Below are 54,740 nucleotides of genomic sequence, written 5' to 3' on the forward strand. Positions count from 1 at the left end.
CCGCGGCCGCGAGCCGACAGGCGGCCGCGAGGTACATCGCCACCCCGCCTTTCATGTCGAGCGTCCCGCGCCCCCAGATGTAGCCGTCCGCTCGGGTCCCGCTGAACGGATCGTGGGTCCACTCCTGGTTGGTCGTCGGAACCACGTCGACGTGACCGTACAGCATCAGCGGCGCGGCGTCGCCGCCCGGAATCCGGGCCAGCAGGTTCGGCCGGTCCGGGTCGCGGGCGTAGGTCTCCGTCTCGATTCCGTACGCCGACAGGAGGTCGTCGATCCACTCGATACACTCGCGTTCGTCGCCCGGCGGATTGACCGTCTCGAAGCGGACGAGATCGGCCAACAGTTCGGCGGGCTCTTCGTGGCGGTCCGTCGTGACCGCCGGTTCGGGTGTCATGCCCGACCCGTGGGCCGGCGGGCACATAGATGTCCGGGTCTCGGACGCGGGGGTCCCGGCCGACGGCGTCGCTGGCCGACGACACTCGGTTGTCGAGGCCCGGCCCTCTCCGGCTACCGAAACCGATCCAGCCCGCTCTGTCGGCGCTGTCGCCCCTCCGGCTCCGGCTCCCACGGCGACCGCGTCGAGCGGATCTCGTCGAGATCGATCTCGGGTGGCTCGGCCGGCTCGAACCCCTCGCAGTCCTCGCCGCAGGTCCGTGCCGCGTCGACGACGCCACCCTTCCACGGGCAGATTGGCAGACCGTCCTCGTCCGGTTCGATCCGGCTGCACGGCGGCAGATCGTAGCTCCGCCAGCCCTTGCCGTAGGCCCGCTCGGCGACGCGGCGGCGCTGGCGCTCGATCTCTTCCGGGGTGACGACCGCGATATCCGTCCGCGCGCTCCGCCGGTCGAGCAGTTCCACCCCCGGCTCCCCGACCGGTAGCTGCTCGGGTTCGCGGATCACCTCGCGCTCGCCGCTGTCGGGATCGAACCGCCAGATCCCGACCGGGTCCGGAATTCGGTTCTCGTGTGCCCCCGTGACGTAGGATTCGGTCGCGAGGACGACCTGGTCGAGCAGGGCGAGTTTCACGTCCGTGAGCAACTGCCGTTCGAGCGCGCCGGGCGACCCAAGGTCGGGCTTGTTCTCGATGCCGAGCAGACGGCCGTACCAGTCGGGATAGCGGGTCGTCTGCCGGACGTACGTCTGTCCGCCGCGTCGTTCGCGCTCGAAAAACCCGCAGTCGACGGCCGCCGCACAGACCTCCTCGGCGCGTTCGGGGTGGCCGTCGTAGACCTCCGGCCAGGGGCGGGCGGTCCCCGGACCGACCGCGCTCTCGATGGCCGCCGGCGGGATCGTCTCCTCCGTGATCGCGGCTCGCTCGTCGAACTCGGGGCCGGGTTCGACCGCGACGATGTCCATCACCCGCGCCCCGTGACAGGAGGTGCCGAGCTGGCGGCTCAGTACCTCCGCACGCTGGCGTTCGAGGTGGGCACACAGCGATAGCTCGAAGCCGAACTCCTGCACGCGGCCACGTAGCGGCCGCGCCCGCAAAACCGCTTCGCGACTCAGCCGGTCGTCACGTTCACGACGATGTCCTGCCCCTCGCCGTTGGCCGCTGCGGACTCGTCAGCGACGCCGGCGACCTCGTGTGTCCCCGGTTCGACGGCCTCACCGTCGACTTCGATGTCGATGCTCGTGTTGGGGTTGTCCTCGCTGTAGGTCGTCCCGTCGTAGGTCAGTTCCGTCCCGTCGTCGTTGACTTCGACCCCGAGCGTGCCGAGCGCGTACTGGAGGGTCACGCCCCGGGCGTGTTTGTGCCAGACGGCGGCGCCGTACTCCTGTTGCTCGTTGCCGTGGAAGTGAAAGGCTCCGTCGGCCCCGGCGAACTCGGCGCTGGTCAGGTCGAGCCGTTGCCCGTCGATGGTGATCTCCATCGTCCCGTGTTCGTGGACCGCGCCCTGATCGGTCGGCCCCTCGCCCGAGCCGCCGACGATGAGATAGCCGGTCAGCCCGACCGCCAGGAGCATGACGACGCTCAGCCCCGCCAGGCCGATCGTGGCGTTGCTCGGCCCGGAGTCCGACCCGCCCCGCATCGAAGCGACCCGCCGCTGGTCGATCCGGGTCAGCTCCCCCTCGTGTTCCTCGGCCAGGTGGCGGAGATAGGCGTCCTCGTCGCTGAAACTGTCCGCACAGTAGTCGCACTCGGGCATCGTACAGTCGTTCCCGCTCTGGTCAATAATAGCTGTCGCCTGGCCCGGATACCGCGGCCGACACCAGTATTATCTTCCGCCCGCGACAGATACGGCCATGGACGAACGAGCCTACCGGTTCGAGTACGACCCCGGAACCATCAGACAGGGCCGCGGCTGTGTCGAGGCGCTGAGCGACGAACTCGCCGGCCTCGGCTGTGAGCGCGCGATGGTCGTCTGCGGACAGACCGTCGGATCGACCGAGGCGGTCATGGGTCCGATCACCGACGGTCTCGGAGACCGACTCGCGGGGATTTTCGACGAGACGACACCGAAGAAGCGACTCTCGACGGTCTTCGACGGCGCACGGCGAGCGGCGGACCTCGACGCCGACGCCCTCGTCGCCGTGGGCGGCGGCAGTAGCCTCGACGTGGCCAAGGGGATCAGCGCCGTCGCCGCCTCGGAATCCGGCACCGAGGCCATTGCCGACCAGTTCGAGGCGGGCGGTCTCCTCCCGGTGCCCGACGCCGACCTGCTACCGATGGCCGTCGTCCCGACGACGCTCGCCGGAGCGGACCTGTCGATCATGGGCGGGATCACCGCCCACCCCGCCGAGGGACTGGTCGACGAGCCGGTCGGCGGCGGCATCATGGATCCGCGGCTGATGCCCGCCGTGGCCTGTTACGATCCCGACCTGCTGGAGACGACTCCCCGGGACATTCTCGCGGCGTCGGCCATGAACGGCTTCGACAAGGGGATCGAATCGCTGTACGCCGCCAACGCGACGCCGGTGACCGACGCCGCCGCGGTCCGCGGGCTCTCGCTTCTGTCCGAGGCGCTGCCGACGCTGTCGGACGAGCCGGAATCGTGGGCGAGTTCCGACATCTTGGAGGGAATCGTCCTCGTCCAGTACGGCATCTCACGGCCGGGCGGTACGACGCTGTCGCTGATTCACGCCTTCGGTCACGGACTGACCGCCCACAGCAGCGTCCAGCAGGGCGCGGCCCACGCGATGGTCGCACCGCACGCCCTGGCGTATCTCTTCGAGCACAGCGACGGCCGCCGCGACCTGCTCGCCCGTGCCTTCGATGTCGACGCCGACGGCCGCGACGACCTGGCCGCCGGCATCGTCGAGGAGGTGGTGACCGTCCGCGACGCGCTGGCGCTCCCGGCCCAACTGCGCGAAATCGACGATCTGGACCGCGACGACCTCGAGGCCGTCGCCCAGACGACGATAGACGACTCGCTGATGGGCAACTGTCCGCCCGACCTCGACGCGACCACCGAAGACTTACTCGCGGTGCTCGAATCCGCGTGGTGAGCATGAGCGCCGAGACCACCTACGTCTGCCCGTCCTGCGGGTCCCGCTTCGAACCGGCCGCCGATCGGTGGCGGTGTGACTGCGGCCACCCGCTCAGGTTCGCCGACCCGCCGGCTCCCGAGGCCGACTCTCCGCCCGCACCCGACCGCGACCGGGGGCTGTGGGCCTTCGAGGAGTTGCTCGCGGTCGACCGGCGGGTCACCCTCGGCGAGGGGTGGACGCCGCTGGTCGACGCCCCCGAGCGCGCCGTCGAGTACAAACTCGACTGGCTCTTTCCGACCGGGAGCTTCAAGGACCGCGGCGCGGCGACGACCATCTCGCACGCGCTGGAACTCGGCGTCGACCGCGTCGTCGAGGACTCCTCGGGCAACGCCGGCGCGGCCATCGCCACCTACGCCGCCCGCGCCGGCATCGACGCCGAGATATTCGTGCCCGCGGACGCCAAACCCGGCAAACTCCGGGCCATCGAACGGACGGGCGCGACCGTCAGACGGATCGAGGGCGACCGGGCCGCCGTCACCGAGGCGTGCATCGACGCCGTCGAGGGGGGCGATCCGGCGTGGTACGCCAGCCACGCGTGGAACCCGGCCTTCTTCGAGGGGACGGCGACGGTCGCGTACGAACTCGCCGCACAGCGAGGCTGGACCGCCCCGGATGCAGTCGTGACGCCGCTGGGTCACGGCACGCTGTTTCTCGGCGCGTATCGCGGGTTCGCCCGACTGCACGAGGCGGGCTGGATCGACGGCCTCCCGCGGCTCTACGGCGTCCAGGCCGCCGGCGTCGCGCCGATCGTCGAGAGCCGCCACGGCGAGGCGGCCGCGGCCGGCGAGAACAGCCTCGCAGACGGGATCCAGATCACCGACCCGGTCCAGCGGTCGGCGATCACCGAGGCGGTCGACCGCAGCGGCGGCGACGTGCTCGCGGTCGACGCCGAGACGACCGAAGCGGAGTACGACCGCCTGCACAGACAGGGGTTGTACACCGAACCGACCTGTGCGGTCGCGCCGGCGGCGATGGACTCCCTCCGCGAGCGCGGCGCAGTCGCCCCGGACGAGGATGTCGTCGTGGCGCTGACCGGGAGCGGTCTGAAAACGTAACTACTCGGTGAGCCGTGCGAGCGCGTCGGCGGCCGTCTCGGTGGCGGTGTAGCCGCGCTCGCCGGCGACCGTGGTCTCCTCGATCAGCCCCGCGGCCTGCAACTCCGCCAGCAGTCCGTGGAGGTCGCTCTCGCAGAACTCGTATGCCGAGAGCAACTGCCGGACGCCCATCGGGCCCTCGGTGTCGAGTTCGAGCAACACTGCGAGGGCGCGGTCGTCGTGGACGGCCGACAGCAGCGTCCGAACCTCCTCGGGAACCGGCGCGAGGATCGCATCGAGCGCCGACGCGTCTTCGAGGCCGGTGAGTCGGTCGTTCGGGACGTGTTCGCGCTCGCCGGTCTCGACGTTGCGGACCAGACTCGACTCGCTGGAGCGTTTCAACAGCAGATACCGCGTCCCGGAGTCGTCTTCGACGGGACGGCGGCTCACGACTCACCACCTCGGCCGCGTTCGGCCGGGCCGTCACCGCCCGTCGGGGCGGGGCCGACCGACTCGCTCGCCCGGTCCGGATGCTCCGTCGCCGGGGTCGACTCGTCCGGGTCGTCTGTCTGTCCGGTCGGCTCGAACTCCTCGGACTCGATGCGGGCCTTGCTGGTCCGGTACCGGTAGGCCCCGTACGCGACGAGCACGCCGCCGAACGCGAGCAGTTCCGTCCCGAGCGTCGGCCTGTCTCCGAGCGTGAGAAACAGCGCGCCGAGCGTGAGGCTGATCAGCGAGAACTTGACGACCAGTACCAGCCGCCAGAACAGTCGACGGAGTTCCGGGTCGACGTCGTCGTAGCTGACGTCGCTGAGATCCTCCGGCTCGGGCGGTTCGGGGACCGACGGCGACGTATCGAACGTCCCTTCCTGGTACGGCGCGGACGGATCGTCCGGATCGAGTTGCTCCTCGCCGTACTCCGTCTCGGACTCCTCGGGCTCGAAGAACTCGTCCGGATCGCCGTCGAAAGGGTCGCTCACGGCCACCAGTAGTGTGCCGAACAAAAAATCCGTTCTGATTTACCGCATCTCCCCGATTTCGAACGCGCGGTCGGACTGGAGCCACGCGAGCGGTCGCTCGGTGTCGTACAACACCACCCCCTCCGCCGTCTCGTAAGTCCCGGTCGCGTCGAGCGTCCCGTCCGAAGACGACTGTCTCTCGGTCGCCGATGCCCCCGCCACTGGGTCGGTGCGCTCGCTCATGCTACGTACTGTGGCATGGCATACCGTGACATATACTTTCGGGCCGTGGCAGATTTGACATCTCGGTCTGCCGTACCGCTACTCACGCACCGCCGAGCAGTCGCCAGAGCGCGTCGGCGACGAGCAGGTACAGCGGTCTGAGGAAGTAGTTGACCATCCCGACCAGCCCGACGAATCCGCCGAGGGCCTGTAGCTCCGCCGGCGGTCCGCCGAGGCCGACCAGCACGACCGGGACACACACCGCGGCACCGAGCCAGCTATCCCGGGCGTACCAGCCGAGGTCGTAGCCGGCGACGGTCGGAAGCGCTCGGAACTGATCGCGCACGGCCCAGAGTCCGGCCGCGAGCGCTGCTAGCCCGACCGCGACCGGGAGGGTCGCGCCGACGCCGGCCAGTCCGGGTCCGATGAGCAGGAAGCTCCCAACGAGCAGGATGTATGTCGCCCGCCGTGAGCGGAGACGCCAGTCGTCCATATCGACACAGTCGTGAGCAGGCCCCTAATCGCTGTCGAACCGTCCGTAGTGACAGAGTATATACTACTCTCGTCCCACACCGATACTGTGAACCACAAACGTGTCACCGCGGATCTGCGCGCGCTCGTTGGTGTTGTACAGACCCGCCAACTCCCGTTTCTGGCCGCCGCGATAGCCTACTACGCGTTTCTCTCGATCGTGCCGCTGTTGATCGTCGGCGTGACAGTGGCGGCGGCGGTCGCCGGTGACGCGATTGCGACCGAGGTGCTGGACTCGCTCAACGAGTTTCTGACGCCGTCGACGGCGGATCTCATCGAGGAGACGCTGGTCGGTGGCTCCGGGCGCGGCGGCGTCACCGCCGTCGGTCTCGCCGTGTTACTCTGGGGTGGATTGCGCGTCTTCCGGGGGCTCGACATCGCCTTCTCGCGGATCTACGGCGAGAAGAGCCCGAAGTCTCTCCCCTACCAGGTCCGTGATGCGCTGCTCGTGTTGCTCGGCATCGGGCTGGCAATCGCCGGGACCGCCGCGTTGGGCGCCGTCGTCTCGCTGGTCGACCTTCCCTTCGCAGAGATCACGAGCACCCTCGGGCTGGTCGTCGTGCTGACTGCGGTGTTTTTTCCGATGTACTACGTCTTCCCGGGACAGGAGATCAGCGCCGGGGACGCACTGCCCGGCGCGGTCGTCGCGGGGCTGGGCTGGACGGTTCTCGGTGCCGGATTCGGGCTGTACGCGGCTAACGCGGGCTCGCTGCAACTGTACGGCGTGCTCGGCGGCGTGTTGCTGTTGCTCATCTGGTTTTACTTCGGCGGGCTGATTATCCTGCTCGGCGCCGCGGTCAACGTCGTCCGCTCCGAGCGCGACGAAGACCGGCAACTACAACAGGGGCCGCTACGAGAGGGCATGCAACGGAGTATGACTGAGGCTGACGGGCCGACTGACGAGGATAGTCCTCGCGGTGACAGTGAGACCGACGACGTGGATCGGACAGCAGCGCCCTCCGCCGGCGCGCCGGGAGACGTCCCCTCCGGCGACGACCCCGGTGACGGCTCGGGTGATCCCGACGGACCGACCGGTCGGCGCGACCCCGACGTGAGCGCTCGTGTCACCCAGGAGGATATCGACGAACTCCGGCGCGAACTTGACCGGATGGAGCGTCGACTCGAAGAGCGCACTGTCGGCCGCGACGAACTCGAAGCCAACCTGAAACGATACGTCCGCAAGCGCTCGCGACGCGGGCACGCGGCCGGGTGGGGGCCGTACCTCGTCCTGCTGTACGGCACCGCCATGACCCTCGGCGCGTTCTACTTCCTCAGCAGCGGCTTCGCGGTGCTCGCGATGCTCATCATCTGGCTGTCGACGCTGGGGCTGTACGCGCTGATGGTCGTCGTCGGGATGACCGTCAAGGGCGCACAGCTACCCGGCCGCCTGCTCGATACGATCAGAAACTTCCGTTAGTGCTGTCGTTCGCTGATCTCCTCGGCGACGCGCTCGCCGGGACGGCGGAGTTCGCCCGATTCGACCTCGTAGACGTAGCCCGTGATCGTCACGGAGTCGGGGATGAGTTCGGACTGGCGGAGATACTCGACCTGTGCGGCGCAGGCTTCGTCGATATCGTCGGTCATCTTGACCCACTCCATCACGTCCGCGTCACCGATGTTCAACTCCGGCAGGGAGGGATCCAGATCCACCTCGTCCAGATCGCCGGCCTCGGCTTCGAGGCCGTCGCGGATCGCCTCGTCGGGCGCGCTCATCATCCCGCAGTCGGTGTGGTTGATGACGATGATCTCCTCCGTGTCGAAGAAGTTCACCGTCAGCGCCGCCGACCGGATCACGTCGTCGGTGACCTTCCCCCCGGCGTTGCGGTAGATCTGTGCGTCCCCGAGTTCGATCCCCAAGGCCTCCTCGACGGGGATGCGCTCGTCCATACAGGCGACGACCAGCAGATTCTCGTTCGTCGGGATCCCCTCGCACCGGCGGCGCGCCCACATGTTGCGTTCGTCGACCGATTCGTCGACCTGCTCGTGTACGTGCTCTGAGTCGGACATCACCCAACTGTTGGGCCGGACGACGGTTATGCCTGTCCTCCGTATCCCCCCGTTACCGGGAGCTACGACGCTGTCTCGGCGATTCGTCAGCGTGTTGTCCGGCCGGAGCGACACCGTGGGAACTCCTCTCGAAGACGCGGAGTCTCGGAAGATATTTGTACGTGCCACAAAGAGAGACAGCTACATGACGCGGACCCACACACAGGATCGCTTCCTGGCTCGCAGTCGCGGGTCCGTACAGCCTCTCATTCTGCGGCGACGACGGCCGGGCCGTTAGGCCCGCATCAACACACTTCATCTCCGGTCTGAAACGTTTTCCAACAACCGCCCACAGTCGGGTTCCGGGGCGGACATCTCTCACCCGACACAGCTACCATGTCAGAACAAGGATCAGAACGCGTCGCGCTCGCCTTCTCCGGTGGGCTCGACACCACAGTCTGTGTACCGCTGCTCGAAGAAGAATACGGCTACGACGAAGTTGTCGGCGTTACGGTCGACGTCGGCCAGCCCGAAAAGGAGTTCGACGAGGCCGAGGAGACCGCCGCTGCGCTGGATCTCGAACACTACGTCGTCGACGCCAAAGCGGAGTTCGCGGACCTCTGTATGCGCTCGGTCAAGGCAAACGCCACCTACCAGGGCTACCCGCTCGGGACCGCCCTGGCCCGGCCGGTCATCGCCGAGGCCATCCTGGAGGTCGCTCGCGAGAACGACTGCACGGCGCTGGCGCACGGCTGTACCGGCAAGGGCAACGACCAACTCCGGTTCGAGGCGGTCTGGCGTGACTCCGAGATGGAGGTCATCGCGCCGGTCCGCGAACTCGGGCTGACCCGCGAGTGGGAAAACGAGTACGCACAGGAGCGCGGGCTGCCCGTCGAAGGCGGCTCCGAGGGCCGCTACAGCATCGACACGAACCTCTGGAGCCGGTCGGTGGAGGGCTCGGAACTGGAGGATCCGGCGACGATTCCCGAAGACGACATCTACGACTGGACGGACAACCCCAGCGGCAAGGACGCCGAACTCGTGGAACTGGAGTTCGAGGACGGCACGCCCGTCGCGCTGGACGGCGCCGCCATCGAGCCGGTCGACCTCATCGAGACGCTCAACGAACGGGCCGGTGCTCACGGCGTCGGCCGGACCGACATGATGGAAGACCGGATGCTCGGGCTCAAAGTTCGTGAGAACTACGAGCACCCGGCCGCGACGGTGCTGCTGACGGCCCACGAGGCGCTCGAACAGCTCGTTCTCACCCAGGAGGAACGGCAGTTCAAACAGCAGATCGACCAGCAGTGGGCCCAGAAGGGCTACCAGGGTCTCGTCGACGCGCCGCTCGTCGGGGCGCTGGAAGGGTTCATCGACACCACCCAGGAGCGTGTCACCGGGACGGTGACGGTCAAACTGGAGGGCGGGCACTGCCGGCCGGTCGCCCGCGAGAGCGAGTACGCGGTCTACAGCGAGAGCGCGGCCTCGTTCAACGAGGAGGACGTCACCGGCGGCATCACCCAGGAGGACGCCACCGGCGTCGCGAAGTACCACGGCTTCCAGTCCCGCCTGGCGAACCGCGCGATGAAACGCGCCCGCGAGAACGACGAGTAACATGACAGACCCCGAGGAGCACGGCGACGCGGACGACGGCGGCGACAGCGTCGTCCGCCGCGAACGGTTCAGCGGCGGCCCGGCCCGGGAGTTTCTCTCCTCGCTGTCGGCCGACGAGCGGATCTTCGCGGCCGATCTGGCCGTCGACCGCGCCCACGTCGTGATGCTCGCCGAGCAGGAGATCATCGGCCCGGACACCGCCGGCGAGATTCTGCGAGCACTCGCGGCGGTCGAGCAGGCGGGCCACGAGGACCTGCCCGAGGGCGAGGACGTCCACGAGGCCATCGAGACGGCGGTCATCGACCGCGTCGGCCCGGAGGGCGGACGGATGCACACCGCCCGCTCCCGGAACGACGAGGTGGCGACTTGCATCCGATACCGCCTGCGCGAGGACGTGCTCGAACTGATCGAGACGGTCGTCGAGGCCCGCGAGCAGTTGCTGGACGTTGCCGCCGAGCACACCGAGACGGTGATGCCCGGCTACACCCACCTCCAGCCAGCACAACCGACGACCGTCGCCCACTGGCTGTGCTCCTACGAGAGCGCGCTGGCTCGTGATACGGCTCGGCTGATCGATGCCTACGAACGAACCAACCAGTCCCCGCTGGGCGGCGCCGCCTTCGCGGGGACGCCGTTCGACATCGACCGCGAGCGCACCGCCGAACTGCTGGGCTTCGACGGCCTGGTCGAGAACGCGATGGACGGCGCGTCGGCGCGGGATTTCCTCGTCGAGACGACCGCGGCGGTGACGGGGCTCGCGACGACGCTGTCCGGCCTCGCCGAGGACGTGGTGACGTTCGCCAACCGCGGGCACGTCGAAGTCGCCGACGAGTACGCCTCGACGTCGAGTATCATGCCACAGAAGAAGAACCCGGACACGCTCGAACTCGTCCGGGGGCGGACCGGCGACGCGACGGCGGGGTTGAACGGCCTGTTGACGACGCTGAAAGGCCTCCCGCGGGCGTACAACCGCGACCTCCAGCGCGCCGGCCGCCACGCCTACGACGCCATCGACTCCGTGACCGCCTCGACGGAAGTCGCGGTCGGGGCCGTCGTCACCGCGGAGTGGCCCGCCGACGACCTGGCAGACGCCGCGGGCGAGGGCTTCTCGACCGCCACGGGCGTCGCAGACCGACTCGCACAGGCGGGGATTCCGTTCCGCACCGCCCACGAGATCGTGGCACGGGCCGGCGAGGCGGCCGACCCCGACATCGAGGCAATCGGGGCCGCCGTCGAGGCCGAACTCGGCGAGTCGCTGGAGGAGGTGGCCGACCGCGAGGCAATCGAGGCCGCACTCGACCCCGAGGAGAGCGTTCGGATGCGTGACTCCCGGGGCGGTCCGGCACCGGCGGCGCTGCGCGCTCACCTCGACCGCGTTCGTGAGGACCTCCGCGCGGACCAGGAGGTGCTCGCGGACCGCCGAGAATCGATAGCGGCGGCGGCGACGACGCTCGACTCGGAGGTGAACCGGTATGTCTGAACCGCCCCGGCCCCTCCGGGCCGAATTACCTAAAATTTGATATAGTCTCGCGGGATCTGCCAAAATACCTCTCTTGAAGCGTTTAGTGCCGTTTCTGTACCTAAACACAATGTGATATATTCGACGGGTTTAAGTAATATCGTTCGTTATACGCGAGTACAATGGCAGACACAGTGACCGCAGAAGATCCGATCACAGGCGAGGAAATCGAGGTGCCGGCAGACGTCGAAGTCGGCGAGATCATCGACAGCCCGGTGACGGGCGCGGAACTGGAAGTAATCAGCGTCGATCCGGTCGAACTGGAGGAAGCGCCGGAGCTGGAAGAAGACTGGGGTGAGTGACGTGACCAGCGCTGGCGGTTACAGCCGCCGTCGGGCACGGAGACAGCTATGAACGTTGGAATCTGTTACTCACGGATCCGTCGCGACGAGAAACTGTTACTCTCGGAACTGCGGGACCGTGGCCACGAGATCGAGAAGATCGATGTTCGCAAACAGACGTTCAGTCTCTCGGAGCCGCCCGAAGCCTTCGCGGACGTGGACGTGCTCGTCGACCGCTGTCTGGCGACGAGCCGGAGTCTCTACACCACGCGGTTCGCCGAGGCCTACGGGATTCCGATCGTCAACAGCGCCGAGACCGCCGCGATCTGTGCGAACAAGGTCAGAAACAGCCTCGCGCTCGAACGGGCGGGCGTCCCCACGCCCGCGACGGACGTGGCGTTCACCAAGGAGTCGGCGATGGACATCGTCGAGCGGTTCGGCTACCCCTGCGTGCTCAAGCCGGTCATCGGCTCGTGGGGGCGGCTGATGGCGAAACTCGACTCCGAGTCCGCGGCCGAGGCCATCTTCGAGCACAAGGAGACGCTGGGCCACTACGAACACAAGGTCTTCTACATTCAGGAGTTCGTCGACAAGCCCGGCCGGGACATCCGCGTCGTCGCGCTGGACGGCGAACCGGTCGGCGCGATGGTCCGCAAGTCCGACCACTGGCTGACCAACGCCGCCAAGGGTGCCGAAACCGAGGAGTTCGAGTTGGACGACGAGGCCCGCGAACTCGTCGCCGAGGCCAGCGCGGCCGTCGGCGGCGGCCTGCTGGGCGTCGACCTCATGGAGACAGGGGAGCCGCAAGGCTCCCAGTCGAGCGGGCAGGATGCCCGCGAGAGCGGATACACCGTCCACGAGGTCAACCACAACGTCGAGTTCAAGGCGCTGAACGAGGCCGCCGACGTGGACGTGCCGGCGGCGGTCGTCGACTGGCTGGAAGACACCGTCGCGGGGGTGGAGTCATGACCTACACCGCGAGCGTCGTCGGCGGCAGCGGATTCACCGGCGGCGAGTTGCTCCGCCTGCTCGCCGGCCACCCCGAGTTCGAGGTCGTCCAGGCCACGAGTCGCTCGAAGACCAACAAGACGGTCGGCCACGCCCACCCGAACCTCCGGAACCTGGATCTGCGCTTCTCCAGCCCCGAGGAACTGGAGTCGGTGGACGTGCTCTTCGCCGCGACGCCACACGGCATCTCGATGGAGTCCATCGACCGCTTCCGGGACGCGGCCGACACCGTCGTGGATCTCTCGGCGGATTTCCGGCTGTCCTCGGAGAGTCGGTACGACGAGTGGTACGACGGCCACGAGCGGCCGGAACTGCTGGCGGAGTCGGTCTACGCGCTACCCGAACTGAACCGCGAGCAGTTGCCCGGCGCGGATCTGATCGCCGCCGGCGGCTGTAACGCGACGGCGACAATCGTCGGCCTGCTCCCGCTGGTCGAGGAAGAGATTCTCACCGGTGACGAGCAGGTCGTCGTCGACGTGAAGGTCGGGTCGAGCGAGGGCGGCGCCGGCGGCGGCGAAGCGTCCTCACATCCCGAGCGCTCGGGCGTCGTCCGCCCGTACGCGCCGACGGGACACCGCCACGAGGCCGAGATCGAGGAGTTCCTCGGCCTGGACGTGTCCTTTACGGTCCACGCGGTCGACATGATCCGCGGCGCCTCGGCGACCTGTCACCTGTTCCCCGGCGAACCGGTCTCGAAAAGCGACCTCTGGCAGGCGTATCGGGGCCGGTACGCCGACGAGCCGTTCGTGGACATCGTCGCCGGCGGTGGCGGCGTCTACCGCTACCCCGAGCCGAAGTCCGTCGCGGGCTCGAACCGCGCGGAGGTCGGCTTCGAACTCGACGCCTCGAACAAGCGCGTCGTCGCTTTCTCGGCCATCGACAACATGATGAAAGGCTCGGCCGGGCAGGCGGTCCACGCCGCCAACATCGCGCTCGGTCTGGAGGAGACGAAAGGACTCGAACTCACCGGGTTCCACCCGGTTGGTGCGCCATGACGGGGCGGTTCGCGACGACTTCCGGAGGACGATCCGACGGCCGCGACTTCCGACGGCACGCTCATCTCCGGAGGGGATTCGCGTGACCGTCGTCGTCAAAATCGGCGGCGCCCGCGCGGTCGACCCCGCGGGTGCGCTGGCCGACGTGGCGGCGCTCGTCGACGCCGGCGAGGATGTCGTGATCACGCACGGCGGATCGACGGCCGTCGACGACACGCTCGAACGGCTGGGTATCGAACCGGAGTACGTCGAGACGCCCTCGGGCGTCGTCGGCCGGTTCACCGACGAGGAGACGATGGAGGTCTTCGAGATGGTGCTGCCCGGCCTGCTGAACACGGAGATGGTCGCCTCGCTGCAGAGCCAGGGCGTCGATGCGGTCGGCCTCTCCGGCGTCGACGGGAAACTCCTGCACGGCCCGCGCAAATCCGCGGTCCGCGTCGTGGAGGGCGGCAAGCGGAAGATCCGCCGCGGCGACCACTCCGGGACGATCAAGGAGGTCAACACCGACCTGCTGGAGACGCTACTCGATGCGGGACACACGCCCGTCGTCAGTCCGCCGATGGCCGGTGCCGACGAGGACGAGGACGGGAACTCGATCATCACCGCGGTCAACACCGACGCCGACCGGACCGCCGCGACGCTGGCCGGTGATCTCGGCGCGCGACTCGTGTTGCTGACGGACGTGCCCGGAATTCTCGAAGACCCCGACGACGAATCGACGCTGATCGAGTCCGTCGAGACGCCCGGGGAGTTCGACGAGTTAGAGAGCGCCGCCGAGGGGTTCATGGGTCGAAAGGTGATGGCCATCGAGGAGGCGCTGGACGCCGGCGCGAGCGACGCCATCGTCGCCGACGCGAACGCCACCGAACCGATCACGAGCGCGCTCGACGGTGCGGGAACCCACGTCACCGCGGGCGCAGTCACGGAGGAGCAATCATGAGTGGATTCATCTTTTCGGAGAAACCGATCGAAATCGTCGAGGGTGACGGCGCGTACGTCACCGACAGCAACGGCACCGAGTATCTGGACATGGGCGCGAGTTACGCCTGTGTCCCGCTCGGCCACGGCCACGACGCCGTCCAGGAGGCCGTCCGGGACCAACTCGACCGGCTGACCTACGTTCAGGGGTCGTATCCCGTCGAGATCCGGACGAAACTGTACGAGTTGCTCGCGGAGACGGCGCCGAAGACCGTCGATTACACGTGGCTCTGTAACTCCGGCACCGAAGCCAACGAGGCGGCGCTGAAGTTCGCCCGCTCCGCGACCGGCAACTCGAAGATCATCTCGACGAAACGCGGCTTCCACGGCCGGACGATGGGCGCGCTGGCGACGACCTGGAAGGACAAGTACAAGAAGCCGTACGAGCCGCTGATCGGCGACGTCGAGTTCGTCCCCTACGACGACGCCGAGGCCATGGCCGAGGCGATCGACGACGACACCGCCGCGGTGATCGTCGAACCGGTCCAGGGCGAGGGCGGGATCAACCCCGCCCGCAAGGAGTTCCTCCAGCGCACACGCGTCGAGACCGCAACCAGCGGCGCGGCGCTGATCTTCGACGAAGTCCAGACTGGAATGGGCCGGACAGGCACGCTGTGGGCCTCGGAGTGGGCCGACGTGGTGCCGGACATGATCACCAGCGCGAAGGGGCTGGGCAACGGCCTGCCCATCGGCGCGACGCTGTGCCGGGAGTGGATCGCCGAGAACTACGGCTCACACGCCTCGACGTTCAGCGGCGGGCCGGTCATCTCCGCGGCCGCACACGCGACCGTCTCGACGGTCGTCGACGAGGGGATTCCGGCCCACGCCGCCGAAATCGGTGAGTACCTGCGCGAGGAGTTACGCGCGGAACTCGGCGACGACGTGCGGGACGTTCGCGGCGAGGGACTGATGATCGGAATCGAGGTCAAACGCGGCGCCAACCGCATCCTGCGTGACCTCGCCATCGATCAGCAACTGCTGGCGCTGCCGGCCGGCCGAACGGTCGTCAGGCTGCTCCCGCCGCTGACGATCACCGAGGAGGAGGCCGACGAGGCGGTCGACGCGCTCGGTGAGGTGATCGGCTGATGGCCCGTCCGCCGGAGGGACAGCAATGAGCGCCATCCAGCAGACCGAGGCCCGCGAACTGCTGACCAAACTCGTCAGGATTCCCTCGGTGACCGGTAACGAGCGCCCCTGCGCGCAGCAACTCGCGCGCTTCTTCGAGCGCCACGACCGCGAGGTCTGGATCGACGACGTCGGCAACGTCCGGGCACCGGCCGACGATACCGTCCTCCTCACCTCGCATATCGACACCGTGCCCGGAGACATCCCGGTCCACATCGAGGAGGAAGACGGCGACGAGATCCTCTGGGGTCGGGGCAGTGTCGACGCGAAGGGCCCGCTGGCCTCGATGGCCGTCGCGGCCGTCCACACCGGTGCGAGTTTCATCGGCGTCGTCGGCGAGGAGGTCGACTCCCGGGGCAGTCGGTACGTCGTCGAGGACCGCGACTCGGAGCCGGAGTACGTCATCAACGGCGAGCCCTCCGGCTGGAACGGGATCACGCTCGGCTACCGCGGACTGCTCGGCGGCACCTACGTCGCGACCTCCGAGTCAGGCCATTCCTCGCGGCCGGAGAACAACGCGATCCAAGACGCGATCGAGTGGTGGAACCGCGTCGACGAGGAGTTCGAGCACGACGAGTGGGTGCAGGTCTTCGAGCGAGTCACCTGCAAGCCCATCGAGTTCGAGGGCGGGGTCTCTGACGACGGGCTCTCAGTCGAGGCGACCGTCGACGTGCAACTGCGGGTGCCGCCCGCTTACACCACCGACGAGGTCCGAGAGATCGCAGACGGTCACCTCGAAACGGGGACCGTCAACTGGCACGACAGAGTCGAACCGGTGATGGAGAGTCCCCGGACGCCGGTCGCGCGGGCGTTCCGCGCCGCGATCCGCCAGGAGGACGGCGATCCGCGGATGCTGCGCAAGACGGGCACGAGCGACCAGAACGTCTTCGCCCACGCCTGGGACGTCGATACCGTCTCCTACGGACCCGGCGACTCGGATCTGGACCACTCCCCGAACGAACACCTCTCGATGAACGAGTACGACAAGGCAGTGTCAGTCCTCGAAACCGTCACCGAACGTCTCCAAGACTCATGACCACCAACATCGTCGACGTGGACGATCTGACCGGCGACCAGCTACACGAGGTGCTCGATCTGGCGGCCGAGTTGAAAGCCGCCCAGCGGGCCGGCGACGGCCGGAAACCGCTGACCGACCGGACGCTGGCGATGATCTTCGAGAAGCCCTCGACGCGGACACGGGTCTCCTTCGAGACGGGGATGACACAGCTCGGCGGCCACGCCATCTTCCTCGGCCCGGACGACATCCACCTGGGCCACGGCGAGCCGATCAAAGACACCGCCCGGGCGGTCTCGCGGTACGCCGACTTCATCATGGCGCGGGTGTTCGACCACGACGACATCGTCGAACTCGCGGAGTACGCGACCGTACCCGTCATCAACGGGCTGACCGACGACGCCCACCCCTGCCAGACGCTCGCGGATCTGCTGACGATCCGCGAGCGGTTCGGCGGCTTCGACACGGACGTGGCGTGGGTCGGTGACGGCAACAACGTCTGCCAGTCCTTCGTGATCGGCGCGGCGATGACCGATATCGATCTGACCGTCGCGACCCCGGAGGGCTACGGCATCGCCGGAGACGTCCGCGACCGCGCGGCCGAACTCGGCAACGCCCCCGAGGAGACGACGGACCCGGACGCGGCTATCGAGGGCGCGGATATCGTCTACACCGACGTCTGGGTCAGCATGGGTCAGGAGGATAGACGCGAACAGAAACTGCAGGATTTCGACGGCTTCCAACTCACGACCGACCGCGTCGGCGACCGCCCGGTGATGCACTGTCTGCCGGCCCACCGCGGCGAGGAGATCACTGACGACCTGCTCGAAAGCGACAACGCCATCGTCTGGGACCAGGCGGAGAACCGCCTGCACGCCCAGAACGGGCTGTTGGCGTGGCTTGCTGAGTAGAGGGCACTCGCCGCGAACGGAGTGAGCGGCGAGGGAGTGTTTCGTCCACGTTTTCTCCAGCGGCGGCTCCCCTCTCGGTACCCTCTGAGGCGACGAGATCATTCGACGGGACTGGTAACGCGACGTATGGAGAAAGTCAACTTGGACGAGGCGTTCGCGTCGTTCAGCGAGCAGTGGGACCCGCGGATCGCCGGGGAACTCAACGGGCAGGCGGTGAAACTGGCCAAAGTCGAGGGCGAGTTCGTCTGGCACAGCCACGACGACGCCGACGAGCTATTTCTGGTCCGTAGCGGGACGCTTCGGATCGAACTCCGCGAGCAGTCCGACATCGTCCTCGACGAGGGGGAGTTCGTCGTCGTCCCCCGTGGCGTCGAACACCGCCCGGTGGCCGACCAGCAGGCGGACATTCTGCTCTTCGAGCCGGCGGAGACGACCAACACCGGCGACGTCGACGCCGAACAGACCCAGACCGAACAGAAGTACATCGACTGACCCCGCCGACGGGGCCTTCCACCGTCCGGAGCGGTGGCCCGACCACAGAGTTATCCCTGTCGGCAGAGTACCTACATGAATGGCAGATAACAAAAGCGGGCGAGACAAGCAGGCCCACGACGAGGCCAAACGTCAGCAGAAACGCGAGATGGTTGCCGAACTGGAGCGGATGGACGAGACCGAACCGCCGGTACCGGAGTCGGATCTCAGCGAACTCAAAGACGAACTCGAAGCGGTCTCGTTCCCGGCGACGGGGGCGGAACTCGTCGAGGCGGTCGGAGACGTGCCGGTCTATGAGGAGTACGTGGCGGCCGACCTGCTCCCGGCGACCGACGCCGACCGATACGAGACGGCGGGGGCGGTCACGGCACAGGTCCAGCGACCGACAGTCGCCGGCGCGATGAAACAGATCACGGAAGCCAGCGAGACGGTCACCTCCCTGGAGTTCGGCCGCTCGCAGTGGGACGCCTACCAGAAGACGATGCGGGCGCTCACTGCAATCGACGCCGACGACGACGATATGGCCGTGACGGTGATGACCGAATGGATCGTCGACAAGATCACCGCGGGAGAGACGCTCCCCGGCTCTCGGGCCGTCCGACGGCAGGCCGCAACATTCTGCCGCGAAGCGGGCTACGAAATCCGCAACGACGAGTGGCTGGGTGTGTGAGCCGTCAGCCTTGGTAAAAGAACAATTTCCAGATCTCCTTGCTTTCGAGGTTCTGTCCAACTGAAACTGGCCGGGGTGGCAGTGGCGAGTATACTCGTAACAACTGGGAACTCACACTTCCTGATTTACAACTCGGCAATTCTGGATCAGACTTTTAAAAGAAAATAAGTAGGAACGGGATAACTTATTCGGTACTTGCGTGAGTGCTGTCACTCATGGGCGTTGTCAAACGCGAGGGCGACTGGCGACTTGAAAAGCGTGGCGAGGGCGTCTACGAGGTGACTTATCAGAAGGATGTAGAAGTCAGAATCTACACAGAGGATGCCCCACCAGATGCGCAGATGGGATTCGATACGATCAAGACGAGACAGGTCTCGTCGTACCACGACGCCGAGGAGATCTTTGAGCAGTATGCTCATGGGGAACAGCCGATGGGTATGGGCACGTTGCAAGCCGCTACCGGCGAGACATCAACAACGCCTGCAACTACTGGTGACGAGATAACACTGAGTGAGGTCCCCCCTGCTGGGATTGCATTTGTCATGATCGTTGCTGGTTCATTCACGCTCTATCTCTACAGCCAGAATCCGATGATGATTTTCTTGCCCGTCGGCGCACTCATGCTGGTGGCTGGCATCGGAATCATCGCTTACGGCCTGTATCTCGGGAGTGCTGAGGGGTGGCGCGAAGCGAGTACTTTTCTGATGACTACCGAACAAGAGCGACAGAACTCGGAGTGATCGCTGCTCGCTTCCAGCAACCCACAGCACGAGCAACTTCCCAGTACTTCGGCTCTCCGAGTTGGGAGTTGTGGTTAATGTGTTGTCCCGCCATTACGACAGTGCGACCGCGTGAATAGTATTCCTCCAGTCATCCAAACCACGGCAACCACCTAAAGGCAGACTCAGTTCTGTTGGATCGCGTCGATGACCATCGACGCGGCGACGACGGCCTCTTTCGGTACGTCGCTCGCGTCGTCGATACTGATCTCGTAGGTGTCCTTCATCGAGAACTGCCCGGAGATGGTCCCGACGTGGCCGCCGTCGGCGTCGGTGATTTCGTACTCGTGGGGGATCAGTTCGCCGAGCGGGAGCATGTTTCGGGCGAGCGTAACGGCCGCACCGCGGGAGCTGATCTCCGCGAGTACCGCCTCCGTCCGTGGGTCGCGGACTTTCCAGACATCCTGGAGTATCGAGTAATCGTTGTCGAGGACGACGACCTCCTCACCGGTCTGTGCGTCGCTGAGGACGTAGTTTCCGGCGACGTCGACGATGCCGCCGGCCTCGACTGTGAAGACGTCGTTGCCGTCGGCGTCGGTGAACGGGAACTGCTCTTTCATCTTGAACATCTTCTGTGCGCCCCGGAGGACGACCTCGCCCGTTGAGTTCTCGGCGCGGTACTTGTTCCGGGCGAGCGACTGGACGACGGTGTAACTGTCGTCGGTGAGATCGATCCCGCTGAGTTGCGGCGTCTGTGCTGTTGACATCGTACGCACACGTTCGGCCAGCAACCACTATATTCACGTGCCGGCTCTCACAGTCAGAAACAGCGAGCTACAGCCAGTCGGTGAAACAGCCCTCGACCAGCGTCTCCTGTTGGTTGTCGATGTACTCGGCCTGCATCCCCCAGATCGCCTCTCCGAGCGGGACGCCGGCCTCGACGCTGCCCCGGACGTGGTCGTGTTTCCAGCGAGCGGGGGTGGTCCGGCGGTCGAGTCGCTCCCGGAGCGGCCGGATGTACCGGCGTGCCTCGTCGGTCGACAGCCCCCGGAGTTCGAGGCCGTCGCGGGCGAACTCGAAACACTCCCCGCAGATCTCGTCGATCTCGGTGGTGTCCTCGCCGTCGGCGGTGATCCAGGTGAGATCCGCCTGGAGGCCGTCCTCGACGGCGGCGTAGAAGTTCTGTTCGGCGTCGTCCCAGGGGAGCTGTCTGATGGGGTGCTGGCGGCGAGGCAGACTCTCCATCAGTCCGGCGAAGACCGCCTCGAACGCCACCGAATCGCGGACGGTCGGCTGTGCCGGGAGCGGTCGGAACTCGATGCGGGCGTTTGCCGACGAGCGGGAGGCGCCGTCGAAGACCGGTCTGATCCAGCGCCAGTAGCTGCCGTGTTTGTGCCGCAGGTGCCGGAAGGCGTCGTCGAAGCGGTCCGTCTCCGGCACGTTCATCGGGACGATACAGGTGTCCGCGGCGATGTCGTCGATGGCCGCTTCGACGGTCTCGAACTCCGGCGGGAACCGGACTTTCGGCGCTTCTGACGATCCCTCCGGTGGGTTCAGGACCGTCTCGAAGACGTGAACGCGGTTCTCCATGTGTGCTTCCGAGACGATTTCGGCATCGGGAGCGTCGTCGTAGAGATCCGGCGGGAAAAACGGCGAGTTGACGCCCAGCGCCAGAAGCGGGGCTGCGACACGTCCCGCGTAGCTGAAGTAATCCGGCAGGTCGGGCGCGTGCGGGACCTGATAGTGGGGCTGGATCGAGGTGATTAGGCTCTCGGGCATCACCGTCTCGCCGTCCAGACTGACGTGTGGCGCGTCGATCCGACAGCCGGACGGATACTCGGTGTTTGCCATCGCGTGGTACCGGACCGCGTCGCTCATGTTGGTCGCGATCCGGACGCCGTCCTGTTCGACCGAGTCGGTCAGATACGCCGTCGCGGTCTCACCCGTCGGCGGCACCGTCCACATGCCGTCCGAGACGAGTCGAATCTCCTCGGCGGCGGTCTTGTCGAGTGCCGGGTCGATGTGGGCCTGAATCTCCTTCTCCTGGGCGTCCAGCCCGTAGGTGGTCAGCGGGAGCGGCGTGGTCTGCATCTCGGCGTTGTGCAGGCCCAACTCCTTCTCGAACCCGATCAACCCGAGCAGTCCTCGCGGCATCCGACGGAGCGCGTCCGTCCGGGAGTTGACGGCGTACAGTTCGAGTTCCAGCCCGACCAGCGCCTGCGAGTTGTCGAAGGTGCCGTCGTTCACTTCCGCTTTGAGATGGTCGGCTTCCGCCTGGGCGCGTGATCGAAACTCCTCGGCGTCGACATCGAGGGCCTCTCGAACCGCCGCGGCCAGTTCCGAGGCTGACATGACCGGCCCTTTCGACGGGGACAGGTTTCAATGTCGTGGTCGGCGGGAAATCTGTGCCTTTTTACTCGTGCTCCTGAAACTGCCACGCATGAGCAAAGCAACGAAGATCGTTCTCGGAACGGTCGGCGCGTCGCTGGTGATCGCAGTCGCCATCGTCGCGGTCGTCGCGACCGGACTCTGATGTTCAGCACCCGCGAACTGAGCGCAGCCGTCGAGGCCGTCCGCGACGAGCACGCACCGGGAGCGCTCGTCCTCGACTGCGCGCACGACTTCGAGACCGTCCCGCCGGCACAGGCAGAAGAACTCGGCCTCCTCGTCGACAGCCTCGATCCCGCGAGCTACCCCGCGGAGTGGCTGCCAGCGGACGCGCCGGAGGTGCTGGTCACCTACGCGAGTTCGGATCTGACCGTCGGAATGCCCGGCGACGGCGGCGTCGCGTGGACGCGTCAGACCGAGCCGCCGGTCGTCCTCTGTAAACCCCGTCTCGACGGCTCTCCGGACTCGTTCGTCGACTTTCTGATCGCCGAGGCGCTCGTCGAAGTCGGACTCGACGAGCCAGAACACATGCTCGGGTTCTTCGGCGCGGAGTATCCGAACTTCGCCGACGCCGTGCGGCCGTCGCTTGACCCCGTCGGAACCTACCAGCTCGCGGTCGCCTGTTACGACGCCTATCTCGGCCTGCAGACCCGAGAGATATTCGCCGAGTGGGACGGCCCGCTGTTCGAGGCGTGGCTCGACGCCGGCGACCGACTGTCCGGGCGAGTCGAGGAACTACCGACCGCCATCGCGACCGGCGAACTCTCCGTCCCCGAGGCGGCCGAACTCGCCTGTAACGCGATCAAACACGCCGGCGAACTCCCGGCACCCTTCGACGCACTCGACGCGTCGGCATACCTGGATCACGGGGCCTCCTACGCCGTCGAGTGGGCCGAACGCGTCGCCGAGACGATCAGCGGGTAAGCGGCGCCCGAACCACGGATATTTATTCGCCGGTGGATAGCTTCGAACTACGACGGGACCCCGCCGTCTCGACCCTGGGGTGGTGACTGCTATGCGCCGGAGTGAACTCACACTGTTTACGAGCCGCGAGCCGGGAAGCCAACAGAACGAGACGGTCAGACTCGCGCTGCGCGCGGGGCTGATCCGGCAGTTCGGGAGCGGCCTGTACGCCTTCGCGCCGATCGGACAGCGCATCCGCGCCAGCATCATCGATCACGTCGACCGCGAGATGCGCGCCATCGGCGCCCGCGAGGTCTCACTCCCACAACTGAACTACAGCGGCATGTGGGAAGAGAGCGGTCGGTGGGGTGATTTCGGCGGCGAGATGTTCACCTTCGAGAACCGCGACGGCAAGCGCATGTGTCTCGCTCCCTCCCACGAAGAAGGGATCGTCCGCCTGCTCTCCGGCACGATCCGCTCCTACGAGGACCTCCCGGGGCTGTACTACCAGATCAGCAGAAATCACCGCGACGATCACCCCCGGAGCGGACTCCTTCGCACGAAGGAATTTACGATGAAGGACGCCTACAGCGTCCACGCAACGGCTGAATCTCTCGACGAGCAGTACGAGCGCGTCCGGGAGGCGTACGTTCGTATCTTCGAGGACTTGGACATCGAGTTCGTGATCGCGGACGCGGAGAACAACCTCATGGGCGGCTCTGCCTCCGAGGAGTTTCTGGCGGTCGCGGAGACCGGCACCGCGGACCTGTGGTACTGCCCCGAGGACGACTGCCGGTTCGGGGCGACGGGTGAGTCCCCGCAGTCGGACCTGTCTGCCGGCGACGACTGCCCGGACTGCGGCGGGAGTCTCGCCGCGGGCGAGGGCGTCGAAATCGGCCACATCTTCAAACTCGGGACGCGGTACTCCGAGCCGATGGGGCTGACCGTCGACCTCGACGACGGCAGCCGGCAGGACGTTCTGATGGCGAGTTACGGCATCGGAATCGAGCGGCTCCTGTACTCGCTGATCGAGCAACACGCCGACGAGGACGGCTGTCGGTGGTCGGCCGACGGCTCCGGCATCGTCGCCCCCTACGCCGCCTCGATCATTCCGCTGCAGTACGACGACGAACTCGCGGCGGTCGCGGACTACCTCTACGAGGACTGCGGCCCCGACCAGACGCTCCTGTTCGACGACCCCGACCAGTCCATCGGCGAGCGTTTTGCGGAGAGTGATCTGCTGGGCGTCCCCTACAAGATCATCGTCGGCAACGAGTTCCGCGAGACGGGCGAGGTCGAACTGGAGAGCCGCGACGGCGAGACGGAGTATCTGACCATCGAGGAAGTCCCCGAACGGATCTGACCGTCTGCGTTTACGCCGTATCTCTTTGTATACGCGGCCGAATCAGAGCCGATCAGTGACCGCCTCGGCGTCGTAGTTCAGGCTCAGCTCCCGCGAGCGGCCCCGGCCCTCGACCTCGGTGTAGCTGGCGTCGATGATCCCGAGTTGGTCGAGTTTGTTGATGATCTCGGAGTAGCGGGTGTAGCCCAGGCCGGTCTCGTCGTTGAAGATGTCGTAGATTTCGCCGGCCTGCTTCCCGTCGTTCTCGGCGATCACCTTCACGAGGGCCGTCTCGGAGTCCGACAGTTCCCGGAGCCGCCGGGAGAGATGGACGTACTTCGAGGTCTCGTAGGCCTCCTCGACGTCCTGGAGTTCGACGTGGCGGCTGGCCCGCATCTCGGCTTTCAGCCCGGCGCGTCGCAGCAGATCAATCCCGACGCGGAGGTCACCACCCTGCTCGGCGGTCAGTTCGGCGACCCGGTCGAGCACCGAGGTCGTGATCACGTCGTCGTGAAAGCCGCGTTTGGCTCGCTCGCGGAGGATCTCGACGATTTCGGCCTCGCCGTACTTCGGGAAGTACACGTCCTCGGGTCGGAAGACGCTCTGGACGCGGCCGTCGAGTTCCTCCAGGATGTCCAGATCGAGATCCGAGGAGATGAGGATCACGCCGATTTTCGCGCCGCCCTGTTCCTCGTGGGCGCGCAGAAGCGAGTACAGCGTGTCCGAGGCTTCGGACTCGTAAAACAGGTAGTTCACGTCGTCGAGCGCGACGACGAGCACCTCGTCGTCGTCGACGAGCTTGTCGGTCACCTGCGAGAACAACTTCTTGAAGGAGATGCCCGAGGAGGGCGGCTCGTACTCGAAGACGCCCTCGAACAGCTGCGAGAAGATGGCGTAGCGGGTGGAGTTGACCTGGCAGTTGACCCGGATCGTCTTCACGTCGGTCTGAGCGCGCAGTTCGTCGAAGATGATCTGGACGGAGGTCGTCTTTCCCGTCCCGGGCGGCCCCTGTGCCATCACGTTCAGCGGTCGCGAGCCCCGAACGGCCGGCTTGAGCGCGTACTTCAGGCTCTCCATCTGGCTCTCCCGGTGGAGGAAATTCTCGGGCACGTAATCGATCTCGAAGACGTGTTCGTTGCGAAAGACGGACTCGTCCCAGGACAACATCTCCTCGTCGGAATCGTCCGTCATTATACTTTCACCGAGCTTGCGACGGCACTTAAGGGTAATGGGGATTCTGACCGTCAGCCGGGATAACGACTTTTTTCCACCGGGTAGAACCACGACGTATGGACCCTGAACTCCGCTGGCGACTCGATCTGATCATCGGGTTACTGACAGTGCTTGCCCTCTGTGCAGCGGCGCTGGTGCTCATCTTCGGCGGTCTCGGGGCGTTCGGCGTGGTGGTGGTCGCTGGATTCCTCGCCGGCCTGTTGGGACGAGGGCTGCGACACGGGCTGATCTGGCAGCGAGAAACGCGCTAACTTAGAACTTCTCTAACAGCGCGTCGTAGAAGCCGTCTTCGGCCGTCCGGTCCTCCGCTAGCTTCTCGACGATCAGTTCGGGCGTCGACCGCGCCAACTGCCCTTTCACCGGTGTCCGGTCGACGATCAGTTCCCCGTCTTCGATGCCGTCGGCCTGGATCCCGTCGACGGCCAACTCGGTGTCGGCGGCGTCGATGATCTCGCGGGCGAGATGCGAGACGAACACCGCCGTCGCGCCCCGTTCGTCGAGCGCTTCGAGAATCCCGGCCATGATGTTCGCGCTCGCGCCCGGCTCGGTGATACTTTCGAGTTCGTCGACCAGGACCAGCACCGACCGCTGCTCGCTGACGCTCGTGACGAGGTTACCGAACTCCCGCAGCGTCGACTCGAACGCCCCGGCGTCGAGTGTCCCCTGGGTTTTCGCGTGGTAGTGGAGTTCGTCGATCCGCTCGACGCGGGCGTACTCGGCCGGGACCGGCAGGCCCATGTGCGCGAGCGTGACGACTAGCCCGACGAGATCCAGCGTCGAGGTCTTGCCGCCGCTGTTGACCCCCGAAAGCAGGGCGACGCCCTCGACGCGGTAATCGACCGACTCGACCGCCTCGAAGGCGACATCGAGCAGCGGCGACCGCCCGCCCTCGATTGCGAAGCCGTCGCCGCCGAACTCCGGCATCGTGCAGTCGAACGCCTCCGCGAAGCGAGCGACCGCCAGTTCGACATCGAGTTCGAGCGCCCGGTCGACGAGTTCTCGGCAGTCGGCCTGCAGGCCGGCGAGTTCGTCGGCGACCTCCCGCTTTCGTCTGCCGGCCCGCCGGTCGCGCGTCGCCGTCAACTCCTCGCGGAGCCGCGACAGCGCCTGCTCGTCGTGTTCGACCGGGAAAGTCGGCTCCTCCTCGAAGACGCGGTTCGCGAGGCTGACGGTGTCTTCGAGATCCAGGGCGTCGACGAACTGCTCGCGGGCCTTCCTGATCGCGGTCGCGTACTCCTCTGCGAGTTCGCGCTGCAACAGCGAGTCGACGCCGGCCCCGCGCTCGACCAGCGAGAGCAGATCGCCCCCCTCGATGGTCACGTCCCGCTCCTCGATTGCGTTGCGGAGATGGTCGTTCGCCAGCCGTTCGGCCTCCTCGACCGCTCCGTCCAGACTGGCGAGCGCGGCGTTCAGCCGATCGAGATCCTCGTCGCCGCGGACCGCCCCGTCGGAATCGAGTCGGTCGAGCGCCCCGTCGAGCGTATCCAGGTCACAGGGCGGGTCGAGGTCCGCTTCACGGTGGACGGCCGCGGCCGCCTGTAGCGTCTCGCGGTTGTGCGCGAAAAAGGAGAGTGTGCGCTCGGGGACGACCGACTCCGGATCGTCCAGGGCGTCGGGTTCCACGCGGACGTCCCCTTCCAGATCCGTTCCGGCGAAGGCCTCATCGAGCGCGATGACCGTCGAGTAGCCGCGTGCGAGTTCGGAGAGCTGACGGGTGTCCTCGACGAGTTCGACGCTCAGCTCCGGGACGGCCTCGCGGGCCCGCGAGTATGTCTCGGCGTCCTGGGTCGCGAGACACCGGTCCCGGACGTGTACGTCGCTCGGTTCGTCGAGCGGTTCGACCGCTTCGAGCGCGTCGAGAACGGCGTCTGTCGGGTCGTGCTCCATCGCCTCCCGGGCGAACGCCCGGACCTCGTCGATTCGGGACTGCACGCCGCTCGGATACAGCGTTTCGAGCCGCTTCGCGGCGTAGTCGGTCACCGTCCGGTCTTTGAGCAACTCCAGCGCGTCGCGGTGCAGTTCCCGCGCACGGGCGGTCGCAGTGAACCCCCCGGGGTCGTCGTGGCGGGCGCGGATCGCACCCCGAGCGATGCGGGCGGCTCGCCCCTCGCTGATCCCCGATGCGCGTGCGAGCGCCGACACGTCGCCGTCTCGCAACGCCCGTTCCGGGTCGTCGAGTTCGCGCAGCGACGCCGCCGTCTTCTCGCCGACACCGGGAATCGACGTGAGTTCCATCACCTGACCAATTCGGTCCAGGGGAGAAAAATCTAGCGAGGCGACAGCCCTTAACGGCCGAGTGCCCTTCGGGCAGCTATGAGAGTGGGCGTCCTCTCGGACATTCACGGCAACAAGGTCGCGCTCGATGCGGTCCTCGACGATATGCCGCCGGTCGACCGGCTGCTCTGTGCCGGCGATATCGTCGGCTACAACCCCTGGCCCGCCGAGTGCGTCGAGTTCGTTCGGGAGCGTTCGGTGCCGACGGTGATGGGCAACCACGACCGCGCGACCGCGGGCGGCGGGGCCTTCGGCTTCAACAGCATGGCCGGCGCGGGGGTCGAACACGCCCGCGAGCAACTCTCGGACGACCAGTTGGCGTTTCTCGGCGCACTGCTCGACTCCCGCCGGGAGTGCAACGACCGCGTCCGGATCGTCCACGGCCACCCCGCCGACCCGGACCGGTACACCTACCCCGCACAGTTCGGCCCGGAACTGCTCGGCGAGGAGGACGTGCTGGTGATGGGCCACACCCACATTCAGGCTCACGAGCGCTACGACGAGGGCATCGTGATGAATCCCGGCAGCGTCGGTCAGCCCCGTGACGGCGACCCGCGGGCGGCATACTCGGTGCTCGACCTCGACGCGATGACCGTCACCGAACACCGCGTCGAGTACGACATCGAACGGGTACAGGAGGCCGTCAGAGAGGCGGGCCTCCCGGAGCAGATCGGTGACAGACTCGACAAAGGGCGGTGAGCCGCTGTCCGCTCCGCCCAGGTATCAGAACCGGTCGCTCAGGTAGAGACGAGCCAGATCGCGACGCCTGCGAGTACGATTCCGAGTCCCTTGCGCACCGAGAGTGACTCCCCGAGGGCGACGATTCCGACGACGGAGGAGAGCACCAGAAAGGTGCCGAATATCGGGGTTACGACGCTGACAGGCCCTGCTTCGAGTGCCCGGTAGTACGCGAGAATCGCGATCGCGAGAAAGGCCCCGGCCGCGTACATGTACGGGGCGGCGTCGTCTGCGAGATACGTCGTCGGTGCGGTGTCCGAGACCAGAATGACGAGCACTCCAGCAACGACGAGCATCCCGTTCGTCGTGACCAACACCACCTCGCTCGGAATCTCGTTCGTCGCGAGGCTGACAAGCGGCGCGACCAGCGCGTAACTGAGCAGCGCAACGACTGACCACAGGATGTAGTTCATGGGTGGCCGTCCGTCCGCCGAGAATATGGCTGATTCGTTCTCCGGAGGGGTCAGAACACGTCCCGGAGCAGATCGAGCGCCTGCTCGCGGTCCTCCCAGTCGACGAACACGGAGACGGAGGTGGCGCTGGTCACCACGTCGTGGAGGTAGATGTTGTGCTCGGCAAGCGGCGTCAGCACGCGGTTGACCGCACCGCTCTGGCCTTCGAGTTCGCCGCCGGCGATCCGGATCACGGCGATGTCCTCCTCGATGGTGACACTGGAGAGAATCTCGTCTTCGACGACCTGCTCGTGGAGCACCGACTCGGCCTCCTCGGCGTCTTCGCCGTCGACGTAGAAGGTAACGGAGTCCAGGCCGCTGGCGTTGGTCTCGACGTTGACGCCGGCTTCGGAGAGCGCGCTCGACAGACGAGTGAGCACGCCCGGCTGGTTGCGAATCGACCGGCCGGCGACGGTGAGACAGGCCAGTTTCCGCTCCTGTAGATCGATCAGGTTCTCGAACTCCCCCTCGATGTCGGTGCCGCCGGAGAGCAAGTCGCCGTGCTGGTGGTGGACGACCCGGACGTCCAGGTCGTCTGTCTTGTAGGTGAGCGCCGAGGGAGCGACGACCTCGGCCCCGCGGAAGGAGAGGTTTCGGAGTTCGTCGACGGTGATCTCGCCGACGTTTCGCGCGCCCTCGACGACGTTCGGATCGCCGGTCATGACGCCCTCGACGTCGGTGACGATGACGACCTCGTCGGCCTCCATGTAGTTGCCGAGCATGACCGCCGTGGTGTCGCTCCCACCGCGGCCGAGCGTCGTGATCGTGCCGTTGTGGTCCTCGGCCAGAAAGCCGGTGATGACCGGTACGACGCCTTCGCTCATCGCCTTGGCGCAGTCCATGGCTCGGCTCTTGGTCACGTCGACGTCGACCTCGCCGTACTCGTCGGTGATGATCGGCCAGTTCGGCCGCCCCGGTTCCAGGAACTCGGCGTCGATGCCGCGGGCCTCCAGCGCGCCCTTGAGCATCCGCACCGAAGTCCGCTCGCCCATGCTGACGATTTCGGCACGGTCGGCCTCGGTCGCGTCGAACTTCATCTCTTCGAGGAGCACGTCCGTCGTCCCGCCCATCGCGCTGACGACGACTGCTACCTCGTGACCGGCCTCGACCGCCGCCGCGATCGAATCCGCGGCCCGGTTGATCCGATCACCGTTGGCGACGCTCGTCCCGCCGAACTTGGCGACTATCCGCATACGATCACCCGTGTGTGTCGCTGACTCATTTTCCGCCCCTTTGTCGCCGGGGTGGATAACTGTGTTCATCCCTCGAAGTGTTGCCCGACAAATACGTCTCCGCCGCCGGGTCGAGTCGGGCCGACGACAGACGCCCCTCAGCAGTGATTCCACCAGCGTCCCGGTTCCGTCGTTCGGTCAGAGGCCCCACGACCGACGCGCCAGCGGGGGGTCTGCCCTCCTCGACGCATGGTTTAATTGGGTGCGGTGTTAACGAGACACGCATGGAACTGCGGGACGCCCTCGAAGCGGACGCCGGCAGACTCGCCTCCCTGACGGATACCCCACGGGACGTGATGCGCAATCTCGTCCACGACCGGACCGTCCGGATCGCCGAGCGCGACGGGGATATCGTCGGGTTCGTCAGCTACGACGCCCGCGACCAGACGATCCACGTCACGCAACTCGAAGGGAAGGAATCGATCTACGACCGACTACTCGAAGAGCCGTTGCGATTCGCCCGTAGCGAGGACATGGCCGTCGAACTGCTCGTACTCGAAACGGAATCGGAGATCCAATCGGTCGCCGCGGAGATGGGCTTCGACCGGATCGGACCCGGACCGCGGTTCGAGGGCGAGCCGACGGTCCGCTTTCGCGCCGAGGATCTCTGACCCGCCGACGCCCCCCGATTTCTGACAGCGAGCTAATCGCTCGGTTTATACGTGATGACGGCCGTCGAACAGCCGTCTGACGGCCGGCATATGCGGCTGCCGTCTGTCGATTCGGGGGTTTATATTGTCACACGCACCTTTAAGTACAGCCAGCGGCACCACCGGAATGCAGTCGCGACTGCACGTCACACGCTATCCGCCCCCTGTCGGACACACAGTATTTCACCGACGGGATCGAAGAGGTGTCGTATGCTCGAGTTAGCAGACGTACTGGCGGCTCGCGACCGCGTTGCGGAGACATCGCGGCACACGCCGCTGGTGTACTCACACACCTTTTCTGCGATGACCGGTGCCGACGTGCACGTCAAACAGGAGATGCTCCAGCGCACCGGCGCGTTCAAGATCCGCGGGGCGACCAACCGCATTGCGACGCTCTCCGAAGCCGAACGGGAAGCCGGCGTCGTGACGGCCAGCGCCGGCAACCACGCACAGGGTGTCGCCCTGGCGGCCACGCGGATGGGCGTCGACTCGACGGTCGTCATGCCCGAGGACGCCCCCATCTCGAAGATCGAGGCGACGCGGAGCTACGGGGCGGACGTGGTGCTTCACGGGGTCGACTACGACGCCGCCGCCGACCGCGCCCGCGAGATCGAACGCGAGGAGGATCTGTACTATCTGCCCGCTTTCGACGACTGGGAAGTGATGGCCGGGCAGGGGACGCTCGGCATCGAGATTCTCGAAGACCTCCCCAGCGTCGATACCGTCGTCGTCCCCATCGGCGGCGGCGGACTCATCTCGGGAATCGCCACTGCACTCAAGGGAAAGAAGCCAGACGTGCGGGTGATCGGCGTCCAGGCGGAGGGGGCTTCGAGTGTTGCACCCTCACTGGAGAAAGGCGAACGTATCGTCAGGGACAGCGTCGACACCATCGCCGACGGAATCGCGACCCGGACTGTCGGCGAGAAGACCTTCGAGGTGATCAAAGAGCGCGTCGACGAGGTCGTCACCGTCTCGGACGCGGATATCGCGGTTGCGATGACGACGCTGCTGGAGCGCTCGAAGACGCTCGTCGAGGGGGCGGGCGCGGTCCCGCTCGCGGCGCTGCTCGCGGGTGCGTTCGAGTACGACGAGGGGGAGACGGTCGTCCCGGTGCTCTGCGGGGGCAACATCGACATGAACACGCTGACGACGGTCATCATGCGCGGGCTGATCGAGACGGGGCGCTACCTGCGGATCAGGACGGTGCTGCCCGACCGTCCGGGTGCCCTCGATTCGCTCGTCCAGGTGCTCGCGGAGTACGAGGTGAACATCTACGCGATCCAGCACGACCGCACGTCGCGGGACGTGTCGATGGACGACGCCGAGATCGAGATCGACCTCGAAACCCGCGGTCACAGCCACATCGAGGCGCTACTCGACGGACTCGCCGAGGCCGGCTACGACATCGACGTGCTCACAGGCGAGAAGACGCCCGACGGCTCGCGGGCCGACTCGGCCGGTACGCGCAGTTAACCGTCGAGTCTGGCTTCGAGTTCGCCGCGCTCTTCGAGGGTCGCGAGTCGCTCGCTGCCGCCGATGAACTCCCCGTCGACGTACACCTGCGGAATCGTCTCCCATCCGCTCTCCGCGGCGAGGGCCGCCCGGTACTCCTCCAGGGCCGCGAGCACGTCGACGGTGACGATATCGTCGCGATACCGCGTGAGCAACTGCAGTGCCTCCCGGGAGTACGCACACTCGGGGACCTGTTCCGAGCCCTTCATGAAGAGGACGACCTCGTTTTCGGCGAGCACCCGTTCGACCCGCTCGGCGGCCTCCTGAGCGGTGATCTCCGGTTGGGGGCGAAACTCCATAGCCGTCAGTTAGCGTGGGTAATAAAATCAGTTCCGAACTCCGCGAGCGCTCTTTCCCACGAGCGAACTACCGCCGCCGTCGGGAGACTCGTTCCTCCGCGGTCTCCTCGGTGACGAGTTCGTAGAGAATCGCCGCGCGGTCGCCTTCGGTCGGCCGCAGGATCCGACCGAGTCGCTGGGTGAACTCCCGTTCACTGCCGGACCCCGACAGGAGGACCGCCACGTTCGCGGCGGGCACGTCGACGCCCTCGTCGAGGACGTTCGCGGTGACGATCCGGGAGTACTCGCCGGTCCGGAACCGGTCGAGAATCTGTCTCCGTTCGCTGGCGGCGGTTTCGTGGGTGATCGCCGGCAGCAGGAACCGCTCGGAGAGCCGGTAGACGAGGTCGGTGTGGGCGGTGAAGACGATGACGCGGTCCCCGCGGTGGCGGTCGAGCAGGTCGGCGAGGCGATCCACCTTCCGCTCGGCGTTCATCATCACCTCGCGAGCGCGCTGTTTGGCCAGCAGCGCCTCCCGGGCGCGCGGATCGGTCCCGGAGCGTTTGACCAGTTGCTGGTAGTCGCTGCCGCTGTTCAGTTGGATGTTCGACTGCGCGAGGTAGTCGGTAAAGGTCTCCTGGTTGTCCTCGTATCGCTCCCGCTCCGCCGGGGTCAACGACACCTCGATCCGTTTGATGTCGTACGCCGCCAGATACTCCCCGGCCAGCTCCTCCGGATCCAGCCGGAAGACGACTTCGCCGACGAGATCCGCGACCGCCTCGTGGGCTCCATCGGGACGCTCGAACGTCGCCGTCAGTCCGAGCCGGGCGGGTGCCGCGAGCAGGCGGGCGATGTCGCGGTACCCCTCACCGCCGAGGTGATGCACCTCGTCGAAGACGACCAGCCCGAACCGGTCCCCGAGTTCGTCCGCGCGGAGATACGCCGAGTCGTACGTCGAGACGGTGATCTCCTCGACGCGCTGGCTCCCGCCGCCGAGGCGACCGATCGGCCGGTCGAACTCCGCCCGGAGTTCCTCGATCCACTGATCGAGCAGATCGATCGTCGGGACGACGATCAGCGCGGGCGTCCCGAGTCGCTCGACGGCGGCGATCCCGATGACGGTCTTCCCGCTGCCGGTCGGGAGTTCGAGCACGCCGCGCTCGCCCGCGTCCAGCCACGCCCCGAGCGCCTCCTTCTGGTACTCTCGGAGCTGATACGACGACGACAGCGAGAGCGTCGGCAACTCGAATACGTCGTCTGCGTGGTCGGTCCCCGCCAACCGCTCGCGCAGGCTGTCGTACCGAAACGCCGGCACCCGGTGACACTTCGAGCGGGGATCGTACTCGACGTATTCGTCCAGCGGTGGCTCCGACTCGGGCTCTAGCCCGTCGATCCGGATCGTCCCGTCCTCGAAGGTGAGCCGAAGCCGTGACACAGTTAGAATCGGACCCGAACGGCGGTCATTTACTCACTCCGTCGGCGATCCGGACTCGTACTCTAGGTCCCGGAACGCGGCGGCGAAATCGTCGTCGTCGAACTCCGAGATGGCCTCGTCGAGTTCGTCGCGGACCGCGGACATCTCGGATTTGAGCTGCTGGAACTGTTCGCTTTCCTGTAGCTCTGATTCGGGTTTGTTGGCGATGAGCGTGGCGTGTTTCGCCGTCAGGGCGTAGTACCGCCGGAGCTTCTCCTCGTACTCCGAGCAGGCGAGCAGTCGGTCGATCGTCTCGAAGAGGTCGTCCCGCGAGACCGGCTTGATGACGTAATCGTCGAAGGGCATCTCGATGATGTCGAAATCCGGATCCACCGCCGTCACCATCGCCACGCGGATGTTCAGGTCGCGCTCGCGGATCTTCGCGAGGACTTCGTCGCCGGAGATTCCGGGCATCCGGCGGTCGAGCAGGACGACATCGACGGCATCGTCGATCTTGTCGAGCGCCTCCTGGCCCCCGTAGGCTGTCGAGACGATGTACTCACTCTCCAACTGGGCCGCGTACGCGTCGGCGACATCGGGCTCGTCGTCCACGACGAGTACCGTCGCGGGCTCGGTCCCACTCATTCTGTCTTACCTAGCGGCGACTGGAGGCAAAAGGTTTCCGGGTGTTTCGGGCCGCTGGCCGCGTGTCAGGAGCGAATATGTTTAGGAATCCCTCGCCGTAATGCACGTATGAGCGAGTCTCCGAGCGAGCAGTGGTCGTTGCGCCGACTCATGACCGACGTAGTTGGCTCTGGCTACAAATCCGCAGACGACATGACCCGCGAACAGGCCCGCGAAGCGATGACGCGAGTCTTCGCGCGCGAGCCGGACGAGACGACACTCGGGGCCTTCTGGCTGGCGAATCGCTGGAAACGCAACACGCCGACGGAGCTGGCCGCCTTCAGCGACGTGATGCGCGAGGAGAGCGTCCAGACGGCGGCCCCGGCGTGTGATCCCGTCGACTGCGGGGCGAACTACGACGGCAAACACACGACGGCACTGCTCGGGGTCGCGGCCGGTCTCGTCGCGGCCGCCGCCGGGACGCCGGTCGTCACCCACAGCGGCGACCGCGTCCCCACACAGGAGGCCGACGCCTACAAACACGTGCTCGACGAACTCGGCGTTCGGACCGATCTCTCCCCCGAGGAGAGCGCCGAGATGACCGACGAGGTCGGATTCGGCTTCTACTACCAGCCCCGGTTCAACCCCGCGGTCGACGACCTCTACGACCGCCGCGCGCAGATGGGCGTCCGGACGTATCTCAACACCATCGAGACGCTCGCCAACCCGGCCGAGGCCGACGTTCACCTCGGAAGCTTCTATCACCTCTCCCTCGCCAAGCGGATCGTGGACACCTTCTCCGAGATGGAGTCTCAGGAGCTCTCCCGGGTCATCATGTTCCAGGGGCTGGAGGGCTACGACGACATCCGTCCCGGCTCGACGGTCGTCGCCGAGTACGACGGCGAGTTCGACGACTTCGAGATCGAGACGGCGGAATACGGAATGGACTTCGAGCGCGAACAGCTCGAAGTCGAAGACGTGGCGGCCGACTCCGCGGCGATCACCCGCGAGGTCCTGACCGGCGAGCGCGAGGACGCCTTCGCCGACGCCGTCGCGCTGAACGCGGCGGTCCGGATCTACGCCGGCGGCGACGCAGAGAGTCTCGACGGCGGCCTCGAACGGGCCCGGGCGGTCATCGCCGACGGGTCGGCGGCCGACCGTCTCGATGCGCTCCGGGCGTTCTGAGGCCGATGACCGCAGACCCGCCCGCCCACCCCGACGACCCCGACGAGTGGCGACACGAACGGGTTCGGGTCAACGGGGTCGACCTGCACTGTGTCGTCGTCGATCCGGACCGAGCGGCGGTCGACAACCCGACCGGTGCCCCTCCTCTCGTCGTCCTGCTACACGGCTTTCCCGAGCACTGGTACGCTTGGCACCGCCAACTCGACGCGGTGGCGGCCGCCGGCTACCGGGTCGTCGCGCCCGATCTGCGCGGCTACAACCGCTCCGACCAGCCCGCGGGGGTCGCCCCGTACCGGCCGGCCGAACTCGTCGCCGACGTTCGGGGCCTGATCGCCCACTACGGCGGGCCGACGGCGACCGTGGTCGGCCACGACTGGGGCGGGCTGGTCGGCTGGGAACTCGCCATCCGCGACCCCGAGGTCGTCCGGCGACTCGCCGTCCTGAACGCTCCCCACCCCGACAGCTACCGGCGACGCCTGCGACGCTCCCCCGAACAGCTCCTGCGGTCGTGGTACGTCTTCGCCGCGCAACTGCCCTGGGTCCCCGAACGACTGCTGTGGGCCGGGCGTGACCGGCTGGTCGACGCCATCGCCGCCGACGCCGTCGATCCGGCGGCGGTCACCGAGGCGACCCGGACGCGGTACCGCGAGGCAATCGAGCGCGCGGGCTCGCTGGCCGGCCCGATCAACTACTACCGGGCGATGGGCCGGGAGACGCTCGAACTGGCGGGGAAATCGCTGTTGCCGGGCCGCTCGCCGCGGGACGGGACCGTCACCGTGCCGACGCTGGTCTGTTGGGGCGTCGACGACCCGATGCTGGGGCCGGCGCTGCTTGCCGACCTCGACGAGTGGGTCCCCGAGTGCCGCATCCGGCGGTTTTCGGAGACGAGTCACTGGCCACAGCTCGAACGCCCGCAACGGGTGACAGAAGAGCTACTCGACGTTCTCTGACTCAGGCGTCGGAGCCGCTGCTGCCTTCCAGCACGTCGCGGCTGTAGGTGGCCTCCGCGACGAGACGATTGTCGCCCTGGAAGTCGACCGAGACGTCCGTTCGGTCGCTCTGGAACTCCGATTCGATCTGTCCCTGATCGGTCTCGGCGATGCCGTCGGAACTGGCCGCGATGACGGAGGTCACTTGCTCCCCGTCGAAACTGATCGATCCGACGAATCCGCCGCTGTTCTGGACGAAGCTCAGTTCCGTCTCGCTCGACCCGCCGGAGCCGTCGTTTTGCCCGCCGGAGCCGTCGTTTTGCCCGCCGGAGCCGCCGCTTTGCCCGCCGAAGCCGCTGAAGCCGTCGGGGCCGTACCCGCCAAGTGCGACGAGACCGTCTCCGCCGTTGTCGAGGAGCCACCGGAACTCGTCGAACTCGTCGACGGCCCGCCCGTCGCCGCCGACGGCGCTGATGACGGCGTCGACCAGTTCCCGGCTTTCCGCCACGAGCAGTTCCGTCCCGCTGACGGCCGCGACACCGCTGCTCGTGGTCATCCCTGAATCGGAGTTCGCCGGCTCGTAGAAGGTGTAGCCGTTTGATTCGTCGGTCTGCTCGTACTGCGTGGCGAAACTCCCCTCGGACTCCGAGGTCAACTGGCTGTCGATTTCGTCGGTGTCCATGTCCCCGACGACGACCAGCGCCCCGTTCGATAGCAGGATCTGGTTGCCCTGCGAACTGAGCTCAGACCCGCTTTCGGTCTGGATCAGTCCGCTCAGCCCGAGCGCCCCGAGCTGAAAGCCCGCCGCGAAGCCGATCAGGAGCAGCCCGCCCACCGGTGCGAGCATCGGTTCGTCGAGGCCGAGATCACCTTGACTGCCGCCTCCGCCGCTGTCTCCCGTATTGAACTCCTGTAGCGCCTGGAAGTCGGCGTAGGCGAACGACACCTGGTTATTCCGGACCGCCAGGTACTGCTCGTACCCCGTCGAGCCCGAGCCTCCGGAGTCGCCGTCGTCGCTCCCGCTGCTACACCCAGCTATCGCTGCCACCGTCGCCGCCCCGCCCAACTGGAGCATCGTTCGTCGGTCGATAGTTCGATCCATGTCTATTCGTTTAAATTGGTAATCCTATAAAAGTGTGCCGCATAGTTGCATCTCCGGCGAACGTCATCGCGCTCCAGCGAGCCGATCGGCCGCTTCACGCGCTAACGCCTCGAAATCCGCTTCGCTGGCGACGAAATCGACCTCGATGCCGACATCTGCGGCCGTCTCCGCGGTCGGCGGGCCGATCACGCCGACCAGCGCGTCGTCGAGTCCGGCGAGTGCGGCCGCCTCGCGGTCCCGTTCGGCCGCCGCCGCCCGGAAGTTCTCGACGGTGAGCGAGGAGGTGAACAGGGCGGCGTCGAGTTCGCCCTCGGCCGCCGCGACGGCGGACTCGCCGGCGTCCGGTGGCCGCCGCAGTTCGTACAGCACCGTCTCGTGGACGTACGCGCCCGCGGCTTCGAGGCCGTCGAGCAACACCGCCGAGCCGTGATCGCTGCGGGCTACCTCGACGCGTTTCCCGTCGACGCGGTCGGCCAGCGCCTGCACCAACCCCTCCGAGGTGAACTCCTCGGGCACGATGTCGACCGTGTAGCCGGCCGCTCGGAGCGCGGCCGCGGTCGATTCCCCGATGGCACACACCTGCCCGCCCGCCGTCCACTCCTCGCCGAGCAGTTCGACTCCGGTCTTGCTCGTCAGAATCGTGTACTCGCCGTCCGTGCGCGGCTGTGCCCCCGTCGGCTCGATTGCCAGCATCGGGTCGGCCAGCGGATCGACACCCAACTCGGTGAGCAGTTCGAGTGCGCTGTCGAGGCGCTCGTCGGCCGGCCGGAACACCGCGACTGTCGGTTCACTCATAGTTGGTTGCGAGAAACTCCAGTGCCGTCTCACGGGTTCCGGCCACGTCGCCGATGATCGTCACGGCCGGCGGCTCGATGTCGGCCTCGTCGGCGGCCTCGACGATCGTTTCGAGTGTCCCGGTGACGACCTGCTGGGCGGGCCAGGTCGCCCGCTCGACCATTGCCACCGGCGTCGTCGGCGCCAGTCCGGCGTCGATCAGCCGGTCGGTGTACTCCGGCAGTCGGGTCACGCCCATCAGGACGACGATCGTCCCGCCGGTCGCGGCCAGCGCCTCCCAGTCGACGGCCGACTCCTCCTTGTTCGGGTCTTCGTGGCCCGTCACGACCGAGAACGTCGAGGCGTGGTTGCGGTCTGTGACGGGGATGCCGGCGACCTCCGGGCCGGCGATGGCGGAAGTGATCGCCGGGACGACCTCGAAGGGAACGCCGTGGTCGGCGAGATAGCGCATCTCCTCGCCGCCGCGACCGAAGACGGTCGGATCGCCGCCCTTGAGTCGGACGACCGTTTTCCCCTCGCGGGCGAGTTCGACCATCCGCTCGTTGACGTACGATTGCGGCGTCGTGTCTCCGTGGCCCCGGGTTCCGACGTCTTCGAGGCGGTCGGGGTCGATCCGGTCGAGGATGTCCGGTCCCGAGAGCTTGTCGTGGAGGATGATATCACCCTCTTCGAGCAGTCGCTTGGCCTTGACCGTCAGTAGCTCCGGATCACCGGGCCCGGCCCCGACCAGGTAGACGATTCCGTCGGCTGTCTCGGCGCGTTCGGTCATGATCGTTTGGGCTCGTCGGGCTCGTCTCGACGCGCCTGTTCGATGAGTTCCGTCGCACCCTGGTCGGCGAGGTCGCGGGCGAACTCCCGGGCGGCCTCGGCGTGTCGCTGGATCGGGATATCGCGGCTCGCCCGCACCTCGTCGCCGCCGTCCTGTGCGAGCACCCGGACCGTGGTGTTGACGTACTCGCCCTGGAGGCGGGCGCGGATGCCGACCGGCGCGACACAGCCCCCGCCGAGTTCGGCAAGAATCGACCGCTCGACGGTCGTCTCGACTCGCGTGTGCGGGTGATCGAGAATCTCGTGCAGTTGGTCAGCGAGGTCCCCGTCCAGCGCCGTCACGGCGATGGCTCCCTGCGCGGGGGCGGGCACAATCGTCGTCGGATCGAGACGTTCGTACTCGACGAGTTCGAGGAGGTCGCTCCGCGCGAGTCCGGCCTCGGCCAGACAGATGGCGTCGTACTCCGTCTCGACCTCCCGTCCGAGCGCCTGCCGTTCGAGTTCGCTCAGATCGTCGAACCACTCCTCCGAGCCACGCTCGTACTCCGTGTCGTCGTCGGGCTGTTCCGCCTCCTCGTCCTCGCCGGGCTTTTCGGCCTCGATACGAGCCTCGTGCTCCCGCTGTAGCGACGGCGCGAGCAGTTTCTGGACCCGCGTGTCGACGTTGCCCCGGAGCGGCTGTACGTCGAGGTCCGGCCGCTCGGCGAGCAGTTGTGCCCTCCGGCGGAGACTCGACGTGCCGACCGTCGCGCCCTCGGGCAGGTCCGCGAGCGCCCGGCCGTCGGGGGTGACGAGCACGTCCCCGGCGGGGCCGCGTTCGGGCGTGCCCGCGACGATCAGTTCGTCGGGCTGTTCGGTCGGCATGTCCTTCATCGAGTGGACGGCCGCGTCGAGGTCGCCCGAGAGCACCTTCTCGTCGAGACTCCGGACGAAGGCTCCGGTCGTTCCCAGTCGGTGGATGAGTTCGTCCTGAATCTGGTCGCCGGTGGTCTCGACCTCGACCAGTTCGACCGACAGGCGACGCTGTGTGAGTTGTTCCTCGATCATCGCCGCCTGTCGGCGGGCCAGTGCCGACCCGCGCGTGGCGATCCGTACGGTGTCCCCGCGAGTACTCATTACCGTTTCTCTGCGGTCCGTGGTGAAAAACGCATCCTCTCGCGAGTCCCGCTGATCCGGGACTCCCGACACAGGTCGTACGGATTATTGGCCTGCGACCAGTGGGACGACTGTGACCGACTGGCCGCCGACCGATCCGACCGACGCGAGCGCCGTTGCCGACCGACGGGACGACCTGGTCGCCGCCGTGACCGACCACGCCGGACAGATCGCCTACCAACTCGCCCGCCTGGAGGGCGGCGATTACGGCCAGCGGACCTTCGAGACCGAGCGCGGCGACTGGACGCTCGACTACGAGGCCGGGGACATCTCCTATCTCCGGTTCGACCCCGGCCGCGGCGAGGAGGTGTACGTCGTCTCGACGAAACAGCCACCCGAACCGGGACCGCTCGCCGACGCGCTCCGGGATTACGACGCCTTCGTCTCCGCGTTCAACGAGTACGTCGACTCGCTCGACGGCGTCCTCGACGACGTTTCGACCGACTTCCCGCCCGTCCACTCCACGGACGAGGCCGTCGCGGAGCGCGACCGCGTGCTGGACCGTATCCGCGATGTCTGTGACCGCATCGCCCGCGAACTCGAACGGTACGAGGGCGGCGAGTACGGCACCTTCACGACGCGGGTCGGCGGCACGCGCTGGGAACTCAACTGGGACCGCGACGGCGTCTCGTATCTCCGCGTCGGCGGCGAGGACGGCATCTATCTGCTCTCGCAGTACCAGCCACCCTCGGCCGACGACATCCGGGAGTGTGCGCCCGACTTCCCGGCGTTCGTCCGGGCGTACAACGACGAGGTCGCCCGTCTGGAGGCCGACCTCGAACAGATACAGCTGTGAACTCCGGCGCGGACGACTGCCGGCGTTCGTGGGGGATTTGTAGCTGCTGGCCCCAGTGAGCGTATGACAGATCTCGGCTGGGAAACCGTCTCTGAACAGATCGCATACAGTTGCGAGGGCTTCGACATCGTCAACGAGCGGGTCCGGCTTCCAGACGGGACCGAAGCGGAGTTCGATTACCTGACAGAGGGCGCGAGCGCGGTCGTTCTCCCCTTCACGACCGACGGCGAGGTGGTCGTCATCGACGAGTGGCGCCACGCCGTCAAACGGCGGAACCGCGGCCTCCCGGCCGGGAGCCTCGAAGCCGGCGAGGACCGCGAGCAGGGCGCGCGCCGGGAACTCCGCGAGGAGACCGGCTACGAGGCCGGAAAGATGTCGTATCTCGGCGGTTTCGAGCCCGCGAACGGCTTCTCCGACGCCTATTTCCACTACTTCGTCGCCCGCGACTGCGAGCCAGCGGGCGAGCAGTCGCTGGATGTCGACGAGACGATCGAGGTCACCACGACGGCGTTCGGAGACCTGCTCGATGCGGTCCGGAGCGGCGACCTGGAAGACGGCCGCACCGCGACCGCGATTCTCTACTACGCGCTGTTCGAGCGCGACGAGAGCTGAGAACACCGAGCCGCCGACCCGGATCAGTCGTCGGCCGTCACCGCTCGTTCTTCGGTGATCAGTTCGGCGGCCTTCTCCGCGATTGCAATCGTCGGCGCGTTGGTGTTGCCGCTGGAGATGGTGGGCATCACCGAGGCGTCGACGACGCGCAGATCGGAGACGCCGTGGACCCGGAGTTCGTCGTCGACGACCGCCATCTCGCCGTCACCCATCTTGCAGGTGCCGACCGGATGATAGACGGTGTGAGCCGTCTCGCGGACGTGTTCTTCGATCTCCTCGTCGGTCTGGACGTCCTCGCCCGGCCAGACCTCCTCGCCGCGCCACTCCTCGAGCGCGTCCTGCTGGGCAATCTCGCGGGCCTGTTTGACCCCTTCGACGATCACGTCGAGATCCGTCTGTTCGGAGAAGTACTGCGGATCGATGATCGGATCGTCGTGCGGATCGTCGGACGCGAGTTCGACGTAGCCGCGGCTCTCCGGTCGGAGTTGGGTCGCGCCGATGGAGAAGCCCTGGCCCTCCTCGGGGTTGGCGAAGCCGTGTTCCATGTAGTACACCGGGGCGAAGTGAAACTGCAGGTCCGGCGCCGGTGCGCTCTCGTCGGCGTAGGTGAACCCCCCGGCCTCCCCGATGTTCGTCGTCGGTGCCGGCTCACCGCCTTTCGTCCGTTCGTAGACGACGAACCCGAAGAGGTGATCCTGCAGGTTCTGACCCACGCCGGGTCGATCCGCCACCACGTCGACCCCGTGATCCCGGAGGTGCTCGGCCGGGCCGATTCCCGACAGCATCAACAGCTGTGGGGAGTTGACCGCGCCCGCGGAGACGATCACCTCGGCGTCGGCGTCGGCCTCGTGACGGTCGCCGTCCTGTTCGTAGCTGACGCCGACGGCCTGGTCGCCGTCGAAGCGGATCTCGGTGACCTGTGCGCCGGTCTCGACGGTGAGATTGTCCCGGTCGAGAATCGGCGTGATGTACGCCTTGGCGGCGCTGCAGCGCTGCCCGTCCTCCTGGGTGACGTGATAGAGCCCGGTCCCCTCCTGCTCGGCCCCGTTGAAGTCGTCGTTGCGCGGAATTCCGTACTCGGCGGCGGCGTCGACCATCGCCTCCGAGACGGGGTGTGGGTCGGCCGCGCTGGCGACGTTCAGCGGTCCCCCCTGGCCGTGGTACTCCGACTCGCCGGGCTCGAAGTGCTCGGCCTTCTTGAAGTACGGCAGCATCTCGTCGTAGCCCCACCCCTCGTTGCCGCGTTCGGCCCACGTGTCGTAGTCGTGGGGCACGCCCCGGATGTAGATCATCGCGTTGATCGAACTCGACCCCCCGAGGGTCTTGCCGCGGGGCCAGTACAGTTCCCGACCGTTCATCTCCGGCTGCGGCGTCGTGCTGTAATCCCAGTCGACCTCGCTTTTCATCAGGTGCGGGAACATCGCCGGGACGTGAATCTCCTCTTTCTCGTCCGGCTGTCCCGCTTCGAGCAGGAGCACGTCCGCGCCCGCTTCTGTCAGGCGGTGCGCCATCGCACAGCCTGCCGATCCCGCCCCGACGACCACGTAGTCGTGTGCTACCTTGCCACTTGACATGACGAGTCGTACATCGGAAAGATCCATCATAAATGTTTGTGAACGTACTACGAGTTTGCCGCCGCCTACGCACACGTTGGATACCGGGGCGGTTAGCGGTGGGCACTCTGTGTATGTGCACTACAGTACCACATGCTGACGTTCCCAACGACGGACAGCGTCCGTCTCTACTACGAGGAGTGAGACGGCGAGCCGATCGTACTCGTCTACGGCTGGACCGACGACTACCGTGGGATGCCCTCGGATCTCTCGGTACGGGCCCTCGTCACACGCGGCGGGCGGAGCGTTCTCTACACGCCGGAGACCGCCGAGTCCATCGCGGCGCAGATCCCGGGCTTGCCGTTGGTCGGCTTCTCAGATGTCGACCACGGTGTGTCGCTGTGTGTGGCCGACGAGCTGCTGGCGGACTGCGTGCGTTTCTGTAACGACAGACCACAGCGTTGAAACGATATCCCGCGGTAGTACCGCTAATGACGCTTCGAGTGACGAACTCTCTGTCCGGTGAGCGCGAGCCCTTCGAGCCACAGGATCCCGACTCCGTGCTGCTGTACTATTGCGGGCTGACGACCTCCGATCCGGCACATCTCGGTCACGCTCGCGGCTGGGTGCACGTCGACGTGATGCACCGCTGGCTCGATTGGCTCGGCTACGACGTTCGTCACGTGGAGAACTTTACGGACGTAAACGAGAAGATCGTCGCCCGGGTCGGCGAGGACGGGACGAGCGAGGCCGACGTTGCCGAGTCCTACGTCCGCTCGATCATCGAGGACATGCGCGGACTGAACCTCAAGCGCGCGGAGGTCTACCCCCGCGTCTCCGAACACGTCCCGGAGATCATCGACCTCGTCGAGCGGCTGATCGACCGCGGCTACGCCTACGAGGCTAACGGTTCGGTCTACTTCGACGTGACCAGTTTCGAGGAGTACGGCAAACTCTCGAACCAGGACCTCGACGAGATGGAGGCCCAGGGGACCCCCGAGGAACAGTCCGAGAAGCGCAACCCGGCCGACTTCGCCCTCTGGAAGGCCGGCGGCGTCGATCCCGACGCCATCGAAGACCACCAGCACGAGGGGGCCGCCCCCCCGGAGGAGGCCTGCGAGACCGCCCAGACCTGGGAGTCGCCGTGGGGCGAGGGCCGTCCCGGCTGGCACATCGAGTGCTCTGCGATGAGCATGACCCACCTCGACGAGACGATCGACATCCACGTCGGCGGGCAGGATCTCGTCTTCCCCCACCACGAGAACGAGGTCGCACAGAGCGAGGCCGCCACGGGCGAGACCTTCGCGAAGTACTGGCTGCACGTCCGCCTGCTCGACGCTCCCGACGACGAGAAGATGTCCTCCTCGCTGGGGAACTTCGAGACCGTCGCCGAGGCGCTCGACAGCTACGGGCCGAACGTGGTCCGGACGTTCCTGCTCTCGACGGCCTATCACAGCCCCGCGACCTACAGTTCGGAGACGATCAGCGAGGCCGAGGCCCGCTACGAGCGGCTGGAGCGCGGCTACGAGCGCGCGACCGGGGCCCTCGACAGCACCGACGCCCGGACGAAAGTCGAGGACGAACAGCTCCGGGCGGCCGTCGAGACGGCCCGCGAGGAGTTCGAGGCCGCGATGAACGACGACTTCAACACCCGCGGCGCGCTGGCCAGCCTCCGCGAGTTGACCGGCGCAGTGAACGCCCACCTCGACGAGCACGAGGCGTACGATTACGTCGGTCTGCGCGAAGCGGTCGAAACCTACGAGGAGTTCGGCGGCGACGTGCTCGGGTTGACCTTCGGGACCGGCGTCGAGGAGGGAACCGTCGATCTGGCCGGCGAACTGGTCGAACTCGTGCTCTCGGTGCGCGAACAGGAGCGGGAGGCCGGCAACTACGAGCGGGCCGACCAGTTACGCGACGACCTCGAAGCCCTCGGCGTCGAAGTGCAGGACACCCACGACGGCCCCGAGTTCCGCCTCGAATAACGCCGTCGTACCACGTCACGGGGTTTATTGCTGCGAGCGCCAAACTCCGGTATGGTCGTCGAGATCGAAATGGGCTGGCGGCAGTTGCTTTTCGAGAACTATCCGGTCGATCCCGCAATCGTCGAACCCCACGTTCCCGACGGACTCGACGTGGACACGTTCGACGGCTCGGCGTATCTCTCTGTCGTGCCCTACACCAACATCGACGTGCGGCCGAAAGGCCTGCCGGCGTGGGCCGGCTCACCGCTCCCGGAACTGAACCTCCGGACGTACGTCAGCCACGACGGCGTCCCGGGCGTGTACTTCCTCAGCCTGGACGCACAGGGGGTGCCGGGCGTGCTCGGCGCGCGGCTGCTCCAGTCGCTGCCGTACTACTACGCGCGGATCTCGATGGACTCGACGGGCGATCGGATCCACTACCGCAGCACCCGTCGCCACCCCGGGGCCCGCCACGCCGCCTACGAGGCCACCTACGGCGCGGACGGCGACCCCTACGAGGCCCCCGAGGACCCGCTCACCGAATTCCTCCTCGAACGCTACCGGCTGTACACCGAATCGCCGAGCGGTCGGCTCCGGACGACCGCGGTCGAACACGAACCGTGGACGGTCTATCCGGCCGAAGCCGATGTCACGACGAACACGCTGTTTGCGGCCAACGGTTTCGACAAGCCCGACAGCGAACCGGTCCGGTACTACGCGCCGGGCGTCGACGTGCTCGCGAGACGGAGCCAGTCGGTGTGATCACCGGCCGAGTTCCTCGTGTGCGCTGGAGAGGTGTCGCGAACAGAACGCGGCGACCAGCGAGAGTTCGCCGGCGAGCGCGCCCGTCGCGATCACTTCCGCGAGGCCGTCCGCGTTGGCTCCTGCCGGATCGCCGCCGCCACCGAGTCCGAGCACGTCGAGCGCCTCGCTCTGAGTGTCGAGGCTCGTCCCGCCGCCGACGGTCCCGACCTCTAGGGAGGCGAAGGAGATGCTCGCGTACAGCCCGTCCTCCCGGGCCTCCATCGTCGTGATGGCGTTTGCGCCCTCGACCACCTGCGCGGCGTCCTGTCCCGTCGCCAGGAAGGCCGCGGCGACGGTGTTCGCGGCGTGGGCGTTGAAGCCGAGGCTGGCGGCTTTGGCGCTGCCGATCAGGTTCTTCCGGGTGTTGCCCTCGGCCATCGCCTCGGGCGTGGTGTTGAGTCGCTCCTCGACGAGGCCGCGGTCGATGACGGCGTCGGCGGTCACCGACCGCCCTCTCCCCTCGATGGCGTTGATCGCCGCCGGTTTCTTGTCCGAGCAGAGGTTTCCGGAGAGGGCCACGAGTCGGGCGGGCGTCTCCGCCTCGATCACCTCACTCGCCTCCCGCGTCGCGATCGTGGCCATGTTCATCCCCATCGCGTCTTTCGTGTCGTAGATAAACCGCAGGAAGACGTTGTCACCGACGACGTACGGATCGATCTCCAGCAGTTCGCCGTGGCTGGTCGTCGACTCGGCGGCCTCTCGCAGTCGGTCGGTGTTGTCGTCGACCCACTCGATGACAGCCTCGGCCTCGGCGACGCCCGCGACCTGAAAGACGGGGGCGCGGGTCATCCCCGAATCGGTCACGCGAGCGGTCGCACCGCCGGAGTCCTGAATCGCGGAGAGGCCGCGGTTGACGCTGGCCAGAAGCGCCCCCTCCGTCGTCGCGAGCGGCAGGAAAAACTCCCCATCGGCGCCGGAACCGTCGATTTCGACCGGGCCGGCGACGCCCATCGGAATCTGTGCGCCGCCGATCATGTTCTCGATGTTCGAGTCGGCCTCGCCGGCGTCGAAGGCGTACTCCCCGACGGTCGCTAAGTCCGCCCCGGTCTCGCGTTCGACGTACAGCCGCCTGGCCGCCGCGGCCGTCTCGGCGTCGGTGTGGTCGTCGAGTTCGTACAGTCGAAGCTCCCCGCTGGCGAGTCGGTCAGCGAGGGTCTCGGCGTCGGTCATGCCTGTACGGTTACCGCCGCCGAATGTAAGCACACCGGACGCCACTGCCCGGGAGAGTCAGTCCAGCGCCGGCACGGCCGCCCCCGGCGTCTCGGCCTGTTCGGACGCGAGGGTGTCGAGTCGGTCCAGCACCGACTCCGCTCCCGTTTCGCCCTCGTTCGGCGTCAGATAGACCAACTCCTCGCCCTCGTACTCGGCCAGCGCCATCGTCGGGAGCGTGGTCACCTCACGGGTCGTCTGCGTCACCGCGGAGTCGATCCGCTCCCGTCGGAAAAACCGGCCGATGTCGCGCTCGTTGCGGTCCGCCCACGCCTCGAACTCCGCGAGCCGATCCCGTAGCCGTCGACCGGCCCCCGTCCGAGCAATCGGCTCGTCGTGAGCGATCCGGTCCCCCCAGACCCGTATCTCGTAGTCGTCGACGACGCCCTGATCGGACAGCGATTCGAGCCGATCGAGGGCCGTCCGCTGGTTGCCTCCCGTTCCCTCCGGTGCGAGCGAGCGCACGAACAGCGTGAGCGTTCGGTTGGCTGACATCGAAATCAGTTCGCATATGGGCTTTCTGGATGAAATTTGTTACCTTCCGCTCGGACCGTGCGCCGACGCCGGGGCCGCTGTGTTGAACACTGACTTATACGCGGCCCGCCAACAGCGGGTATGCTCAGAGGACGTTTCGAGGCGGCCGGCGACCTATCGCCGGGGGAGTTGCGATCGGAGTACGAGGCGGCGCTCGTCGAGACCATCGAGAGCGTCGGTGCGGCGGCGGTCGCCGACCGGACCGGACTCGACGAGGCGACGATCCGAGCGCTGGTCGACGGGGAGAGCCCGGAACTCACCCTGGAGGAGGCCGCGGCGATTCTCGGCACAGACGACCAGTACCCCGACGCCGACGCCATCGAGGCCGAAGCGCGGGACATCCTGCTGATGGGGATGTCGATTGCCGTGCTGGATGTCGAGGCGATTGCCGCCGGGATCAACGACCGACTCGAACCCAAGGAGATCCAGCAGAAAGTCGAGGGCCGGTATCCGATCACCCTCGAAGAGTACGCCATCATCCACAGCTACATCGAGCGTGAGAAACGATGACGGTGCTCGTCCTCGGTTGCGGCTACGTGGGGCTCGAACTCGGCCGTCAACTCACCGACGCGGGCGAACGCGTCGTCGGCGTCCGCCGCTCGCACTCCGGCATCGAAGCCATCGAGGAGGCGGGCTTTCGAGCCATCCAGGCTGATATCACTGACCCCGACGCGCTCTCGACGCTACCCGAGGCCGACACCGTCGTCTACGCGGCGAGTTCGGGCGGTCGCGGCGCCGACGCCGCCCGCGAAATCTACGTCGAGGGCCAGCAGGCGGCCATCGCGGAGTTCGCCGACCGCGATGAACCACCGGAACGGTACCTCTACACCTCCAGCACGGGCGTCTACGGCGACCACGACGGCGAGTGGGTCGACGAGGAGACGCCCCTGGAGCCGACGACGGAGAAGACGGAGGTGCTGGTCGAGGCCGAGCGCGTCGCGCTCGAAGCGACCGCAGAGGCGGGCATCGACGGCACGGTTGCTCGCCTCGCCGGCATCTACGGCCCGGACCGGTACCGCCTCCAGCGGTACATCGAGGGACCGGTGACCGAGGGCTACCTGAACATGGTCCACCGCGACGACATCGCGGGCGCGATCAGTTTCCTCCTCGAGGAGGACCTGGCCCGGGACGAGGTCGTGTTGATCGTCGACGACGAACCAGTCCAGAAGTGGGAGTTCGCGGACTGGCTCGCCGAGGAGTGCGGCGTCGACGCCCCGCCGAAGCGGACCACGGAGGAACGTCTCGACGACGCGGATCTCTCCGAGACCGCACGACGGCGTATCGAGACGAGCAAACGCTGCAGCAACGACAAGCTCAGAGACCTCGGCTACGAGTTCACGTACCCGACCTACCGCGAGGGCTACCGCGACCGGATCGAGCAGTTCCGCGCGTCGAACGCCTGACCCGTCCGCGTGCCGTCTGGTAGCAAACATACAAACAATAATACTTAGTAGCCAGACAATCCCAGTGACCGTATGCTGGTTGCTGGTGTCGTCGGCGTCACCCTCTCATCAGCAGTCACGGTCCGTCCGCTCGTGTTGGCTGCTCTCGCCGGCGCCGTCCTCCTCCCCGTCGGGTATCTAATCTACAGACGCTTTTTCGCACCCCCCGGCAAGCGCTTCGCTCGCGCCGTCGGTTCGGCCGAGGAGGTGGCCGTGCTGATGCACCCGAACCCGGATCCCGACGCCATGTCCTCCGCGCTGGGCGCACGCGCCGTCGCCGACAGCGTCGACACCGAGACGACGCTTTACTATCCCGGACAGATCCGCCACCACGAGAACCGCGCCTTCCAGACGGTACTCGACGTGACCTTCCAGCGGATCGACAGCGCCGACGACATCGACGAACAGGAGGTCGTCCTCGTCGATCACAACGAAGCCCGCGGCTTCGAGGGGGCCGAAGCGATCAACCCTTTGGCGGTCGTCGATCACCACCCCGGCGGCGGCACGGCGGAGGAGTTCACCGACGCACGCACCGACTACGGGGCCTGCGCGACGATTTTCGCCGAGTACCTCCGACAGATCGGCAAGGAACCGATCCCTCCCGACGACGCCGACGGCACCGACCGGGACGGTACGATCCCTCCCCGGGTGGCGACGGCGCTGGTCCACGGCATCCAGTCGGACACGAAACACCTGACCAACGGCTGTTCGGCCGCGGAGTTCGACGCCGCCAGTTTCCTCTATCACGGTATCGATCAGGACAAACTCGACCGGATCGCGAACCCCGAAATCGACGCGGAATCGCTCGAAGTGAAAGCGCGGGCGATCACCGACCGACAGGTCGAGGGCGCCTTCGCGGTCAGCGACGTGGGGACGGTCTCGAACGCCGACGCGATTCCCCAGGCGGCAGACGAACTCCGCCGTCTCGAAGGGATCAACGCCGTCGTCGTCCTCGGGGACAACGACGGTGCGATCCAACTCTCCGGGCGCTCGACGGACGACCGCGTTCACATGGGCAAGGTGCTGGAGACCGCCGTCGAATCGGTCCCGATGGCAGAGGCCGGGGGACACGCCCGGATGGGCGGCGGTCAGGTCCCGCTCGATCACATGGAGGGGCTCGCTCCCGGCGAGGGGCTGACCCGCGAGGAGCTGAAAGCGCGGCTGTTCGACGCGATGAACGGCGCGCTCTGAACGTGCGATTTACGGGCCGCCGCCGCGACGGACCCGTATGCTCATCACGCTCGAGGGACTCGACGGCAGCGGCAAAACGAGTTGCGTGGAGACGCTTCGGGAGGCGGTCCCGGAGGCGACGTTCACCCGCGAACCCACGGATTCGTGGTACGGCGAGGCAGTCCAGCGCTCGATCGACGACGACGACGCGGACCCGCTCGCGGAGCTGTTTCTGTACGTCGCGGACCACGCCGCCCACCTGAGCCGCACGATCGAGCCGGCGCTGGCGGCAGACCAGACTGTCATCTCAGACCGCTACTCCGATTCGCGCTTTGCCTACCAGGGCGCGACGCTCTCGGACCGCTTCGAGGACAGTCTCGCCTACGTCCAGCGGCTCCACGAGCCGTGGACACGCCCGCCCGACGCGACGATCTATCTCGACGTCGACCCGGCGACGGCGACCGAGCGCAGCGGCGCGACCAACAAGTTCGAGACCGAACAGTATCTCGAAACTGTCCGCGAGAACTACGAGCGGCTGATCGAGGCCGAACCCGAGCGGTTCGTCCGGGTCGACGCGACCCAGTCGCGACAGGCCGTTCAGCAGGAGGTTCTGGAAGCCGTCGAGACGCTTCGCAACGAGTGAGTGTGCACACCGAACGCGGAACCAGCACACGCTTAACCCCGAACGCGGCGGAAGCTCACCCGTGTCGATCCCACTGACGCCGACGGTCGTGACGCTGGTCGTGGTCGTCTTCCTGCTCGCGGGCGCGATCAACGGTCTCGCGGGCTTCGGATTCGCTCTCGTCGGGACGATGGCCCTCGCCGTCTCGATCGATCCGGCCGTCGCGGTCGTCTTTGTCGTCGTCCCGATACTCGCTGTAAACCTCTCGCTGGTCGGGGAGCTGTCTGGCTCTGACCTCCGAACCTGCGGGCGGCGTTTCGCCCCGCTGCTGGCGGCGGCGCTGGTCGGCACCGTCCTCGGGATGGCCGTCATCGACCGCCTCCCCGCCGCCCCGCTTCGGGTCGGACTGGGTCTCGTGACGCTGGCGTTCGTTCTCAGCCTGCAGTCGGCCGTGCCGATTCCGGGGCTCGACCGGGCGAAAGAGGGGTGTTTCGCCGAGACCACCCCAGCGATGCTCGGTATCGGTGTCGTCTCGGGGCTACTCTTCGGTGGGACGAACGTCGGCGTCCAACTCGTCGCCTATCTGCGTAGCTGTGACCTCTCTCACGGCCTGTTCGTCGGCGTCGTGGCGATGGTGTTCGTCGGACTCAACGCCGTTCGAGTGGCCGCCGCGGGCGTGCTCGGTCTCTACCCCGACCCCGCGACGGTCGGGCTCTCCGTCGCCGCGGCGGTTCCGGCAGTCGTCGGTGTCGCGGTCGGGAGACGACTCCGAGACGTCATCAGCGAACGGGCGCGAAACGGGGGTGTCATGGCGCTGTTGACCGTGATCGGCCTCCGACTCGTCGCCGGCGGGTTGGGGCTGTTCTGAGCCCTATTCGCCTATCGTCCCGACGGCGTGTGCGACCGCTCGGGCAGCGGCCTCGACGGTCCGGCCGTCACGGTCCAGCGGCGGCGCCGCCTCGACGAGTTCGACGCCGGCGATGCGGTCGTCGCTGGTCAGCAGTCGCACGACGCGGAACAGTTCCCGCGTGCTGAGCCCCCCGGGTGCGGGATCGGACACGCCGGGTGCGGCCGCCGCATCGAGCACCGAGAGGTCGATGCTGACGTACAGGTGATCGACCTCTTCCATCGCTCCGAGCGCGCGGTCCGTGGCCTCGACCGGATCGTCCGCCACCTCCTCGGCCGTGACGACCGTCCCGTCGTTGTCACGCAGTACGTCCGCCTCCGCGGTCGAACTCTCGAAGTGTCGCGCACCGAGTACCGCGAGTGCATCCAGTCCGTCGGCAAGCAACTGTCGGTACGCACTCCGGTTCGTCGGCTCGCCGTCGCCTGGCTGGCAGTCCAGCCGCGCATCGAGGCTGACAACGCCGACGCTTCCACTCTCGCCCGCCCCCGTCTCCTCGGCGGGGCTGGCCGCGCCCCCTTCGATCACCTCCGTCTCCGTCTCGCTGTCCGGCATCGAGAACGCCGTATCGTCGACTGCCGACCCTCCCTCGGGTTCCTGTTCGTCGTCTCGTTCGTCGACTTCCGTCGTGTCGTCTGTAATGTCCCCCTCGTCATCTGTCGCGATGTTCTCCTCGTCATCCGTCGCGATGTCCTCTCCGTCGTCACCCTCTTGGTCGCCTTCGTCGGCTTCATCGCCGTTGTCGTCTGAGTCCTCTTCGTCGTCACCCTCCCGTTCCTCCTCGTCGCCGCCATCGGCGGGCGCAGCGTCGTCAGTCCCCTCGTCGTCTGCCTCGTCGACCGTCCCGGCGGCGTCGCTGTCGTCTGGCTCGGTTTCCTCGTTGCTCACCTCGGGTTCTCCTCGCTCTCCCGTCCCAGTCTCGTCGTCTTCGTCGCCGTCGGCGGTCGTATCGGCGTCCTCACCCTCTGTACTGTCGTCGCTCTCTCCATCATTCTCCGCCTCTGATTCCTCGGCGTCGCTGTCCTCGTCCGTGGTCGTCGGATCGAAATGCTCGACGTCCCCGACGGACTCCTCGTCCTCGCCGAATCCCCCGTCGGTCACGTAGCCGCCGTCCGTCGCGGCCGTCGCTTCGAGTAAGCCGGCGACGTTGGCGTAGGTCAGCGAGCCGTCCCCGCCGAGTACCACCGGCACCGTCTCGGCGTCGTGCAGTTCGTCCATCGTCTCTCGAACCCGTTCGCGGGCCGTCGAAACGGACGCACCGGGAGGGACCTCGACCGTTCCGACGTCGCCCACCGACTCCACCGGGCCGGCGTCGAGGTGATGGGTCTCGACGGCAGCCAGCGCCTCGCGGATCGCCGCCGGACCCTCCCGAGCGCCCGGTCGTCCGACGGAGCCGCCGTCGTAGGGCTCTCCGACGAGCACGGCGCTGTACTCACCACTGTCTTCGACCGTCGTCGACTCGATGATCTCCCCGAACTGCCCGCTCGCGGTTGTCGGCTCCTCCTCGCCCCAGGCTGATGTGCGAACCATTTACTCGGGTACTGCAACCGCCAGCGGCTTGTCTGCATCGGTCCGGAGCCGCCGCTGTGCGGCGCGGATAAAACGAGAAACCGCCGAGTTAGGCGAAGGTCCGGGAGACGTCTTCGGCTTCCTCTTCCTCGGCTTCGATCTTGTCGTACGCTTCCTGGAAGTCCGTCATTCGGACCTCCGTGCGGTCGTCACGGATGGCGAACATCCCCGCCTCCGTACAGATCGCCTTCACGTCGGCACCGGAGGCGTCGACGGCCATCTCGGCGAGTTCGGCGTAGTCGACGTCGTCGGCGATGTTCATCGAGCGGGTGTGGATCTTGAAGATCTGCTCGCGACCCGCGGCGTCTGGCTTGGGCACCTCGATGAGGCGGTCGAACCGGCCGGGGCGGAGAATCGCGCGGTCGAGCATGTCGAAGCGGTTGGTCGCCGCGATGATACGGATGTCACCGCGGTCCTCGAAGCCGTCCATCTCCGAGAGCAGTTGCATCATCGTTCGCTGGACCTCGGCGTCGCCGGAGGTCTTCGAGTCCGTCCGTTTGGCGGCGATGGCGTCGATCTCGTCGATGAAGATGACCGCGGGCTGGTGCTGGCGGGCGAGTTCGAAGAGGTCACGAACCAGTTTCGCGCCCTCTCCGATGAACTTGTGCACCAGCTCCGAGCCGGCCATCTTGATGAAGGTGGCGTCGGTCTGGTTGGCGACGGCCTTGGCGAGCATCGTCTTTCCGGTGCCCGGCGGACCGTGCAGCAGCACGCCCGACGGCGGGTCGATACCCACGTCGTCGAACATGCCAGGGTTTTTCAGCGGCATCTCGACGGTCTCGCGGACTTCGTCGATCTGGGCGCTGATACCGCCGATATCCTGGTAGGTCACGTCCGGGCTCTCGTCGACCTGCATCACCCGAGCGCGCACGTCGGTCTCGTCGTCCAGCGATTTGACCACCGACAGCGAGTTGTTGACGGCCACCCGCGAGTCCGGCTCCAGATCCTCGCGCATCTCCTCGGTGACCTCGGTCAGCGCTTCCTGGTTGTTGCCGTGCTGTTTGATGATTACGCCGTCGTCGGTCAGCTCCTGAACCGTCGC

General features: G+C 66.9%; 58 protein-coding genes (2 of these 58 running past the window's edge). 32 read left to right on the forward strand and 26 right to left on the reverse strand.

Going from position 1 to position 54,740, the window contains the following annotated elements:
* The 3 genes from GRX03_RS00525 to GRX03_RS00535 all read right to left on the reverse strand — a co-directional run.
* A protein-coding gene (locus GRX03_RS00525; RefSeq protein WP_159762257.1) for a M20/M25/M40 family metallo-hydrolase crosses the window boundary here: on the reverse strand, window positions 1–394 show its 5' end (the start). Its footprint begins 941 nt before the window's first position; the window shows 394 of its 1,335 coding nt (coding positions 1–394); its start codon is at window positions 392–394; the stop codon falls past the left edge of the window.
* 113 nt (window positions 395–507) lie between these two features.
* Window positions 508–1,461 carry a DUF5787 family protein gene (locus tag GRX03_RS00530; protein ID WP_368277882.1) on the reverse strand — a complete coding sequence of 318 codons (954 nt, stop codon included), beginning with the start codon at window positions 1,459–1,461 and terminating at the stop codon, window positions 508–510.
* Window positions 1,462–1,502: 41 nt separating this feature from the next.
* Window positions 1,503–2,147 (reverse strand): hypothetical protein, encoded by a 645-nt coding sequence (locus tag GRX03_RS00535; RefSeq protein ID WP_159762259.1) that lies wholly within the window; start codon window positions 2,145–2,147, stop codon window positions 1,503–1,505.
* A gap of 97 nt (window positions 2,148–2,244) precedes the next feature.
* Here GRX03_RS00535 and GRX03_RS00540 point away from each other — a divergent pair, with 97 nt between their 5' ends.
* Both GRX03_RS00540 and GRX03_RS00545 read left to right on the forward strand, forming a co-directional pair.
* The gene (locus GRX03_RS00540; protein ID WP_159762260.1) at window positions 2,245–3,447 is read left to right on the forward strand and encodes an iron-containing alcohol dehydrogenase family protein; all 1,203 of its coding nucleotides are present in this window, start codon (window positions 2,245–2,247) and stop codon (window positions 3,445–3,447) included.
* Between the two features lie 2 nt (window positions 3,448–3,449).
* The gene (locus GRX03_RS00545) at window positions 3,450–4,544 is read left to right on the forward strand and encodes a pyridoxal-phosphate dependent enzyme (RefSeq protein ID WP_159762261.1); all 1,095 of its coding nucleotides are present in this window, start codon (window positions 3,450–3,452) and stop codon (window positions 4,542–4,544) included.
* On the opposite strand, the gene GRX03_RS00550 is transcribed toward GRX03_RS00545, so the two are convergent.
* From GRX03_RS00550 to GRX03_RS00565, 4 genes are all read right to left on the reverse strand, one after another.
* Window positions 4,545–4,973 carry a DUF7346 family protein gene (locus GRX03_RS00550; RefSeq protein ID WP_368277883.1) on the reverse strand — a complete coding sequence of 143 codons (429 nt, stop codon included), beginning with the start codon at window positions 4,971–4,973 and terminating at the stop codon, window positions 4,545–4,547.
* Window positions 4,970–5,503, reverse strand: coding sequence for a DUF7322 domain-containing protein (locus GRX03_RS00555; protein ID WP_159762262.1), 534 nt, complete (start codon window positions 5,501–5,503; stop codon window positions 4,970–4,972). The genes GRX03_RS00550 and GRX03_RS00555 overlap by 4 nt, the downstream gene beginning before the upstream one ends.
* Window positions 5,504–5,542: 39 nt before the next feature.
* Window positions 5,543–5,725, reverse strand: a complete 183-nt coding sequence (locus GRX03_RS00560; RefSeq protein WP_159762263.1) for a DUF7331 family protein — start codon at window positions 5,723–5,725, stop codon at window positions 5,543–5,545.
* Between the two features lie 82 nt (window positions 5,726–5,807).
* Entirely contained in the window at window positions 5,808–6,197 is a 390-nt protein-coding gene (locus tag GRX03_RS00565) for a hypothetical protein (RefSeq protein ID WP_159762264.1), read from the reverse strand.
* Between the two features lie 87 nt (window positions 6,198–6,284).
* On the opposite strand from GRX03_RS00565, the gene GRX03_RS00570 reads away from it, so the two are divergent.
* Window positions 6,285–7,652 carry a YhjD/YihY/BrkB family envelope integrity protein gene (locus tag GRX03_RS00570; protein WP_368277884.1) on the forward strand — a complete coding sequence of 456 codons (1,368 nt, stop codon included), beginning with the start codon at window positions 6,285–6,287 and terminating at the stop codon, window positions 7,650–7,652.
* Here the strand turns inward: GRX03_RS00570 and GRX03_RS00575 are convergent.
* Complete coding sequence (locus GRX03_RS00575) at window positions 7,649–8,242, reverse strand: beta-class carbonic anhydrase (protein WP_159762265.1); 594 nt, start codon at window positions 8,240–8,242, stop codon at window positions 7,649–7,651. The genes GRX03_RS00570 and GRX03_RS00575 overlap by 4 nt on opposite strands.
* 375 nt (window positions 8,243–8,617) lie before the next feature.
* On the opposite strand from GRX03_RS00575, the gene GRX03_RS00580 reads away from it, so the two are divergent.
* The 12 genes from GRX03_RS00580 to GRX03_RS00635 all read left to right on the forward strand — a co-directional run bounded on the left by GRX03_RS00580 (window position 8,618) and on the right by GRX03_RS00635 (window position 19,569).
* On the forward strand, window positions 8,618–9,835 hold the full coding sequence (locus GRX03_RS00580) for an argininosuccinate synthase (RefSeq protein ID WP_159762266.1): 1,218 nt from the start codon (window positions 8,618–8,620) through the stop codon (window positions 9,833–9,835).
* Between the two features lies 1 nt (window position 9,836).
* The gene (gene argH / locus GRX03_RS00585) at window positions 9,837–11,315 is read left to right on the forward strand and encodes an argininosuccinate lyase (protein WP_159762267.1); all 1,479 of its coding nucleotides are present in this window, start codon (window positions 9,837–9,839) and stop codon (window positions 11,313–11,315) included.
* Between the two features lie 161 nt (window positions 11,316–11,476).
* Window positions 11,477–11,656 carry a lysine biosynthesis protein LysW gene (lysW, locus tag GRX03_RS00590; RefSeq protein ID WP_159762268.1) on the forward strand — a complete coding sequence of 60 codons (180 nt, stop codon included), beginning with the start codon at window positions 11,477–11,479 and terminating at the stop codon, window positions 11,654–11,656.
* A 48-nt stretch (window positions 11,657–11,704) separates the two neighbouring features.
* Entirely contained in the window at window positions 11,705–12,604 is a 900-nt protein-coding gene (gene lysX / locus GRX03_RS00595) for a lysine biosynthesis protein LysX (RefSeq protein ID WP_159762269.1), read from the forward strand.
* Complete coding sequence (gene argC / locus GRX03_RS00600) at window positions 12,601–13,638, forward strand: N-acetyl-gamma-glutamyl-phosphate reductase (RefSeq protein ID WP_159762270.1); 1,038 nt, start codon at window positions 12,601–12,603, stop codon at window positions 13,636–13,638. The genes lysX and argC overlap by 4 nt, the downstream gene beginning before the upstream one ends.
* Window positions 13,639–13,720: 82 nt before the next feature.
* Window positions 13,721–14,578 (forward strand): acetylglutamate/acetylaminoadipate kinase, encoded by an 858-nt coding sequence (locus GRX03_RS00605; protein ID WP_368278042.1) that lies wholly within the window; start codon window positions 13,721–13,723, stop codon window positions 14,576–14,578.
* On the forward strand, window positions 14,575–15,702 hold the full coding sequence (locus GRX03_RS00610; protein WP_159762272.1) for an aspartate aminotransferase family protein: 1,128 nt from the start codon (window positions 14,575–14,577) through the stop codon (window positions 15,700–15,702). Before GRX03_RS00605 ends, GRX03_RS00610 begins: the two co-directional genes overlap by 4 nt.
* Window positions 15,703–15,727: 25 nt before the next feature.
* The gene (locus tag GRX03_RS00615; protein ID WP_159762273.1) at window positions 15,728–16,777 is read left to right on the forward strand and encodes a [LysW]-lysine hydrolase; all 1,050 of its coding nucleotides are present in this window, start codon (window positions 15,728–15,730) and stop codon (window positions 16,775–16,777) included.
* The gene (gene argF, locus GRX03_RS00620) at window positions 16,774–17,667 is read left to right on the forward strand and encodes an ornithine carbamoyltransferase (protein WP_159762274.1); all 894 of its coding nucleotides are present in this window, start codon (window positions 16,774–16,776) and stop codon (window positions 17,665–17,667) included. The genes GRX03_RS00615 and argF overlap by 4 nt, the downstream gene beginning before the upstream one ends.
* A gap of 126 nt (window positions 17,668–17,793) precedes the next feature.
* Window positions 17,794–18,159, forward strand: a complete 366-nt coding sequence (locus GRX03_RS00625) for a cupin domain-containing protein (RefSeq protein ID WP_159762275.1) — start codon at window positions 17,794–17,796, stop codon at window positions 18,157–18,159.
* Between the two features lie 79 nt (window positions 18,160–18,238).
* Window positions 18,239–18,829: a hypothetical protein gene (locus GRX03_RS00630; protein WP_159762276.1), complete on the forward strand. Its 591-nt coding sequence runs from the start codon at window positions 18,239–18,241 to the stop codon at window positions 18,827–18,829.
* Window positions 18,830–19,044: 215 nt separating this feature from the next.
* Window positions 19,045–19,569, forward strand: coding sequence for a hypothetical protein (locus GRX03_RS00635; RefSeq protein WP_159762277.1), 525 nt, complete (start codon window positions 19,045–19,047; stop codon window positions 19,567–19,569).
* Between the two features lie 164 nt (window positions 19,570–19,733).
* Here GRX03_RS00635 and GRX03_RS00640 read toward each other — a convergent pair whose 3' ends face one another.
* Window positions 19,734–20,315: an LURP-one-related/scramblase family protein gene (locus tag GRX03_RS00640; RefSeq protein WP_159762278.1), complete on the reverse strand. Its 582-nt coding sequence runs from the start codon at window positions 20,313–20,315 to the stop codon at window positions 19,734–19,736.
* 67 nt (window positions 20,316–20,382) lie between these two features.
* Window positions 20,383–21,900, reverse strand: coding sequence for a hypothetical protein (locus GRX03_RS00645; RefSeq protein ID WP_159762279.1), 1,518 nt, complete (start codon window positions 21,898–21,900; stop codon window positions 20,383–20,385).
* Window positions 21,901–22,080: 180 nt separating this feature from the next.
* Between GRX03_RS00645 and GRX03_RS00650 the strand changes: the two genes are divergently transcribed.
* On the forward strand, window positions 22,081–22,860 hold the full coding sequence (locus GRX03_RS00650; RefSeq protein WP_159762280.1) for a DUF7089 family protein: 780 nt from the start codon (window positions 22,081–22,083) through the stop codon (window positions 22,858–22,860).
* 91 nt (window positions 22,861–22,951) lie between these two features.
* Window positions 22,952–24,202, forward strand: a complete 1,251-nt coding sequence (locus GRX03_RS00655) for an aminoacyl--tRNA ligase-related protein (protein ID WP_159762281.1) — start codon at window positions 22,952–22,954, stop codon at window positions 24,200–24,202.
* Window positions 24,203–24,244: 42 nt separating this feature from the next.
* On the opposite strand, the gene GRX03_RS00660 is transcribed toward GRX03_RS00655, so the two are convergent.
* A complete protein-coding gene (locus GRX03_RS00660) occupies window positions 24,245–25,372 on the reverse strand; it encodes an ORC1-type DNA replication protein (RefSeq protein ID WP_159762282.1) in 1,128 nt (375 codons plus the stop codon).
* A gap of 98 nt (window positions 25,373–25,470) precedes the next feature.
* On the opposite strand from GRX03_RS00660, the gene GRX03_RS00665 reads away from it, so the two are divergent.
* On the forward strand, window positions 25,471–25,665 hold the full coding sequence (locus GRX03_RS00665) for a hypothetical protein (protein ID WP_159762283.1): 195 nt from the start codon (window positions 25,471–25,473) through the stop codon (window positions 25,663–25,665).
* A gap of 1 nt (window position 25,666) precedes the next feature.
* On the opposite strand, the gene GRX03_RS00670 is transcribed toward GRX03_RS00665, so the two are convergent.
* Window positions 25,667–27,649, reverse strand: a complete 1,983-nt coding sequence (locus GRX03_RS00670) for a MutS-related protein (RefSeq protein WP_159762284.1) — start codon at window positions 27,647–27,649, stop codon at window positions 25,667–25,669.
* A gap of 78 nt (window positions 27,650–27,727) precedes the next feature.
* Between GRX03_RS00670 and GRX03_RS00675 the strand changes: the two genes are divergently transcribed.
* Window positions 27,728–28,387, forward strand: coding sequence for a metallophosphoesterase family protein (locus GRX03_RS00675; protein ID WP_159762285.1), 660 nt, complete (start codon window positions 27,728–27,730; stop codon window positions 28,385–28,387).
* A gap of 38 nt (window positions 28,388–28,425) precedes the next feature.
* On the opposite strand, the gene GRX03_RS00680 is transcribed toward GRX03_RS00675, so the two are convergent.
* Both GRX03_RS00680 and GRX03_RS00685 read right to left on the reverse strand, forming a co-directional pair.
* Entirely contained in the window at window positions 28,426–28,839 is a 414-nt protein-coding gene (locus GRX03_RS00680) for an EamA family transporter (protein ID WP_159762286.1), read from the reverse strand.
* Window positions 28,840–28,889: 50 nt separating this feature from the next.
* Window positions 28,890–30,071 carry an aspartate kinase gene (locus GRX03_RS00685; RefSeq protein WP_159762287.1) on the reverse strand — a complete coding sequence of 394 codons (1,182 nt, stop codon included), beginning with the start codon at window positions 30,069–30,071 and terminating at the stop codon, window positions 28,890–28,892.
* Window positions 30,072–30,334: 263 nt separating this feature from the next.
* Between GRX03_RS00685 and GRX03_RS00690 the strand changes: the two genes are divergently transcribed.
* Window positions 30,335–30,721, forward strand: a complete 387-nt coding sequence (locus tag GRX03_RS00690) for a hypothetical protein (protein WP_159762288.1) — start codon at window positions 30,335–30,337, stop codon at window positions 30,719–30,721.
* A gap of 249 nt (window positions 30,722–30,970) precedes the next feature.
* Window positions 30,971–32,233, forward strand: a complete 1,263-nt coding sequence (gene ilvA, locus GRX03_RS00695) for a threonine ammonia-lyase (RefSeq protein ID WP_159762289.1) — start codon at window positions 30,971–30,973, stop codon at window positions 32,231–32,233.
* Here ilvA and GRX03_RS00700 read toward each other — a convergent pair.
* The 3 genes from GRX03_RS00700 to GRX03_RS00710 all read right to left on the reverse strand — a co-directional run bounded on the left by GRX03_RS00700 (window position 32,230) and on the right by GRX03_RS00710 (window position 34,609).
* Window positions 32,230–32,571, reverse strand: coding sequence for a glutaredoxin family protein (locus GRX03_RS00700; protein ID WP_159762290.1), 342 nt, complete (start codon window positions 32,569–32,571; stop codon window positions 32,230–32,232). The genes ilvA and GRX03_RS00700 overlap by 4 nt on opposite strands.
* 67 nt (window positions 32,572–32,638) lie before the next feature.
* Window positions 32,639–33,985 (reverse strand): DEAD/DEAH box helicase, encoded by a 1,347-nt coding sequence (locus GRX03_RS00705; protein ID WP_368277885.1) that lies wholly within the window; start codon window positions 33,983–33,985, stop codon window positions 32,639–32,641.
* Window positions 33,986–34,018: 33 nt separating this feature from the next.
* A complete protein-coding gene (locus GRX03_RS00710; protein WP_159762291.1) occupies window positions 34,019–34,609 on the reverse strand; it encodes a HalX domain-containing protein in 591 nt (196 codons plus the stop codon).
* A 108-nt stretch (window positions 34,610–34,717) separates the two neighbouring features.
* On the opposite strand from GRX03_RS00710, the gene GRX03_RS00715 reads away from it, so the two are divergent.
* Complete coding sequence (locus GRX03_RS00715; RefSeq protein WP_159762292.1) at window positions 34,718–35,773, forward strand: anthranilate phosphoribosyltransferase; 1,056 nt, start codon at window positions 34,718–34,720, stop codon at window positions 35,771–35,773.
* A 5-nt stretch (window positions 35,774–35,778) separates the two neighbouring features.
* The gene (locus GRX03_RS00720) at window positions 35,779–36,723 is read left to right on the forward strand and encodes an alpha/beta fold hydrolase (protein WP_159762293.1); all 945 of its coding nucleotides are present in this window, start codon (window positions 35,779–35,781) and stop codon (window positions 36,721–36,723) included.
* Between the two features lies 1 nt (window position 36,724).
* Here the strand turns inward: GRX03_RS00720 and GRX03_RS00725 are convergent, their stop codons facing one another.
* From GRX03_RS00725 to hemC, 4 genes are all read right to left on the reverse strand, one after another.
* A complete protein-coding gene (locus tag GRX03_RS00725; RefSeq protein WP_159762294.1) occupies window positions 36,725–37,804 on the reverse strand; it encodes a hypothetical protein in 1,080 nt (359 codons plus the stop codon).
* A gap of 63 nt (window positions 37,805–37,867) precedes the next feature.
* Window positions 37,868–38,599, reverse strand: coding sequence for a uroporphyrinogen-III synthase (locus GRX03_RS00730; RefSeq protein WP_159762295.1), 732 nt, complete (start codon window positions 38,597–38,599; stop codon window positions 37,868–37,870).
* Entirely contained in the window at window positions 38,592–39,368 is a 777-nt protein-coding gene (cobA, locus tag GRX03_RS00735) for a uroporphyrinogen-III C-methyltransferase (protein ID WP_159762296.1), read from the reverse strand. The genes GRX03_RS00730 and cobA overlap by 8 nt, the downstream gene beginning before the upstream one ends.
* Window positions 39,365–40,483, reverse strand: a complete 1,119-nt coding sequence (hemC, locus tag GRX03_RS00740) for a hydroxymethylbilane synthase (protein WP_159762297.1) — start codon at window positions 40,481–40,483, stop codon at window positions 39,365–39,367. The genes cobA and hemC overlap by 4 nt, the downstream gene beginning before the upstream one ends.
* Window positions 40,484–40,595: 112 nt before the next feature.
* On the opposite strand from hemC, the gene GRX03_RS00745 reads away from it, so the two are divergent.
* Window positions 40,596–41,318, forward strand: a complete 723-nt coding sequence (locus GRX03_RS00745; RefSeq protein ID WP_368277886.1) for a hypothetical protein — start codon at window positions 40,596–40,598, stop codon at window positions 41,316–41,318.
* A 63-nt stretch (window positions 41,319–41,381) separates the two neighbouring features.
* A complete protein-coding gene (locus tag GRX03_RS00750; RefSeq protein WP_159762298.1) occupies window positions 41,382–41,930 on the forward strand; it encodes an NUDIX hydrolase in 549 nt (182 codons plus the stop codon).
* A gap of 23 nt (window positions 41,931–41,953) precedes the next feature.
* Here the strand turns inward: GRX03_RS00750 and GRX03_RS00755 are convergent, their stop codons facing one another.
* Window positions 41,954–43,504, reverse strand: coding sequence for a GMC family oxidoreductase (locus tag GRX03_RS00755; protein ID WP_159762299.1), 1,551 nt, complete (start codon window positions 43,502–43,504; stop codon window positions 41,954–41,956).
* A gap of 470 nt (window positions 43,505–43,974) precedes the next feature.
* On the opposite strand from GRX03_RS00755, the gene cysS reads away from it, so the two are divergent.
* Together cysS and GRX03_RS00765 are read left to right on the forward strand one after the other, a co-directional pair.
* Window positions 43,975–45,465 carry a cysteine--tRNA ligase gene (gene cysS, locus GRX03_RS00760; protein WP_159762300.1) on the forward strand — a complete coding sequence of 497 codons (1,491 nt, stop codon included), beginning with the start codon at window positions 43,975–43,977 and terminating at the stop codon, window positions 45,463–45,465.
* Between the two features lie 51 nt (window positions 45,466–45,516).
* Window positions 45,517–46,206 (forward strand): YqjF family protein, encoded by a 690-nt coding sequence (locus GRX03_RS00765; RefSeq protein ID WP_159762301.1) that lies wholly within the window; start codon window positions 45,517–45,519, stop codon window positions 46,204–46,206.
* On the opposite strand, the gene hmgA is transcribed toward GRX03_RS00765, so the two are convergent.
* Together hmgA and GRX03_RS00775 are read right to left on the reverse strand one after the other, a co-directional pair.
* Window positions 46,207–47,418 carry a hydroxymethylglutaryl-CoA reductase (NADPH) gene (gene hmgA, locus GRX03_RS00770; protein ID WP_159762302.1) on the reverse strand — a complete coding sequence of 404 codons (1,212 nt, stop codon included), beginning with the start codon at window positions 47,416–47,418 and terminating at the stop codon, window positions 46,207–46,209.
* A gap of 57 nt (window positions 47,419–47,475) precedes the next feature.
* The gene (locus GRX03_RS00775) at window positions 47,476–47,952 is read right to left on the reverse strand and encodes an HTH domain-containing protein (RefSeq protein WP_159762303.1); all 477 of its coding nucleotides are present in this window, start codon (window positions 47,950–47,952) and stop codon (window positions 47,476–47,478) included.
* A 120-nt stretch (window positions 47,953–48,072) separates the two neighbouring features.
* Here GRX03_RS00775 and GRX03_RS00780 point away from each other — a divergent pair, with 120 nt between their 5' ends.
* From GRX03_RS00780 to GRX03_RS00800, 5 genes are all read left to right on the forward strand, one after another.
* A complete protein-coding gene (locus GRX03_RS00780) occupies window positions 48,073–48,501 on the forward strand; it encodes a DUF5791 family protein (RefSeq protein WP_159762304.1) in 429 nt (142 codons plus the stop codon).
* Complete coding sequence (locus GRX03_RS00785; protein WP_159762305.1) at window positions 48,498–49,394, forward strand: SDR family oxidoreductase; 897 nt, start codon at window positions 48,498–48,500, stop codon at window positions 49,392–49,394. The genes GRX03_RS00780 and GRX03_RS00785 overlap by 4 nt, the downstream gene beginning before the upstream one ends.
* Before the next feature lie 72 nt (window positions 49,395–49,466).
* Window positions 49,467–50,624 carry a DHH family phosphoesterase gene (locus GRX03_RS00790; RefSeq protein ID WP_159762306.1) on the forward strand — a complete coding sequence of 386 codons (1,158 nt, stop codon included), beginning with the start codon at window positions 49,467–49,469 and terminating at the stop codon, window positions 50,622–50,624.
* Window positions 50,625–50,661: 37 nt separating this feature from the next.
* A complete protein-coding gene (tmk, locus tag GRX03_RS00795) occupies window positions 50,662–51,246 on the forward strand; it encodes a dTMP kinase (protein WP_159762307.1) in 585 nt (194 codons plus the stop codon).
* A gap of 61 nt (window positions 51,247–51,307) precedes the next feature.
* Entirely contained in the window at window positions 51,308–52,093 is a 786-nt protein-coding gene (locus GRX03_RS00800; protein WP_368277887.1) for a TSUP family transporter, read from the forward strand.
* Between the two features lie 3 nt (window positions 52,094–52,096).
* Here the strand turns inward: GRX03_RS00800 and GRX03_RS17100 are convergent, their stop codons facing one another.
* Together GRX03_RS17100 and pan1 are read right to left on the reverse strand one after the other, a co-directional pair.
* Window positions 52,097–53,659 (reverse strand): arginase family protein, encoded by a 1,563-nt coding sequence (locus GRX03_RS17100; RefSeq protein ID WP_233739753.1) that lies wholly within the window; start codon window positions 53,657–53,659, stop codon window positions 52,097–52,099.
* An 88-nt stretch (window positions 53,660–53,747) separates the two neighbouring features.
* Window positions 53,748–54,740, reverse strand: partial view of a proteasome-activating nucleotidase Pan1 gene (pan1, locus tag GRX03_RS00815; protein ID WP_159762308.1) — the 3' portion only. 222 nt of this gene lie beyond the right edge of the window; only the last 993 of its 1,215 coding nucleotides appear in the window; its start codon lies off the right edge, out of view; its stop codon occupies window positions 53,748–53,750.

The organism is Halovenus carboxidivorans (assembly GCF_009831575.1).
Classification (GTDB): Archaea; Halobacteriota; Halobacteria; order Halobacteriales; family Haloarculaceae; genus Halovenus; species Halovenus carboxidivorans.

Bases quoted from the DNA above. Each gene is read 5' to 3' on its own strand.
- GRX03_RS00535 (WP_159762259.1), bottom strand. From the start codon at position 2,147: ATGCCCGAGTGCGACTACTGTGCGGACAGTTTCAGCGACGAGGACGCC.
- GRX03_RS00540 (WP_159762260.1), top strand. From the start codon at position 2,245: ATGGACGAACGAGCCTACCGGTTCGAGTACGACCCCGGAACCATCAGA.
- GRX03_RS00545 (WP_159762261.1), top strand. From the start codon at position 3,450: ATGAGCGCCGAGACCACCTACGTCTGCCCGTCCTGCGGGTCCCGCTTC.
- GRX03_RS00560 (WP_159762263.1), bottom strand. From the start codon at position 5,725: ATGAGCGAGCGCACCGACCCAGTGGCGGGGGCATCGGCGACCGAGAGA.
- GRX03_RS00565 (WP_159762264.1), bottom strand. From the start codon at position 6,197: ATGGACGACTGGCGTCTCCGCTCACGGCGGGCGACATACATCCTGCTC.
- GRX03_RS00575 (WP_159762265.1), bottom strand. From the start codon at position 8,242: ATGTCCGACTCAGAGCACGTACACGAGCAGGTCGACGAATCGGTCGAC.
- GRX03_RS00580 (WP_159762266.1), top strand. From the start codon at position 8,618: ATGTCAGAACAAGGATCAGAACGCGTCGCGCTCGCCTTCTCCGGTGGG.
- argH (WP_159762267.1), top strand. From the start codon at position 9,837: ATGACAGACCCCGAGGAGCACGGCGACGCGGACGACGGCGGCGACAGC.
- lysW (WP_159762268.1), top strand. From the start codon at position 11,477: ATGGCAGACACAGTGACCGCAGAAGATCCGATCACAGGCGAGGAAATC.
- lysX (WP_159762269.1), top strand. From the start codon at position 11,705: ATGAACGTTGGAATCTGTTACTCACGGATCCGTCGCGACGAGAAACTG.
- argC (WP_159762270.1), top strand. From the start codon at position 12,601: ATGACCTACACCGCGAGCGTCGTCGGCGGCAGCGGATTCACCGGCGGC.
- GRX03_RS00610 (WP_159762272.1), top strand. From the start codon at position 14,575: ATGAGTGGATTCATCTTTTCGGAGAAACCGATCGAAATCGTCGAGGGT.
- GRX03_RS00615 (WP_159762273.1), top strand. From the start codon at position 15,728: ATGAGCGCCATCCAGCAGACCGAGGCCCGCGAACTGCTGACCAAACTC.
- argF (WP_159762274.1), top strand. From the start codon at position 16,774: ATGACCACCAACATCGTCGACGTGGACGATCTGACCGGCGACCAGCTA.
- GRX03_RS00625 (WP_159762275.1), top strand. From the start codon at position 17,794: ATGGAGAAAGTCAACTTGGACGAGGCGTTCGCGTCGTTCAGCGAGCAG.
- GRX03_RS00630 (WP_159762276.1), top strand. From the start codon at position 18,239: ATGGCAGATAACAAAAGCGGGCGAGACAAGCAGGCCCACGACGAGGCC.
- GRX03_RS00635 (WP_159762277.1), top strand. From the start codon at position 19,045: ATGGGCGTTGTCAAACGCGAGGGCGACTGGCGACTTGAAAAGCGTGGC.
- GRX03_RS00640 (WP_159762278.1), bottom strand. From the start codon at position 20,315: ATGTCAACAGCACAGACGCCGCAACTCAGCGGGATCGATCTCACCGAC.
- GRX03_RS00645 (WP_159762279.1), bottom strand. From the start codon at position 21,900: ATGTCAGCCTCGGAACTGGCCGCGGCGGTTCGAGAGGCCCTCGATGTC.
- GRX03_RS00650 (WP_159762280.1), top strand. From the start codon at position 22,081: ATGTTCAGCACCCGCGAACTGAGCGCAGCCGTCGAGGCCGTCCGCGAC.
- GRX03_RS00655 (WP_159762281.1), top strand. From the start codon at position 22,952: ATGCGCCGGAGTGAACTCACACTGTTTACGAGCCGCGAGCCGGGAAGC.
- GRX03_RS00660 (WP_159762282.1), bottom strand. From the start codon at position 25,372: ATGACGGACGATTCCGACGAGGAGATGTTGTCCTGGGACGAGTCCGTC.
- GRX03_RS00665 (WP_159762283.1), top strand. From the start codon at position 25,471: ATGGACCCTGAACTCCGCTGGCGACTCGATCTGATCATCGGGTTACTG.
- GRX03_RS00670 (WP_159762284.1), bottom strand. From the start codon at position 27,649: ATGGAACTCACGTCGATTCCCGGTGTCGGCGAGAAGACGGCGGCGTCG.
- GRX03_RS00675 (WP_159762285.1), top strand. From the start codon at position 27,728: ATGAGAGTGGGCGTCCTCTCGGACATTCACGGCAACAAGGTCGCGCTC.
- GRX03_RS00680 (WP_159762286.1), bottom strand. From the start codon at position 28,839: ATGAACTACATCCTGTGGTCAGTCGTTGCGCTGCTCAGTTACGCGCTG.
- GRX03_RS00685 (WP_159762287.1), bottom strand. From the start codon at position 30,071: ATGCGGATAGTCGCCAAGTTCGGCGGGACGAGCGTCGCCAACGGTGAT.
- GRX03_RS00690 (WP_159762288.1), top strand. From the start codon at position 30,335: ATGGAACTGCGGGACGCCCTCGAAGCGGACGCCGGCAGACTCGCCTCC.
- ilvA (WP_159762289.1), top strand. From the start codon at position 30,971: ATGCTCGAGTTAGCAGACGTACTGGCGGCTCGCGACCGCGTTGCGGAG.
- GRX03_RS00700 (WP_159762290.1), bottom strand. From the start codon at position 32,571: ATGGAGTTTCGCCCCCAACCGGAGATCACCGCTCAGGAGGCCGCCGAG.
- GRX03_RS00710 (WP_159762291.1), bottom strand. From the start codon at position 34,609: ATGAGTGGGACCGAGCCCGCGACGGTACTCGTCGTGGACGACGAGCCC.
- GRX03_RS00715 (WP_159762292.1), top strand. From the start codon at position 34,718: ATGAGCGAGTCTCCGAGCGAGCAGTGGTCGTTGCGCCGACTCATGACC.
- GRX03_RS00720 (WP_159762293.1), top strand. From the start codon at position 35,779: ATGACCGCAGACCCGCCCGCCCACCCCGACGACCCCGACGAGTGGCGA.
- GRX03_RS00725 (WP_159762294.1), bottom strand. From the start codon at position 37,804: ATGGATCGAACTATCGACCGACGAACGATGCTCCAGTTGGGCGGGGCG.
- GRX03_RS00730 (WP_159762295.1), bottom strand. From the start codon at position 38,599: ATGAGTGAACCGACAGTCGCGGTGTTCCGGCCGGCCGACGAGCGCCTC.
- cobA (WP_159762296.1), bottom strand. From the start codon at position 39,368: ATGACCGAACGCGCCGAGACAGCCGACGGAATCGTCTACCTGGTCGGG.
- hemC (WP_159762297.1), bottom strand. From the start codon at position 40,483: ATGAGTACTCGCGGGGACACCGTACGGATCGCCACGCGCGGGTCGGCA.
- GRX03_RS00750 (WP_159762298.1), top strand. From the start codon at position 41,382: ATGACAGATCTCGGCTGGGAAACCGTCTCTGAACAGATCGCATACAGT.
- GRX03_RS00755 (WP_159762299.1), bottom strand. From the start codon at position 43,504: ATGTCAAGTGGCAAGGTAGCACACGACTACGTGGTCGTCGGGGCGGGA.
- cysS (WP_159762300.1), top strand. From the start codon at position 43,975: ATGACGCTTCGAGTGACGAACTCTCTGTCCGGTGAGCGCGAGCCCTTC.
- GRX03_RS00765 (WP_159762301.1), top strand. From the start codon at position 45,517: ATGGTCGTCGAGATCGAAATGGGCTGGCGGCAGTTGCTTTTCGAGAAC.
- hmgA (WP_159762302.1), bottom strand. From the start codon at position 47,418: ATGACCGACGCCGAGACCCTCGCTGACCGACTCGCCAGCGGGGAGCTT.
- GRX03_RS00775 (WP_159762303.1), bottom strand. From the start codon at position 47,952: ATGTCAGCCAACCGAACGCTCACGCTGTTCGTGCGCTCGCTCGCACCG.
- GRX03_RS00780 (WP_159762304.1), top strand. From the start codon at position 48,073: ATGCTCAGAGGACGTTTCGAGGCGGCCGGCGACCTATCGCCGGGGGAG.
- GRX03_RS00785 (WP_159762305.1), top strand. From the start codon at position 48,498: ATGACGGTGCTCGTCCTCGGTTGCGGCTACGTGGGGCTCGAACTCGGC.
- GRX03_RS00790 (WP_159762306.1), top strand. From the start codon at position 49,467: ATGCTGGTTGCTGGTGTCGTCGGCGTCACCCTCTCATCAGCAGTCACG.
- tmk (WP_159762307.1), top strand. From the start codon at position 50,662: ATGCTCATCACGCTCGAGGGACTCGACGGCAGCGGCAAAACGAGTTGC.
- GRX03_RS17100 (WP_233739753.1), bottom strand. From the start codon at position 53,659: ATGGTTCGCACATCAGCCTGGGGCGAGGAGGAGCCGACAACCGCGAGC.